General features: G+C 71.7%; 41 protein-coding genes and 1 riboswitch (2 of these 42 running past the window's edge). Of the genes, 23 read left to right on the top strand and 18 right to left on the bottom strand.

Translation table 11 applies throughout. The features are described 5' to 3' along the window. Positions 1-199, bottom strand: partial view of a ribosomal protection-like ABC-F family protein gene (gene abc-f / locus ABZV77_RS23160; protein WP_356259865.1) — the beginning only. Its footprint begins 1,436 nt before the window's first position; the window shows 199 of its 1,635 coding nt (coding positions 1-199); the start codon lies at positions 197-199; the stop codon falls past the left edge of the window. 334 nt (positions 200-533) lie between these two features. Here abc-f and ABZV77_RS23165 point away from each other — a divergent pair, with 334 nt between their 5' ends. Continuing rightward, positions 534-737, top strand: a complete 204-nt coding sequence (locus ABZV77_RS23165; protein ID WP_356259868.1) for a hypothetical protein — start codon at positions 534-536, stop codon at positions 735-737. 22 nt (positions 738-759) lie between these two features. Here the strand turns inward: ABZV77_RS23165 and ABZV77_RS23170 are convergent, their stop codons facing one another. From ABZV77_RS23170 to ABZV77_RS23200, 7 genes are all read right to left on the bottom strand, one after another. After that, the gene (locus ABZV77_RS23170; protein ID WP_356259871.1) at positions 760-1,668 is read right to left on the bottom strand and encodes a hypothetical protein; all 909 of its coding nucleotides are present in this window, start codon (positions 1,666-1,668) and stop codon (positions 760-762) included. A 155-nt stretch (positions 1,669-1,823) separates the two neighbouring features. Further along, a complete protein-coding gene (locus tag ABZV77_RS23175; RefSeq protein ID WP_356259874.1) occupies positions 1,824-3,041 on the bottom strand; it encodes a S1 family peptidase in 1,218 nt (405 codons plus the stop codon). A gap of 293 nt (positions 3,042-3,334) precedes the next feature. Then, positions 3,335-4,780, bottom strand: a complete 1,446-nt coding sequence (locus ABZV77_RS23180) for an FAD-dependent monooxygenase (RefSeq protein WP_356259877.1) — start codon at positions 4,778-4,780, stop codon at positions 3,335-3,337. Then, entirely contained in the window at positions 4,777-5,193 is a 417-nt protein-coding gene (locus tag ABZV77_RS23185; protein WP_356259879.1) for a nuclear transport factor 2 family protein, read from the bottom strand. The genes ABZV77_RS23180 and ABZV77_RS23185 overlap by 4 nt, the downstream gene beginning before the upstream one ends. Positions 5,194-5,247: 54 nt before the next feature. Further along, positions 5,248-5,682, bottom strand: a complete 435-nt coding sequence (locus ABZV77_RS23190; RefSeq protein WP_356259881.1) for a nuclear transport factor 2 family protein — start codon at positions 5,680-5,682, stop codon at positions 5,248-5,250. Beyond that, positions 5,679-16,832, bottom strand: coding sequence for a type I polyketide synthase (locus ABZV77_RS23195; protein ID WP_356259883.1), 11,154 nt, complete (start codon positions 16,830-16,832; stop codon positions 5,679-5,681). The genes ABZV77_RS23190 and ABZV77_RS23195 overlap by 4 nt, the downstream gene beginning before the upstream one ends. Before the next feature lie 70 nt (positions 16,833-16,902). Then, entirely contained in the window at positions 16,903-21,849 is a 4,947-nt protein-coding gene (locus ABZV77_RS23200; protein WP_356259886.1) for a type I polyketide synthase, read from the bottom strand. Between the two features lie 283 nt (positions 21,850-22,132). On the opposite strand from ABZV77_RS23200, the gene ABZV77_RS23205 reads away from it, so the two are divergent. Further along, positions 22,133-23,383 carry a cytochrome P450 gene (locus tag ABZV77_RS23205; RefSeq protein ID WP_356259888.1) on the top strand — a complete coding sequence of 417 codons (1,251 nt, stop codon included), beginning with the start codon at positions 22,133-22,135 and terminating at the stop codon, positions 23,381-23,383. 61 nt (positions 23,384-23,444) lie between these two features. Here ABZV77_RS23205 and ABZV77_RS23210 read toward each other — a convergent pair whose 3' ends face one another. Beyond that, positions 23,445-24,233 (bottom strand): AfsR/SARP family transcriptional regulator, encoded by a 789-nt coding sequence (locus ABZV77_RS23210; RefSeq protein WP_356259891.1) that lies wholly within the window; start codon positions 24,231-24,233, stop codon positions 23,445-23,447. Positions 24,234-24,241: 8 nt separating this feature from the next. Next, a complete protein-coding gene (locus ABZV77_RS23215; RefSeq protein WP_356259893.1) occupies positions 24,242-25,045 on the bottom strand; it encodes an alpha/beta fold hydrolase in 804 nt (267 codons plus the stop codon). An 855-nt stretch (positions 25,046-25,900) separates the two neighbouring features. On the opposite strand from ABZV77_RS23215, the gene ABZV77_RS23220 reads away from it, so the two are divergent. Next, the gene (locus ABZV77_RS23220) at positions 25,901-27,274 is read left to right on the top strand and encodes a phenylacetate--CoA ligase family protein (protein WP_356259896.1); all 1,374 of its coding nucleotides are present in this window, start codon (positions 25,901-25,903) and stop codon (positions 27,272-27,274) included. 31 nt (positions 27,275-27,305) lie between these two features. Here ABZV77_RS23220 and ABZV77_RS23225 read toward each other — a convergent pair whose 3' ends face one another. From ABZV77_RS23225 to ABZV77_RS23235, 3 genes are all read right to left on the bottom strand, one after another. Next, positions 27,306-28,298: an alpha/beta fold hydrolase gene (locus ABZV77_RS23225; RefSeq protein WP_356259898.1), complete on the bottom strand. Its 993-nt coding sequence runs from the start codon at positions 28,296-28,298 to the stop codon at positions 27,306-27,308. Positions 28,299-28,454: 156 nt separating this feature from the next. Beyond that, positions 28,455-29,588 (bottom strand): aminotransferase class V-fold PLP-dependent enzyme, encoded by a 1,134-nt coding sequence (locus ABZV77_RS23230; protein ID WP_356259901.1) that lies wholly within the window; start codon positions 29,586-29,588, stop codon positions 28,455-28,457. A 21-nt stretch (positions 29,589-29,609) separates the two neighbouring features. After that, a complete protein-coding gene (locus ABZV77_RS23235; protein WP_356259903.1) occupies positions 29,610-29,996 on the bottom strand; it encodes a hypothetical protein in 387 nt (128 codons plus the stop codon). A 221-nt stretch (positions 29,997-30,217) separates the two neighbouring features. Between ABZV77_RS23235 and lipB the strand changes: the two genes are divergently transcribed. Further along, positions 30,218-30,874: a lipoyl(octanoyl) transferase LipB gene (lipB, locus tag ABZV77_RS23240; protein ID WP_356259905.1), complete on the top strand. Its 657-nt coding sequence runs from the start codon at positions 30,218-30,220 to the stop codon at positions 30,872-30,874. 31 nt (positions 30,875-30,905) lie between these two features. On the opposite strand, the gene ABZV77_RS23245 is transcribed toward lipB, so the two are convergent. Continuing rightward, positions 30,906-31,832 (bottom strand): cation diffusion facilitator family transporter, encoded by a 927-nt coding sequence (locus tag ABZV77_RS23245; protein ID WP_356259908.1) that lies wholly within the window; start codon positions 31,830-31,832, stop codon positions 30,906-30,908. A gap of 82 nt (positions 31,833-31,914) precedes the next feature. Continuing rightward, entirely contained in the window at positions 31,915-33,006 is a 1,092-nt protein-coding gene (locus ABZV77_RS23250) for a mechanosensitive ion channel family protein (protein WP_356259910.1), read from the bottom strand. A gap of 425 nt (positions 33,007-33,431) precedes the next feature. On the opposite strand from ABZV77_RS23250, the gene ABZV77_RS23255 reads away from it, so the two are divergent. From ABZV77_RS23255 to ABZV77_RS23280, 6 genes are all read left to right on the top strand, one after another. Next, positions 33,432-34,565: an ROK family transcriptional regulator gene (locus tag ABZV77_RS23255; protein WP_356259913.1), complete on the top strand. Its 1,134-nt coding sequence runs from the start codon at positions 33,432-33,434 to the stop codon at positions 34,563-34,565. 69 nt (positions 34,566-34,634) lie between these two features. Next, positions 34,635-35,891: a sugar ABC transporter substrate-binding protein gene (locus ABZV77_RS23260; protein WP_356259915.1), complete on the top strand. Its 1,257-nt coding sequence runs from the start codon at positions 34,635-34,637 to the stop codon at positions 35,889-35,891. Beyond that, the gene (locus ABZV77_RS23265; protein ID WP_356259917.1) at positions 35,888-36,835 is read left to right on the top strand and encodes a sugar ABC transporter permease; all 948 of its coding nucleotides are present in this window, start codon (positions 35,888-35,890) and stop codon (positions 36,833-36,835) included. Before ABZV77_RS23260 ends, ABZV77_RS23265 begins: the two co-directional genes overlap by 4 nt. After that, on the top strand, positions 36,828-37,697 hold the full coding sequence (locus tag ABZV77_RS23270; protein WP_356259920.1) for a carbohydrate ABC transporter permease: 870 nt from the start codon (positions 36,828-36,830) through the stop codon (positions 37,695-37,697). Before ABZV77_RS23265 ends, ABZV77_RS23270 begins: the two co-directional genes overlap by 8 nt. Positions 37,698-37,730: 33 nt before the next feature. Beyond that, a complete protein-coding gene (locus ABZV77_RS23275; protein ID WP_356259922.1) occupies positions 37,731-38,783 on the top strand; it encodes a Gfo/Idh/MocA family oxidoreductase in 1,053 nt (350 codons plus the stop codon). Continuing rightward, positions 38,780-39,793, top strand: a complete 1,014-nt coding sequence (locus ABZV77_RS23280) for a Gfo/Idh/MocA family oxidoreductase (RefSeq protein ID WP_356259925.1) — start codon at positions 38,780-38,782, stop codon at positions 39,791-39,793. The genes ABZV77_RS23275 and ABZV77_RS23280 overlap by 4 nt, the downstream gene beginning before the upstream one ends. A gap of 62 nt (positions 39,794-39,855) precedes the next feature. On the opposite strand, the gene ABZV77_RS23285 is transcribed toward ABZV77_RS23280, so the two are convergent. Beyond that, complete coding sequence (locus tag ABZV77_RS23285) at positions 39,856-40,551, bottom strand: response regulator transcription factor (protein WP_356260233.1); 696 nt, start codon at positions 40,549-40,551, stop codon at positions 39,856-39,858. Between the two features lie 212 nt (positions 40,552-40,763). Here ABZV77_RS23285 and ABZV77_RS23290 point away from each other — a divergent pair, with 212 nt between their 5' ends. Then, positions 40,764-41,078, top strand: coding sequence for a hypothetical protein (locus ABZV77_RS23290; RefSeq protein WP_356259928.1), 315 nt, complete (start codon positions 40,764-40,766; stop codon positions 41,076-41,078). Between the two features lie 29 nt (positions 41,079-41,107). Here ABZV77_RS23290 and ABZV77_RS23295 read toward each other — a convergent pair whose 3' ends face one another. Beyond that, positions 41,108-42,313 carry a histidine kinase gene (locus tag ABZV77_RS23295; RefSeq protein ID WP_356259931.1) on the bottom strand — a complete coding sequence of 402 codons (1,206 nt, stop codon included), beginning with the start codon at positions 42,311-42,313 and terminating at the stop codon, positions 41,108-41,110. A gap of 171 nt (positions 42,314-42,484) precedes the next feature. Between ABZV77_RS23295 and ABZV77_RS23300 the strand changes: the two genes are divergently transcribed. From ABZV77_RS23300 to ABZV77_RS23355, 12 genes are all read left to right on the top strand, one after another. After that, positions 42,485-42,955, top strand: coding sequence for a hypothetical protein (locus ABZV77_RS23300; RefSeq protein ID WP_356259934.1), 471 nt, complete (start codon positions 42,485-42,487; stop codon positions 42,953-42,955). Beyond that, positions 42,955-44,469: an alpha/beta fold hydrolase gene (locus ABZV77_RS23305; protein ID WP_356259937.1), complete on the top strand. Its 1,515-nt coding sequence runs from the start codon at positions 42,955-42,957 to the stop codon at positions 44,467-44,469. The genes ABZV77_RS23300 and ABZV77_RS23305 overlap by 1 nt, the downstream gene beginning before the upstream one ends. Before the next feature lie 107 nt (positions 44,470-44,576). Next, positions 44,577-45,935, top strand: a complete 1,359-nt coding sequence (locus ABZV77_RS23310; RefSeq protein ID WP_356259940.1) for a radical SAM protein — start codon at positions 44,577-44,579, stop codon at positions 45,933-45,935. Positions 45,936-45,956: 21 nt separating this feature from the next. Further along, positions 45,957-46,066, top strand: a riboswitch (SAM riboswitch). A 44-nt stretch (positions 46,067-46,110) separates the two neighbouring features. Continuing rightward, on the top strand, positions 46,111-46,401 hold the full coding sequence (locus tag ABZV77_RS23315) for a hypothetical protein (protein WP_356259943.1): 291 nt from the start codon (positions 46,111-46,113) through the stop codon (positions 46,399-46,401). 100 nt (positions 46,402-46,501) lie between these two features. Next, a complete protein-coding gene (locus ABZV77_RS23320; protein ID WP_356259945.1) occupies positions 46,502-47,233 on the top strand; it encodes an SDR family oxidoreductase in 732 nt (243 codons plus the stop codon). 33 nt (positions 47,234-47,266) lie between these two features. Beyond that, entirely contained in the window at positions 47,267-47,821 is a 555-nt protein-coding gene (locus tag ABZV77_RS23325) for a GNAT family protein (protein WP_356259948.1), read from the top strand. Positions 47,822-47,870: 49 nt separating this feature from the next. After that, a complete protein-coding gene (locus ABZV77_RS23330) occupies positions 47,871-49,331 on the top strand; it encodes an FGGY family carbohydrate kinase (protein ID WP_356259951.1) in 1,461 nt (486 codons plus the stop codon). Continuing rightward, complete coding sequence (locus ABZV77_RS23335; RefSeq protein ID WP_356259954.1) at positions 49,331-50,746, top strand: FAD-dependent oxidoreductase; 1,416 nt, start codon at positions 49,331-49,333, stop codon at positions 50,744-50,746. The genes ABZV77_RS23330 and ABZV77_RS23335 overlap by 1 nt, the downstream gene beginning before the upstream one ends. Next, positions 50,743-51,963 carry an FAD-dependent oxidoreductase gene (locus tag ABZV77_RS23340; RefSeq protein WP_356259957.1) on the top strand — a complete coding sequence of 407 codons (1,221 nt, stop codon included), beginning with the start codon at positions 50,743-50,745 and terminating at the stop codon, positions 51,961-51,963. The genes ABZV77_RS23335 and ABZV77_RS23340 overlap by 4 nt, the downstream gene beginning before the upstream one ends. A gap of 213 nt (positions 51,964-52,176) precedes the next feature. Beyond that, entirely contained in the window at positions 52,177-53,364 is a 1,188-nt protein-coding gene (locus ABZV77_RS23345; RefSeq protein WP_356260236.1) for a thiolase family protein, read from the top strand. A gap of 191 nt (positions 53,365-53,555) precedes the next feature. Beyond that, positions 53,556-55,073 carry a long-chain fatty acid--CoA ligase gene (locus ABZV77_RS23350; protein ID WP_356259960.1) on the top strand — a complete coding sequence of 506 codons (1,518 nt, stop codon included), beginning with the start codon at positions 53,556-53,558 and terminating at the stop codon, positions 55,071-55,073. 7 nt (positions 55,074-55,080) lie between these two features. Then, entirely contained in the window at positions 55,081-55,845 is a 765-nt protein-coding gene (locus tag ABZV77_RS23355) for a sulfite exporter TauE/SafE family protein (protein ID WP_356259963.1), read from the top strand. A 27-nt stretch (positions 55,846-55,872) separates the two neighbouring features. On the opposite strand, the gene ABZV77_RS23360 is transcribed toward ABZV77_RS23355, so the two are convergent. Further along, positions 55,873-57,671: the 3' portion of an MDR family MFS transporter gene (locus tag ABZV77_RS23360; RefSeq protein WP_356259966.1), read on the bottom strand. Its footprint extends 292 nt past the window's final position; 1,799 of the gene's 2,091 nt are visible here — the last part of the coding sequence; its start codon lies beyond the right edge, outside the window; the stop codon is at positions 55,873-55,875.

A 57,671-nucleotide genomic window follows, 5' to 3' on the forward strand; every position in this document is an offset into this window, starting at 1 on the left:
TGCCGCTGACCGACACCGAGCCGGTGGCGGGCCTGAGCTCACCGGCGATCAGCTTGAGCAGGGTGCTCTTGCCGGAGCCGTTGGGGGCGACCAGGCCGGTGCGGCCGGTGGCCAGGGTGAAGGAGAGGTCGCTGAAGACCGGGGTGTCGTCGGGCCAGGCGAAGGAGAGGTTCGAGCAGGTGATGGCGGCGTCGGACATGGAGGAAACCTCGAGGTGTCGAGGGCAGACAGAGCTCTGCCCTGGGCAGGGTGGCAAGGGGGAACGACGAAGAGGGCCACGCCGACAGCGCACTCATGGCGCCGGCCGGTGGCCTGTCACATCCGGATCTCATCCGGAGATGTCGTCTTCACCCACCACGTCTGCGACTCCTCGCTCGAGTTGGTCCAGGTCAATTCGGAGCGTAGCAGGTGTCGGTTCCTGCTTCGCGTGGTTATGCGCACGCTGCTCGCCTTCGATGCCCATCACTGGTTAGAGTGGTGACGAACAGCCTCATGGTCGGCCTGACGACTCGCCCAGCGAAGTGGAGATCCCCATGGACAAGGAACTCGTCGGCACAAGTACCGCGGCCGCTGCCGCGGCACGTCACGAGCGCTACGGCCACCTCCCTGAGCGCATCCGCTTCGAGGACATGACCGAGGCGGCGGCGACCGGTCGCAGCGGCACGGAGCCCGGCGCCTACCAGCCCGAGGGCTCGTGGAAGTACTACTCGTGCCTGGCGCTCGACATGGGGCTGTAGCCCCGGCGGCCGAGCGTCGCGGTCAGTCCGGCCACTCCCACTCCATCCCGTAGACGCCCGGCTTGCAGTGCGTGGGCAGCAGGTGGGTCGTGTGGAAGGCGTCGACAGCGGTGCGGCGGCGGTGCCGGGGTTCGGCGCCGATCTGCTCGCGCTGATAGCTCCAGCAGCCGGTCGGGAGTGCCCGGGGGTGGAAGCGGACCTGCAGCAGGTAGGTCCGCAGCGCCGTGGTGACGCGGCGCTCGTGCTGGTGGGAGACGTCGGAGGCGGACCGGAGGGTGTAGGCGACCACCGCGGTCTCGGTCCTGGCCAGTTGCCGCCCGAGGGGAATGTCGGCCGCCACGCAGCCGAGCTCCGGCAGGAACCGGCTGCGCGGCGGCGGCCCGAAGGGGACGGCGAGGTCGACCGTGCCTGCCTTCGGGGAGTCGAGGAAGTGGACGACGGTCAGGTGCTGGACTGCGTCGCGGACGGCCTGCACCACGGTGGTGATCGACGTCTCGTGAATGGAGCGGTGCTCGTCAAGACTCACCGTCTCCTGGACGGTCAGCGGCCGCAGTCCCTCGTTGAACTGCGGGAACGCGTCACCGAGGGCCTGTTCCACGTCCGAGTTCTCGCCGTAGACCGTGCGGGCGACGGTCGGGTCGAGCGGTGGGGGCCCGCCGCGCGGCCGGTGCGGGCCGAGCAGGGAGCGCAGGGTGCCGGTGGGGAGGTTGAGCAGCGGCTCCAGCGCGTCGACGGCGCGCAGGGACTGGGCGCGCTCCGGCTGGCTGCGTCCGCGTTGCCAGTGGCTGAGCGTGGCGAGGCTGACGGTGATCTGCTGGGCCCTGAGGTGGTCGCGTATGCGTTCCAGTGGCAGCCCACGTTGTTGGAGGGCCTGACGGAACACGGTCGCGAAGGTCGTATCGGGCCCTTCGGCGTGGGGGATGTTCGGCATGGCGTCTTTCGGCGGGCGGGAGGCACCATCGGCTCTTGGGTCCTCGATCCCTCGCTCCGATGAACGCGGCTCAACGGTGGTTTCAGGCCACACAGGCGACCAGGGGCCGCCCACCTTAGCCGGTGGGCGGCCCCTGGTCTTCCCCCGAAGGCCGGTCAGTTGGTGTTGAGGGTCAGCCCGTAGTACGAGAGGGCGTCGTCGAGCGGCTGGAAGTAGGAGGAGCCGCGCGAGTTCACACCCCCGGTGCACTGCTGGTTCACCGGGCCGCCGGAGGTCATGCCCTGGGCCTGGTTGCCGGAGATGTACGCGCCGCCGCTGTCGCCGCCCTCGGTGCAGACGGTGGAGGTGGCGAGACCCGTGACGACCGTGTCGGGGCCGCCGTTCTGGTCGACGTAGGTGACGGAGACGTTGTACGAACCGACCTTGCCGCACGTCCAGCCGGTGGTCGCGCCGGACTTGCAGAGCGCGGCACCGGACGAGGCGCGGCTGCTGCCGTTCACGGCCACGTTGCCCGCCTGGCCCCAGGTGCCGACCTTGGTCGTGATCGAGTGACCGGAGCCGATGGCGGCGACGCCCATGTCGACGCTGTTGGTGCCGACCGCGAAGCGGGTGTGGGTGCCCTTGGCGAACGCGGTGCCGTTGTAGCGCAGGGTGGGCAGACCGGCGACGCAGTGGCCCGCGCTGACGAGGTACTGCTTGCCGGACCGGTCGTGGGCGCCGTAGCCGACGGAGCACCAGCCGTTGGTGTCGTTGATCGTCATCTTGCTGCCGGGGGAGATCGCGGCCTGCGGCGCGCTCTTCTCCTGGTCCCGCACGATCTTGACGGCGGAACCGTACGCCGTGGCCTTGGCGAGGAACGCCTTGGCGGCCGCACCGCGCTCGCTGTTGACCTTGACGGTGACCTGGTCCGAGGCCAGGTCCACGGACCAGTCGACGACACCGGCGGGGGCGCGCCGGTCGGCCGCGGCGTCCAGCCGCGCCTTGATGCCGTCGAGCTTGCCCTGGCCGCGGGCGGGCACGCGGGCGTCGAGTCCGGCCTTCTCGATGGCGGTGACATCGGAGCTGTCGTCGGCGTTGACGGTCAGCCTGCCGGAGGCGTCGAAGAACGCCCCGTCCTCGGATATCCCGCTTTTCCTGAGCTCGGTGAGCCGGGCCTGCTGGGCGGCCTGCCGGTCGAGCCGGTCGGCCGCGGCTTTCTCACTCACACCGAGCGACGCGGCGAGCGCCCGCACCATCTCGGGCTGGTAGCGCGCGACGGGTGCGGAGTCCCTCGCCGGTGCTTGTGCCTGCGCCGTGGCCTGGGTTCCCACGACCACTGCTGTCGAGAGCAGAGCGGCCACGGCGGCGAATCTGTATCTACGAGAATGCGACACACTGATTCCTTCCGAATGGCAGGCAGGAACTCTCCGGTAATACGGAAAAATGGGGGGTGGGTTCCTGCCTGGCAGCGAGCGTGGGGCTCGCTGCGGCATGAACTCTGGCCCAGTGCTCAGCCCTTCAACAAGGTCTGTGACAAGGGCAGCTTTTAACAGAACATCAAGGGAACTGTAAAAACGGCGCACTTCCGCATTGGCTATTAGGGGTGGGAATGACCGACGGCCCTCACCTATGCTTCGGTGAGGGCCGTCGGCGGCCGTCAGTGGCCGTGCACCGGGGCGGCGACGCGTCAGGAGCGTACGGCCGCGGGTGTGATCTTGGCCGGATCCAGGTCCACCACGGCCAGTTCCTCCGGGCTCAGCGGGGGAGCCGTCAGCTCGGGAAGGCGCTCGTCGGCGCGCATCGCCATCAGGAAGCGGTTGGAGCCGAGTTCGGTCTGCGGCGCGTTCAGGCTCATCACGTCCGTGACGATCTCGGACGCCTTGGGCGAGCGGATCGAGGCGGCCGTGATGGCCTCCGCGAACCGCAGACGCTGCTCCGTGTCCACGCCGATGAGCCGCGGATCCGTCGCGGACACACGGCAGTTGACGTAGTCGATGTCCTTGGTCGCGGCCAGGATCCACGGGTCGTCGACGGCCGCGCCGATCGCCTTCTGGAGGAGCAGCGCGGACCCCGCGCCGCCCTGCGGATTCCGCCGGAACTCGCGGTCGATCGTGTCGGCGCAGCGCGCGGCCGAACTCATTCCGTGCCCGTAGATCGGGTTGAACGCGGTCAGCGAGTCCCCGATGACGAGCAACCCGTCCGGCCATGCGTCGAGCCGCTCCGGATACAGGCGGCGGTTCGCGCCGGAACGGGAGCCGAAGACCGGGGTGAGCGGCTCCGCGTCGCGCAGGAGCTCGGCCAGGATCGGATGGTTCAGATTCTCCGCGAAGGGGAGGAACTCCTCCTCGCTGCTGGGCAGTTGTGCGCCCCTCGTGCAGGAGAGGGTCGCCAGCCAGCGGCCGCCCTCGATGGGGTAGACCACACCGAACCGGCCGGGCTCGCGCACCCGGTCGTCGGCGGCGATGTTGACGGCGGGGAAGTGGGTCGTCGCGCCGGGCGGGGCCGTGAAGAGGCGGGTGGCGTAGGCGACGCCCGCGTCCACCACGTCCTCTTCGAGGGCGGGCACGCCCAGCTCGGAGAGCCACTGCTTGAGGCGGGAGCCGCGACCGGTGGCGTCGATCACCAGGTCGGCTTCGAGGGGTTCCTGCGCCCCGCTCTCCACATCGCGCACGACGACGCCGGTGACCCGGCCCCCGCTGCCCGAGAGCTCGACGGCCTCGGTGCGCTGCCGGACGGTGATGTTCACCGGGGCCAAGGCCTGTTGACGTACCGTCAGGTCCAGCAGTGGGCGGCTGGCGACCAGCGCGAACTGGGTGGCGGGGAAGCGGTGCTGCCACCCCTGCCCGGTCAGGGTCACCAGGTCCTCGGGGAAGCCGAGACGGCGGGCGCCGGCCGCCAGGAGACGGTCGGTGGTGCCGGGCAGCATCTCCTCGATGAGGCGGGCGCCGTTGGACCACAGCAGATGGGCGTGGCGGCCCTGCGGGACCCCCTTGCGGTGCCGGGGCTCCTCGGGCAGGGCGTCGCGCTCCACGACGGTGACGGTGTCGACGTGGCGGGCCAGGACGTGGGCCGCGAGGGTGCCTGCCATGCTGGCACCCAGTACGACGGCGTGGGCGGGTCGGGTGGTGGTCACGCGCGGATCCCTTCGGGGTGGGTGGTGTCGGCGGCGGGCCCGTCCATGGTCACGTCGGTGACTCCCCAGAACGCCTGGACCCGGCGGCCGAGCCCGTTCTCGTCGAGTTCGACGATGCCGACGATGCGGAAGGTCATCGGCCGCGGCCGCTGCACGGTGACCGTCGTCGGCGTCACCACGAAGCGGTCGTCCATCGAGGTCATCGGCGGCTCGGGCACCTCGTGCGTACCGCAGGAGACGGCCAGTTCGAGGTGCCTGCGGAGGTCGTCCTTGCCCACCATCGGCGGCCGCCCCACCGGGTCCTCGAAGACGATGTCGTCCGTGAACAGGTCGAGGACGCCTTCGATGTCACCGGCGTTGATCCGCTGGGCGTAGTCGACGGCCATCTGCTTGCGCGCGGCCTCGTCGGGCATGGCACCTCCAGGAAGGGTGGGCAGACCTGTGGAAAGTCATCGCGGGCCTGCGGTTCAGCCGAGGACCGTGAGATCGGATGTGCCCCAGTACGACTTCAGGTGCCGGACGAGGCCGGACGCGTCCATGCGGATCACGAGCATCGCCGTACGCCGGATGCGCGCCGTCTCCGGGGCGTCGGGGGCCTTGAGCCAGCCCCGCTCGGCGTACTGCGGCCCCAGGGGCAGGTAGTCCATGACGGAAGTGATCTGGATCAGCGCGTGGGCGGCGTCCTGGCCGGCGACGGGCTCGGCCGCCTCCTCGCGCAGGTGCGCGGAGAGGAGCAGCCCGTAGTGGGCGCGCAGCGCGTCGTGCCCGGTCAGCGGCGGCAGGCCGACCGGGTCCTCGACCACGGCGTCGGGCGCGTACAGCTCGACGACGGCGTCCAGGTCCCCGGCGTTGATCCGCCGACTGTGCTCCAGGGCACGCTTCTTGCGGGCGAACTCGTTCATCGCTGTCCCTCCACTGCCTGTCCGTTGCCCTGTCCGTTGCCGCTGTCCCTGCCGAGGTCCCGGTCGATGAACGCGAAGATCTCGTCGGCCGACGCGTCCTGGATGCGGGCGGCCACCGCGGCCTCGGCGGCTGTCTCCTGCGGCACGTCGAGCCGGGCCAGCGTGGCCCGCAGCCGCCCGGCCAGCTCGGTCCGTGCCGTGCCGTCCTGCGAAGAGACCGCGAGGAGCGAGTTCTCCAGCCGCTCGAACTCCGCGAGGACGTCGGCGAGCGGATCCGCCGCGCGCGGCGCGAGCTCCTGCCGCAGATGTGCGGCGAGCTCCGCCGGGTTCGGGTGGTCGAAGACGAACGTGGCGGGCAGCTTCAGTCCGGTCGCGGTCGAGAGCCTGTTGCGCAGTTCCACCGCGGTCAGCGAGTCGAACCCGAGCTCCCGCAGCCCCTGCGTCGCATTGACGGGCGTGGCCGCGTCGTATCCCAGGACGGCCGCGATGTGCGTGCACACCAGGTCGAGCAGCGCCTCCTCCCGCTCCGCGTCGGACATCGCACCGAGTGCCTTGAGGAGCGCGGCCGCGCCCGCCGAGACGGATCCGCCGCCGCTCCTGCTCCCGGCGCCGCGCACCAGGTCCTGCAGCAGCGCCGGTGCGGGGTGGCTCTCGGCCTGCCTGCGCATCCGGGCCAGGTCCAGGCGGACCGGCGCGTACAGCGGCAGACCGCCCGCCCAGGCCGTGTCGAGGAGGGCGAGACCCTCGTCGGCACCGAGCCCGACCACACCGGCCCGGGCGTGGCGTGCCCGGTCGGCGTCGGTGAGCCGCCCTGACATCCCGCTCTCCAGATCCCAGTAGCCCCACGCCAGGGAGGTCGCCGCCGCCCCGCCGTCCTGCCGGTGCCGGGCCAGCGCGTCCAGGAAGGCGTTGGCGGCCGTGTAGCTGCCCTGGCCTGGGCCGCCGAGGAGCCCGGCGACCGAGGAGTACAGGACGAACGCGGACAGGTCCGCGTCCCGCGTCAGTTCGTGCAGGTTCCACGCAGTGTCCGCCTTCACGCGCATCACCTCCTCGACCTGCTCGGCCGTGAGGTTCTGCACCACCGCGTCGCTGACGGTGCCCGCGCAGTGGAAGACGGCGGTCAGCGGGTGCTCCGGAGGCACCGACTCCAGGAGGGCGGCCGCCGCGTCCCGGTCACCGAGGTCGCAGGCGGTGAAGGTGACCCGCGCGCCGAGCGCGGAGAGGTCCGCCGCCAGCTCCAGCGCGCCCGGCGCGTCGGCGCCGCGCCTGCTGGACAGGAGCAGATGCCTGGCTCCGTGGCGGCCCACCAGGTGGCGGGCGGCCAGGGCGCCGAGCGCCCCGGTGCCGCCGGTGACGAGGACGGTGCCTTCGGGGTCGAAGGCGACGGGCAAGGTGTACACGGTCGTGCCCGCAGAGGGCGGGGCGGCGTCCGCGGCGGGGGCCTGCCGGATGTCCCACGCGGTGACGTCGAGAGGCACGAGGCCGTCGCCGCCACTCGACCCTGCCGACTCCGAGGAGACGGCGACAGCGTCGGCGACGGCGTCGGCGACCGGCAGGTCCGCCGGATCCACCGAATCCGCCAGCTCGGCGAGGATCTCCCGTACGCGCCCGGGCTCGGGCGGCGCGACCGCCTGCCCGCCGTCCGGGGCGCCCGCGCGGTCGACCACCAGCGTCCCGTCACGACCGATGGTGACGTCGGCCGCCCCTTCCACAGCCTCCGCACGCCAGCGCCGCGCAAGGTGCGTCACCGCCCGCCCGACGGGGCCGGTCTCCTCCGCGACGAACAGGGTCTCCCCGCCGCGCGGCACGACGACATCCGCCAGTACGTGGTACGCGGCCACATAGGCGCCCAGGGACCCGGCCGCCTGCGCCCAACTCCACCCGGCCGGAACCGTCGTGAGCAACGCGGCATCGGTGACGCCCACCGGCCCCACCGCGTCGAACAAGCCCATGACCCGGTCGCCGACCGCCACGGGACCGGCCCCGCCGCCGACCTCCGTCACGACACCGGCGCCGACGACCTGGCCCTCCGCGAGCGGCCCCGGGTCCGGCGTGGCCGCCCGCACCGCGACCCGCACCTCGTGCGGCTCCAGGACCCGCAGGGCCTCGGGTGCGTCGACCAGGGCCAACTGCTGTCCGGGCCCTCGCACTTCAAGCCCGGAGAGACGCCACGTAGGCGCCCCGACCGGCGGCGCGAGCCGGGCGGAGGCGTCATCACGTACGAGCCGCGGCACGAACACCCGCCCGTCCCGCAACGCCAACTCCGGCTCCCCGGAGCCCAGTACGCCCGGCAGCGCCGCGAGGGAAGCCTCCACCGCATCCAGGTCGAGCAGCGTGAGGCGCCCTGGATTCTCGGCCTGCGCACTGCGCACCAGACCCCACAGCGACGCGCCCGGCAGATCACCGACAGCCTCGCCCGGCCGCGCCGCGGTCGCGCCCCGGGTGACGACGACGAGGCGGCTCGCCGCGAACGCGGGATCGTCGACCCACTCCTTGAGCAGCGACAACAGGGTCACGGCAGCCAGCCGCGCGTACCCGGCCACATCCGCATCCGCATCCGCATCACCCGCACCACTCACGCCGGGCGTGGCGCACACGGCAAGCACGACATCGGGTGTCTCTTCCCCGCCCGCCACACCATCCCGCAGCGCGGCGAACGTGTCCCGTACCGGAGCCCCGGACAACGCGTCGGCGAGTGCCGCACCCAGCGGTTCCCCGGCGGGCGCGACGACAGCGGCACGCAAGGCGCCGCCACCACCCGCATCGGCCCGCGCGGCCGCCTCCGTCCACACGAGCCGGAACAGCGCGTCCCGGTCCGCCGCACGGGCACCCGCGATCTGATGGGCGGCCACCGGCCGCACCGTGAGCGACTCCAGCGTCAGGACCGGCGCTCCACCGTCGTCCACGGCGGTCAAGGCCAGCTGGTCCGGCGCGGTACGTGCGATACGTACCCGCAGCTTGTCCGCGCCCGGCGCATGCACCCGCAGCCCGCTCCACGAGAACGGCAGCAGCACCTGGTCGGTGTCGGCGGACGAGGTGACCGCGTCCAGGATCAGCGCGTGCAGCGTCGCGTCGAGCAGTACCGGATGGACCTGATAGCGGTCGGCCCCGCTGCTCTCGGCCTCGGGCAGCGCCACCTCGGCGTAGAGGTCGTCGCCGAGCCGCCACGCGGTCACGAGCCCCTGCGATCCGGGCCCGAAGTCATAGCCGTACGAAGCGAGTTCACCATAAGGATCCTGCCCGCCGACGGGCGTTGCCCCGGGCGGCGGCCAGGCTCCGCCCAACGACATTTCCCCGTCGACCGGCCCCGCGGGAGCAACCACACCGGCGGCGTGCCGGGTCCACACGGTCTCCTCGCCCTCACTCGTGGGCCGCGAGTGGACGGACACAGGGCGCCGCCCGTCCTCGCCCACGGAGCCGACCGCCACCTGGAGGTCCACCGCGCCCGCGCCCTCGTCCCCGAAGACGAGCGGCGTGTGCAGCGTCAGCTCCGTCAGCTCCTCGCAGCCCGTGCGCACCGCGGCCTGCAGCGCGAGCTCCACGAAGGCGGAACCCGGCAGCAGCACGGTGTCCATGACCCGGTGCTCGGCCAGCCACGTCTGGTCCCGTGGCGAGATCCGCCCGGTCAGCAGATGGCTGCTGCCGTCCGCGAGCTCCACGGCGGCCCCGAGCAGCGGATGCCCCGCAGAGGCGAGCCCGAGCCCCGCCGGATCCCCGGCGAGCCCCCGCCGCCCCTCCAGCCAGAACCGCTCCCGCTGGAAGGCGTACGTCGGCAGGTCCACCACTCGCGGCAACGGAACCGCCGGGAACCATCCCGTCCAGTCGATGTTGGCGCCTGCGGTGAAGGCTTGGGCGGCGGCGCGGGTGAGTTGGGTGGTGTCGCCGTGGTCGCGGCGGAGGGTGGGGATCACGGTGGCAGGCATGTCGGCCTGTTCGATGGTTTCTTCCATGCCGAGGTTGAGGACGGGGTGGGGGCTGGCTTCGATGAAGAGGCGGTAGCCGTCGGCGAGGAGGGCTTTGATGGTGTCGGCGAAGCGGACGGGGTGGCGGAGGTTGGTGACCCAGTAGCCGGTGTCCAGGGCCGTGGTGTCGTTGAGGCGTTCGGCGGTGACGGTGGAGTAGAAGGCCACGTCGGTCGGCACGGGCTGAATGTCGGCCAGGCGTTCGGTGAGCAGGTCGTGGAGCTGGTCGATCTGGGGGTTGTGGGAGGCGTAGCCGACGTCGATGACGCGGGCGCGCAGCCCGGCCTTCTCCGCGTCGGCGACCACCGCGGCCACCTGCTCCGGCGGACCCGAAATGACCGTCGAAGACGGCCCGTTGACCGCGGCGATGCTGACTCCGGGCCGGTCGTCCCCGATGAGCTCGGCGGCCTGTTCGGCGCTGGTGCCCAGGGAGGCCATGTCGCCGTGCCCCTGGAGTTGCCGCAGCGCGTCGCTGCGTACCGCCACGATCCGCGCCGCATCCTCCAGCGAGAGAGCCCCCGCCACACAGGCGGCAGCCATCTCCCCCTGCGAGTGCCCGATCACGGCGGCCGGGGTGATTCCCTGGTCCGCCCAGACGGCGGCGAGCGAGACCATGACGGCCCACAGCACCGGCTGCACGACCTCGACGCGGGCCAGTTCGGCCCCGTCCCCGCGCAACACCTCACTGAGTGACCAGTCCACGTACGCCGACAGCGCCCGCTCACACTCAGCAATGCGCGCCGCGAACACCGGTGATTCATCGAGCAGTTGGGCACCCATCCCGACCCACTGCGACCCCTGCCCCGGAAACACCAACACCGGCCCCGCCCCAGAGGCACCCTGTACGGCGCCCTCCACGACGTCCGGTGACGGCTCGCCCGTCGACAGGGAGCGCAGCCCGGCGAGGAGTGCGTCGCGGTCCCGGCCCACCACGACCGCCCGGTTCTCGAACACCGAGCGGCTCTTGACCAGGGACCAGCCCACGTCCAAGGGCGACACCAGCTGGGGGTCGGCCGTCGCGCGCTCGGCCAGCAGGGCGGCCTGGGCCCGCAACGCCTCCTCGCCGCGCGCCGACACCACCCACGGCACCACTCCGGCCGGAGCATCGGCCGCGTCCGACGGGGAAGGCGCGGGCTCCGGCGCGTCCGGGGCCTGCTCCAGGATGAGGTGTGCGTTCGTGCCCGAGATGCCGAACGCGGACACCCCGGCGCGGCGCGGGCGTTCGCCGCGCGGCCAGGCGACCGGCTCGGCCAGCAGCTGGACTCCGCTGCCGTCCCAGTCGACGTGCGGCGTGGGCGCGTCGATGTGCAGCGAGGCGGGCAACTGCTCGTTCCGCAGCGCCATCACCATCTTGATCACACCGGCGACACCGGCCGACGCCTGCGCATGCCCGATGTTCGACTTGATCGAGCCGAGCCACAGCGGCCGGTCCTCGGGCCGCTCCTTGCCGTACGTGGCCACGAGCGCGCTGGCCTCGATGGGGTCGCCCAGCATGGTGCCCGTGCCGTGCGCCTCCACCGCGTCGACGTCGTCGGCGGAGAGGCGCGCGTTGGCGAGGGCCTGCCGGATGACGCGCTGCTGCGCCTGCCCGTTGGGTGCCGTGAGCCCGTTGCTCGTACCGTCCTGGTTGATGGCCGAACCGCGGATCACCGCAAGGACGTTGTGGCCGTTGCGCCGGGCCTCCGAGAGGCGTTCGAGGACGACGAGGCCGACTCCTTCGGCCCATCCCGTGCCGTCGGCGGCGGACGCGAAGGGCTTGCACCGCCCGTTCTTGGCGAGCCCGCGTTGCAGGGAGAACTCCACGAAGGAGCCCGGTGTGGCCATCACCGTCGCGCCGCCCGCGAGGGCGAGCGAGCACTCGCCCTGCCGCAGTGCGTGCGCCGCCTGGTGGATCGCCACCAGCGACGACGAGCACCCGGTGTCGATGGTCATCGCGGGGCCTTCGAGGCCGAGTACGTACGACACCCGGCCGGAGGCGACACAGCCGAGGTTGCCGGTGCCGATGTAGCCCTCGACCTCGGTGGGCCGTTCACCGACGAGCGCCAGGTAGTCGTAGATGGTCAGGCCCGTGTACACCCCGGCGTTGCTGCCCTTCAGGGCCTCGCGGTCGAGCCCGGCGCGTTCGATCGCCTCCCAGGCGGTCTCCAGGAGGAGTCGCTGCTGCGGGTCCATCGCGATGGCCTCGCGCGGGCTGATGCCAAAGAAGGCGGCGTCGAAGTCGCCCGCGTCGTAGAGGAAGCCGCCCTCGCGCACATAGCTGGTGCCGCGGCTCTCCGGGTCCGGGTTGTACAGCGCCTCCAGGTCCCAGCCGCGGTCGTCGGGGAATCCGCTCATGGCGTCCCTGCGGTCCGTGACCAGGTCCCACAGCTCCTCGGCGGAGCGGACGTCACCCGGGTAGCGGCAGGCCATGCCGACGATCGCGATCGGCTCGTCGTCGGCGGCGGCAGCGGTCGTCCGCGCCGCTTCCGCGGACGCCGTGTCGCCCGACAGCTCGGCCTGGATGACGTCGGTGAGCGCGTCGGGCGTGGGGTGGTCGAAGACGACCGTGGTCGGCAGGGTCAGACCGGTGCTCTTGTTCAGCCTGTTGCGCAGCTCCACCGCGGTCAGCGAGTCGAAGCCCAGCTCCTGGAACGGCTTGGTCGCGGGCACGGCGTCGACGTCCGAGTGCCCGAGCGTGGCCGCCGCCTGCGAGCGCACGTGCTGTAGCACCAACTGCCGCTGCTGTGCCGGTTTCGCCTCGGTCAGCTCCTGCTGCAGCGACGACGCCTCCGTCGCATCCTCCTGTGCCACGGGCGCGCTCGCCCTGCGGTTCTCGGGCAGGTCGGCGAGGAGCGGGCTGGGCCGCTGCGCGGTGAAGGTCGAGGTGAACTGCGCCCAGTCGAAGTTCGCCACCGTCAGCGTCGTCTCGCCCGCGTCGAGTGCCTGGTGCAGCGCCTTGATGCACAGGACCGGGCTGAGAGGGTGCAGACCGAAACGGCTGAAGAACGTCAACGCCGCCTGGTCGGCGGCCATCCCCGCCTCGGCCCAGGGGCCCCAGGCGATCGAGGTGGCGGCCAGGCCCTGGGAGCGGCGGTGCTCGGCCAGCGCGTCGAGGAAGTGGTTGGCGGCGCCGTACGCGCCCTGCTGGCCACTGCCCCACACACCGGCGCCGGACGAGAACATCACGAACGCGGAGAGTTCCAACTCCCGTGTCAGCTCGTGCAGATGGAGCGCGGCGAGCGCCTTGGGGCGCAGCACCTCATCCAGCTCGGCGCCCGTCACCTCGCCGAGGCCGATGTAGTTCGGTACGCCTGCGGCGTGTACGACGGCGGTGAGCGGGTGCTCGGCGGGGACGCCGTCGACGAGGCGGCGCACCTGCTCACGGTCGCCGACGTCGCAGGCGGTGATGGTGACGGAGGTGCCCAACTCCCGCAGCTCGGCGGCGAGTTCCTGCGCGCCGGGTGCGTCTGGCCCGCGGCGGCTGGTGAGAAGGAGGTGCGGGGCCCCTTCGCGGGCCAGCCAGCGGGCGAGGACGGCGCCGATGCCGCCGGTGCCACCGGTGATGAGGGTGGTGCCCCGGGGCTCCCAGCTCACGCCGCTGTTCGGGGTCGTGGCGGGCGCGTGGGCGAGGCGGCGGGCGTGGGCTCCGGTGGGACGGATCGCGATCTGATCCTCGTCCTGAGGGGCGAGCGCCGCCGCCAGCCGGGTCAGCGACTGATGGTCGATACGGGCGGGCAGGTCGACGAGCCCGCCCCACAGCCGCGGGTACTCCAGGGCGGCGACGCGCCCGAGGCCCCAGACCTGGGCCTGCACGGGGTTGGTGAGGGGGTCGGTGGCGCTGGTGGAGACCGCACCCTGCGTGAGGGTGCGTACGGAAACGTCGGCGCCGTTGTCGCCGAGGGCCTGGACGAGGGCGGTCGTCGCGGCGAGCCCGGCGGGCACGGCAGGGAACTCGGGGTGCGGCTCCTCGTCCAGGGCCAGCAGATTGACGATTCCGGCGTGCGGCTCCCCGCCCATCACCGAGAGCAACTCCTGTGCCAGCGAGGCACGTTCCACGGCGCGTGCGTCGAGCACGTGACGGCGCACTTCGCCGCCGTGCGCGGCCAGCGTCTGTGCGGTCGCCAGGACGGCGGGGTGGTCGGCGTGCGCGGCGGGCACGAGCAGCAGCCAGGTCCCGGTGAGCTCCGGTGCTGCCGCGGCGGGCAGGTGCTTCCAGGTGACGTGGTAGCGCCAGGAGTCGACCGTGGACTGCTCCCGGTGCCGACGGCGCCAGGCCGAGAGGACGGGCAGCGCAGGTTCCAGCGCCCCGACGGTCTCGGCCTGCCCCTCGATCTCCAGGCTGCTGGCGAGGGCGTCGATGTCCAAGTCCTCGATCGCCTGCCAGACCCGGGCCTCGACGGGATCGTGCCCGTTGCCCCCGGACGCCACCGCCGCGGGCGGCTCCACCCAGTACTGCTTGTGCTGGAAGGCGTAGGTGGGCAGGTCGACGGTACGAGGGGTGGGCTCGGCCGGGAACCAGCGCCGCCAGTCGACCTCGGCACCCACCGCGAACGCCTGCGCGGCGGCGTGCGTGAGCTGCGTGCGGCCTCCGTGGTCGCGGCGCAGGGTGGGAACGGTGGTGGCCGTGACACCGGCCCGTTCGATCGTCTCCTGAATGCCGAGGTTGAGGACGGGGTGGGGGCTGGCTTCGATGAAGAGGCGGTAGCCGTCGGCGAGGAGGGCTTCGATGGTGTCGGCGAAGCGGACGGGTTGGCGGAGGTTGGTGACCCAGTACGCGGTGTCCAGCGCCGTCGTGTCGTCGAGGCGTTCGGCGGTGACCGTGGAGTAGAACGCTACGTCGGTCGGCACAGGCTGGATGTCCGCGAGGCGTTCCGTCAACAGGTCGTGGAGCTGGTCGATCTGGGGGTTGTGGGAGGCGTAGCCGACGTCGATGACGCGAGCGCGGAGGCCACGCTCCTCTGCCTCGGCGACCACGGCAGCCACCTGCTCCGGCGGACCCGAAATGACCGTCGAGGACGGCCCGTTGACCGCGGCGATACTGACGCCCGGGCGGTCGTCCCCGATCAGCTCGGCGGCCTGCTCGGCACTGGTGCCCAGGGAAGCCATGTCACCGTGCCCCTGGAGCTGCCGCAGCGCGTCGCTGCGTACCGCCACGATCCGCGCCGCATCCTCCAGGGACAGCGCGCCCGCGACACAGGCGGCGGCCATCTCGCCCTGCGAGTGCCCGATCACGGCGGCCGGGGTGATTCCCTGGTCCGCCCAGACCGCGGCGAGCGAGACCATGACGGCCCAGAGCACCGGCTGGACGACCTCGACGCGGGCCAGCTCGCTGCCGTCTCCGCGCAACACCTCACGCAGCGACCAGCCCACGTGATCGGACAGCGCCTGCTCGCACTCAGCGATGCGCGCCGCGAACACCGGTGACTCATCCAGCAGTTGGGCCCCCATGCCCACCCACTGCGACCCCTGCCCCGGGAAAACCAACACCGGCCCCGGACCCATATCGCCCGCGACCCCGGTCACCACGTCCGCGGAGGCCTCGCCCGTAGCCAGCGCCGCCAGGGAAGCGATCGACTGGGCGGAGTCCTGCCCCACGACCACGGCCCGATGTCCGAGGGTTGCCCGGCTCGTGGCCAGCGACCAGCCGACCTCGGTCGTCGAAGCACCCGCTTCCCCGACACCGGACGAGCCCGCGAAGTCGCCCAGGCGCCGGGCCTGCTCACGCAGCGCGTCGGACGTCCGGCCGGAGACCACCCAGGGCACCACCGCACCCGGCGCTGCGGGCGGGGGAGTGGAAGCGTCCACCCTCGCCCCCTCCGCAGCCACCTCTTCCCGCGGCGCCTCCTCAAGGATCAGATGCGCGTTCGTCCCCGAGATGCCGAACGCCGAGATGCCCGCCCGCCGCGTGCGCTCCGGCCGCCACTCCACGGGCTCGGAGAGCAGCCGTACGCTGCCCTGCTCCCACTGGACGTGCGGTGAGGGCGCGTCGATGTGCAGCGAGGTGGGGAGGAGGCCGTTGCGCAGGGCCATGACCATCTTGATCACACCGGCGACACCGGCGGCGGCCTGCGTGTGGCCGATGTTCGACTTGATCGAGCCGAGCCACAGCGGCCGGTCATCGGGCCGCCCCTGCCCATACGTGGCGAGGAGCGCATTGGCCTCGATGGGGTCGCCGAGTGTGGTGCCGGTGCCGTGGGCCTCGACCGCGTCGATGTCCTCGGCGGAGAGGCGGGCGTTGGCGAGGGCGGCGCGGATGACGCGTTCCTGTGAGGGGCCGTTGGGGGCGGCGAGGCCGTTGCTCGTACCGTCCTGGTTGATGGCCGAACCCCGCACCACCGCAAGGACGTTGTGGCCGCGGCGGCGCGCTTCGGAGAGGAGTTCGAGCGCCACCACTCCGGCGCCCTCGCCCCAGCCGGTGCCGTCGGCGGCGGCCGCGAACGGCTTGCACCGGCCGTCGGGCGCGAGTCCGCGCTGCCGCGAGAACTCGGTGAACGAGCCGGGCGTCGCCATCACCGTCGAACCACCGGCCAGCGCGAGCGAGCACTCGCCCTGCCGCAGCGCCTGCGCGGCCAGGTGGATCGCCACCAGGGACGACGAGCACGCCGTGTCGACCGTCACCGCGGGACCTTCGAGCCCCAGCGTGTAGGAGATGCGGCCCGACACCACGCTGCCGAGGTTGCCGGTGCCGATGTACCCCTCGACCTCGCTGGCCGTCTGGCTGATCAGCGTCAGGTAGTCGTGGGCGCTGACCCCCGTGAAGACACCGGTGTCACTGCCCTGCAAGCCGTGCGGGTTGAGCCCCGCGTGCTCGATCGCCTCCCAGGCGGTCTCCAGGAGGAGTCGCTGCTGCGGGTCCATCGCGACGGCCTCGCGCGGGCTGATGCCGAAGAAGTCGGCGTCGAAGCGCCCCGCGTCGTACAGGAAGGCGCCGTCCCGCACGTAACTGGTGCCCGGGTGCTCCGGGTCCGGGTGGTAGAGGGACTCCAGGTCCCACCCCCGGTCGTCGGGGAACCCCGAGACCGCGTCGCCCCCGTCGCGCACGAGCCGCCACAGGTCGTCGGCGGACCGGGTGCCGCCGGGAAAGCGGCAGGCCATGCCGACGATGGCGACCGGCTCGGCGGATTCTTTGTCGCGGAGCCGTTGGCGGGCCTCGCGCAGCTCCGCGGTGACCCACTTGAGGTGATCGAGAAGCTTCTCCTCGTTCGACATCTGACCCAGGCTCCTTGGCGCGACGTGACGGGGGACGTGGACGTGGATGGGTGTGAGTAGGAGTGGGGGATCAGGACTTCCCGAACTCGCTGGAGATGAGGTCGAAGATGTCGTCCGCGCTCGCCGTCTCCAGGTCGGCGTGGGCGGAGTCGCCGTCCTCCGGGCTGTCCTGCGCCGGGCTCCATTTGGAGACCAGCACCTGCAGACGGCCCACGATGCGTCGGCGGGCCGCTTCGTCCATCCCGGCCGTGCCGTACGCCGTGTCCCACTTGTCGAGCGCCGCGAGCACGTTGCTCTCGCCGGTGGTCTCGTCGTCGCCGCCGAGCTGCCCGCGCAGATGCGAGGCGAGGGATTCGGAGGTGGGATGGTCGAAGATCACCGTCGCGGGCAGCGTGAGCCCGGTCGTGCTGTTGAGCTGGTTGCGCAGCTGGACGGCGGTCAGCGAGTCGAAACCCAGCTCCTGGAACGGCTTCGCCGCCGGGATGTCCTCCACCGTGCGGCCCAGAGTGGCGGCCGCGTGCGTCCGGACGTGCTGGACCAGGAAGCCGTGCCGCTGCGACGCGGGCGTCTTCGCGAGCTCCTCGCGGAACGCGCTGGTCTCGGCCGCGGAACCGGCCTGTTCGGCCTCCCGCTGGTTCTCCGGAAGGTCGTCGAGGAACGGGCTGGGCCGCTGCGCGGTGAACGTCGGCGTGAACTTCGCCCAGTCGAAGTTCGCCACCGTCAGTGTTGCCTCGCCCGCGCCGACCGCCTGGTGCAGTGCCTTGACGCACAGGTCCGGGCCGATCGGATGCAGGCCGAAGCGCTTGAAGTACGAGAGTGACTCCGGGTCCGCGGACATACCGGCCTCGGCCCAGGGACCCCAGGCGATCGAGGTGGCGGCCAGGCCCTGGGAGCGCCGGTGCTCGGCCAGCGCGTCGAGGAAGTGGTTGGCGGCGCCGTACGCGCCCTGCTGGCCACTGCCCCACACACCGGCGCCGGACGAGAACATCACGAACGCCGTGAGATCCATGTCCCGCGTCAGCTCGTGCAGGTTCCAGGCCGCATCGGACTTCGACCCGAGCACTTCGTCCAGGCGCGCCGTCGTCAGATCGGTGATCGACGTCAGATCGGTCATGCCCGCGGCGTGGATGACGGCGGTCAGGGGGTGCTCGGGCGGCGTCCGGTCGAGGAGGCCCCGGAGCTGGTGGGGATCGCTGACGTCGCAGGCGGTGATGGTGACGGAGGTCCCCAACTCCGCAAGCTCGGCGGCGAGTTCCTGTGCGCCGGGTGCGTCCGGGCCGCGGCGGCTGGTGAGGTGCAGGTGCGGGGCGCCCTCGCGGGCGAGCCAGCGGGCGAGGACGGCTCCGATGCCGCCGGTGCCACCGGTGATGAGGGTGGTGCCCCGGGGCTGCCAGGCGACGTCGGCAGCGGTGCCCGGCGCGGGGGCGTGCGTGAGGCGCCGGGTGTGGGTTCCGGTGGGGCGGATGGCGGTCTGGTCCTCTTCCTGCGGGAGGAGGGCGGTGGCGAGGCGGGCGAGGGTGTGGTGGTCGACGCGGTCCGGCAGGTCGACGAGCCCGGCCCACAGGCGGGGGTGTTCGAGGGCGGCGACACGTCCGAGTCCCCAGACGTGGGATTGGAGGGGGTGGGCGAGCGGGTCGGTGGCGCTCGTGGAGACGGCTCCCTGCGTGATGGTGTGCAGGGGGGCGGTCGTGCCGTTGTCGGCGAGGGCCTGGATCAGGGCGGTGGTCGCGGCCAGTCCCGTGGGCACGGCCGGATGCTCGGGGTGCGGTCGCTCGTCCAGAGCCAGCAGATTGACGAGCCCGGCGCACCCGGACGTGTCCACCGCGGCCAGCGTCTCGCGCCGAGCCCGGCCGGTCTCGACCGTATGCAGCCGGACGGCGGACGCGCCGTGCTCACCCAACGCCTCCGCGGTGGCCCGTACGGCGGGGTGCTCCGCCTTGTCGGCAGGCACGAACAGCAGCCATTCGCCGCCCAGTTGGGGTGCCCCGGCATCGGGGTGGTGCTTCCACGTGACGCGGTAGCGCCAGGAATCGACGGTCGACTGCTCCCGGTGCCGACGCCGCCAGCCCTGCAGCACCGGCAGCGCGGGTTCCAGCGCCCGCACGGCCTCATCACTGCCCTCCTCCGACGCCAGCGTCTCCGCCAGCAGCCCGAGGTCGAGCCCGTCGACCGCCTGCCACAACTGTGTCTCGGCCGCGCTGTGCTCGGCGCCGAGGGTGTTTCCGGCACGGGTGGAGCGTTCGAGCCAGTAGTGCTGGTGCTGGAAGGCGTAGGTGGGGAGGTCGACGGTACGAGGGGTGGGCTCGGTCGGGAACCATCCCGTCCAGTCGATGTTGGCGCCTGCGGTGAAGGCTTGGGCGGCGGCGCGGGTGAGTTGGGTGGTGTCGCCGTGGTCGCGGCGGAGGGTGGGGATCACGGTGGCGGTGGCGTCCGCCTGTTCGATGGTTTCTTCCATGCCGAGGTTGAGGACGGGGTGGGGGCTGGCTTCGATGAAGAGGCGGTAGCCGTCGGCCAGCAACGTTTTGATGGTGTCGGCGAAGCGGACGGGCTGGCGGAGGTTGGTGACCCAGTAGGCGGTGTCGAGCGCCGTGGTGTCGTCGAGGCGTTCGGCGGTGACCGTGGAGTAGAACGCCACGTCGGTCGGCACAGGCTGGATGTCCGCGAGGCGTTCCGTCAGCAGGTCGTGGAGCTGGTCGATCTGGGGGTTGTGGGAGGCGTAGCCGACGTCGATGACCCGGGCACGCAGCCCGGCCTTCTCCGCGTCGGCGACCACCGCGGCCACCTGCTCCGGCGGACCTGAAATGACCGTCGAGGACGGTCCGTTGACGGCCGCGATGCTGACACCGGGCCGGTCGTCCCCGATGAGCTCGGCGGCCTGTTCGGCGCTGGTGCCCAGGGAGGCCATGTCGCCGTGCCCCTGAAGCTGGCGGAGCGCGTCACTGCGTACCGCCACGATCCGCGCCGCATCCTCCAGGGACAGCGCGCCCGCGACACAGGCGGCAGCCATCTCGCCCTGCGAATGCCCGATCACCGCAGCCGGAGTAATCCCCTGATCCGCCCATACGGCGGCGAGCGAGACCATGACGGCCCACAGCACCGGCTGGACGACCTCCACCCGCGCCAGTTCAGTCCCGTCCCCGCGCAACACCTCACGTAGCGACCAGTCCACGTACGCCGACAGCGCCTGCTCACACTCGTCGATGCGGGCCGCGAACACGGGTGACTCATCGAGCAGTTGGGCCCCCATCCCGACCCACTGCGACCCCTGCCCCGGAAACACCAACACCGGCCCCGCACCCGCGGAAGCCGCCGCCCCGGACACCACATCCGCGGACACCTCACCCGCAGCCAACGCCTGCGCGCCCGCCACCAGAGCGTCCCGGTCCCGGCCCACCACCACGGCCCGGTGCTCGAACACCGACCGAGTCGTCGCCAACGACCAGCCCACCTCCCCCGGCAACGCCTCCGTATCACCCGCCACGAACGCACCCAACCGCCGCGCCTGCTCCCGCAACGCATCAGGCGTCCGCCCAGAAACCACCCACGGCACCACCACACCCACACCACCGGCCCCAGACGCAACAGGACCAGCCACCTCACCCCGCACCACGTCCTCCGGCACCTCGTCCTCAGGCGCCTCCTCCAAAATCAAATGCGCATTGGTCCCGGAGAAGCCGAACGAAGACACCCCCGCCCGCCGCGCCCGCTCGCCGCGAGGCCACTTGACCGGCTCGGTCAGCAGGCGCAGCCCGCTGCCGTCCCACTCCACGTGGGGCGAGGGGGCGTCGACGTGGAGGATGGCGGGCAGCAGGTCGTTCTGCAGGGCCAGCACCATCTTGATGACGCCCGCCACGCCCGCGGCGATCTGCGTGTGGCCGATGTTGGACTTCACGGCGCCGACCCACAGCGGCCGGTCCTCCGGGCGTTCCTGCCCGTACGCCGAGATGAGGGCCCCGGCCTCGATGGGGTCACCGAGCGTGGTGCCGGTGCCGTGGGCCTCGACCGCGTCGATGTCCTCGGCGGAGAGGCGGGCGTTGGCGAGGGCGGCGCGGATGACGCGTTCCTGGGAAGGGCCGTTGGGGGCGGTGAGGCCGTTGCTCGCACCGTCCTGGTTCACGGCCGAACCCCGAACGACCGCTAGCACCTTGTGGCCGTTGCGGCGCGCGTCGGAGAGGCGCTCCAGGAGCACCACACCGGTGCCCTCCGCCATGCCCATGCCGTCGCTGCCCGCCGAGAAGGGCTTGCAGCGGCCGTCGGGGGCCAGGCCGCGCAGTTCGCTGAACCCGATCAGCGGGGCGGGTGACGACATCACGTACGTGCCGCCCGCCAGCGCCAGCGAGCACTCCTGCGTGCGCAGCGCCTGGGCGGCGAGGTGGAGGGAGACCAGCGACGAGGAGCATGCGGTGTCGACCGTGACCGCCGGGCCTTCGAGGCCCAGGGTGTAGGCGACGCGGCCCGAGGTGACGCTGCCGGAGTTGCCGATGGTGAAGTATCCGGCGGTGCCCTCGGGCACCTCGGAGGCGCCCAGGGCGTAGTCGAGGCCGTCGCAGCCGATGAAGGTGCTGGTGTCGCTGGCGCGCAGGGTGAGGGGGTCGATACCGGCGCGCTCGATGGCCTCCCAGGCGGTCTCCAGGGCGAGCCGCTGCTGCGGAGCCATGGCCATGGCCTCGCTCGGTCCGATGCCGAAGAAGGTGGGGTCGAAGTCGCCCGCGTCGTAGACGAAGCCGCCTTCGCGGACGTAGCTGGTGCCGGTGCTCTCGGGGTCCGGGTCGTAGAGGGCGTCGAGGTCCCAGTTGCGGTTGCCGGGCAGCGGGGCGACGGCGTCGCCCCCGGTGGAGATCAGGTCCCAGAACTCGTCGGGGGACCGGACTCCGCCGGGCAGCCTGCACGCCATGCCGATGACCGCGATCGGCTCGTGGCCCGCCGACTCGACGTCCTGCAGTCGGCGTTCCGTCTGACGCAGGTCCGCAGTGACACGCTTGAGGTATTCAAGAAGCTTCTCTTCGGTGTGCGCCATCCCGGTGACAACCGCCCCTCTCCGCGAGAACAGCAGCGCCCCTGACTCGATGACCGGGCAGCCGGGAGATCGGCGTGAGCATCGGGCAGGCGGGACCCCGCCGGACCGCAGACTCGTTCACGACGCTAAAGCCCTCCTAATACTCGGCTGTGTACGTCGTCGTCCCGGGCCGTCGTCACTGGTGGGAGGTGCGGGCGGGCGCGGCAGGTGCTTCTTAGGAGCGCTTAAGACGGCCCTGCCAAGGTGTGCCGGTGTCGGTCCGGACAACGCGAAGCGAGGCATCGTGCCCATCACGGATAGCAAGCCGGCCGCCACCTTCCCCGACCTGGTCGACCCGTCGTTCTGGGCGCGGCCGTACGAGGAACGCGTGGCGCTGTTCGAGCAGATGCGCGGGCTGCCGCATCCGCCGTTCATTCAGCAGAGCATGCCCGGAGTGCCCTTCGCCTTCGGGTATCACGCGCTGGTGAAGTACGCGGACATCGCGGAGGTGAGCCGTCGGCCGCAGGACTTCTCCTCGAACGGCGCGACCACGATCATCGGCCTGCCGCCCGAGCTCGACGAGTACTACGGCTCGATGATCAACATGGACAACCCGGAGCACTCGCGGCTGCGCCGCATCGTCTCGCGCTCGTTCGGCCGCAACATGATTCCCGAGTTCGAGGCCGTGGCGACCCGTACCGCGCGGCGCATCATCGACGACCTCGTCGCGCGCGGTCCCGGCGACTTCATCAGGCCCGTGGCCGCGGAGATGCCCATCGCCGTGCTCAGCGAAATGATGGGGATCCCGGAGGAGGACCACGACTTCCTCTTCGACCGGTCCAACACGATCGTGGGTCCGCTCGACCCGGACTACGTGCCCGACCGGGCGGACTCCGAACGCGCGGTGATCGAGGCGTCCCGCGAACTGGGCGACTACATCGCGGGTCTCCGCGAGCAGCGGCTCGCCGTCCCCGGCAACGATCTGATCACCAAGCTGGTGCAAGTGCAGGCGGACGGCGAGCAGTTGACCCGCCAGGAACTCGTCTCCTTCTTCATCCTGCTGGTCATCGCCGGGATGGAGACCACCAGGAACGCCATCTCGCACGCCCTGGTGCTGCTGACCGAGCACCCCGAGCAGAAGCAGCTGCTGGTCTCGGACTTCGACACGTACGCGAAGGACGCGGTCGAGGAGATCCTCAGGGTCTCCACGCCGATCAACTGGATGCGCCGCGTCGCCACCCGCGACTGCGACATGAACGGCCACCGGTTCCGCAGGGGCGACCGGATCTTCCTGTTCTACTGGTCGGGCAACCGCGACGAGGGCACCTTCCCGGACCCGTACCGCTTCGACATCACGCGCGCGACGAACGCCCACGTCACGTTCGGTGCAGTGGGCCCGCACGTCTGCCTCGGCGCCCACCTGGCCCGGATGGAAGTCACCGTCCTGTACCGGGAGTTGCTTGCGGCGCTGCCCCGCATTCGTGCCGTGGGGCAGCCCCGCAGGCTGGACTCCAGCTTCATCGAGGGCATCAAGCACCTTCAGTGCGCCTTCTGAGTACGTACGTCTCCTCCGCATACGTACGACCCGCGAGGCCCACCCGCACCGCGATGTCCGGTCAGTGGCCGGACATCGCGAGGGGTGGTGACATCAGGTGCATGTCGCCGGAGAGTATGGCCCGCTGCAGATCCTGGAGCGGGCGCCCCGGTTCGAGCCCGAGCTCGTCGTTGAGCGTCTTGCGCACCGACTGGTACACCTTCAGCGCGTCCGCCTGCCGCTCGGAGCGGTAGAGCGCCAGCATGAGCTGCCGGTAGAACGCCTCGCACATCGGGTTCTCCGCGGTGAGGGCGTACAGCATGCCCACGGCCTCCCGGTGACGGCCGAGCTGGAGCTGGCACTCGACCAGCATCTCCTGACACTCCAGGCGGATCTCGGTCAGCCAGGTCGAGAACCCGTCGACGATGGGGCCGTTGGCGGCCGGACCGTTCCCGCCCTGCCCGAGGATCGGGCCGCGCCACAGAGCGAGCGCCTGTCCGAAACAGGAAGCCGCCTCGTCGTAACGCTTCTCCCTGAGCAGCGACCGTCCCACGTCGACGAGTTCGGGGAAGACCTGGGCGTCGATCTGGTCCTCCGGCTTCTTGTGCAGCACGTATCCCGGCGCGCGGGTCTCGACGGGGTTGCCCGCCGTGCCCGACACCTTCAGGAACTTGCGGAGCTGGGATATGTACACGTGTAGCCCGGCGGTGGCGCGCCGGGGCAGTTCCTCGCCCCAGATCTCCCGCATCAGCTGCTCCAGGGAGACCAGTTGATCGGCGCGGATGAGGAGCACCGTCAGGACGATCTCCACTTTCTGCGCGTTGATGGTGGCGTAGTTGTTGTCGTCCTTGATGCGGAGTGGGCCCAGCATTTCGTACCTCACTGAGCGTTCCCCCTCGCTGTTGCGTGCCGTCGCGCACCGGCCGCGAGAGCCTCGGAGATGACGTCCGCGACGCCGCGCTGGTGCGTGTTGAGATAGAAGTGGCCTCCGGAGAAGACCTCGAGGCCGAACGGTCCGTCGGTGTGCTTCCGCCAGGCCTCCGCGTCGTCGAGCGAGGCCTGCGGGTCCCGGTCGCCGACCAGGGCGGTGACGGGGCAGGTCAGCGGAGGCGCCGGAGTCCACTGGTACAGCTCGATCGCCCGGTAGTCGTTGCGGACGACCGGGATGATGTCGGCGAGCAGCTCCTCGTCGTCCAGGAACCGCGGGTCCGTGCCCCCGGCCCTGCGCAACTCGCCGACCAACTCGGCGTCGTTGAGGAGATGTACGGTGCCCCGCCGGTAGAGGGACGGCGCCCGGCGGCCCGAGACGAACAGCCCGCAGGGCTGGCCACCCGGCCGCTCGCTCAGCCGCTGTGCGACCTCGAAGGCGAGCACGGCGCCCATGCTGTGCCCGAAGAAGGCCAGCGGACGGTCGTCGTACGGAGCGAGCGCCTCGGTGATCAGGTCGGCCATCTCGGGGATGCCGTCAAGGAGGCGCTCTCTGCGCCGGTCCTGCCTTCCGGGGTACTGCACCGCGAGGACTTCGGCGTCCGGGAGCAGGGTGGGGGAGACCGCGAGGGGGTGGTAGTAGGAGGCCGAGCCGCCCGCGTGGGGGAAGCAGACCAGTCGGACGTCGGCTTCCGGCCGGGGCCGGAAACAGCGTATCCAGGGGTCCGACGTTTGGGGTGGGGGGGAGGCAGACAAGATCTATCCCTTCGCCAGGAACGGTGTCGCCGCATCGCACAGCCGCTCCTGATCATGCACAGCTCAAAGTTTAAAGGGCAACGTCGCTAAGTCGGCAACAGGGCGGAATAAGACATTCCCCATGCTTTATGCAGCGATTCTCGCGTGATCGAATCTGCGGCGGCAAGTTTAGGGTAAATTTCAATATGAATGCTTAACATTGCACCGGGTGAAGTCCGGCCCCGGAGGGCCGCGGACATTGCGTTACGCGGCCGGAGGGCCGGTGGGATGGGCGCAGTGGCAGGTCAGGAGGGTGCGCCTGCCGGGGCGTGCGGGCGGGGTCCGCGCTTTTGATCCGGTCGAGGTTCCCTGGAAGAGGGCTCGACAACGGACGCGCAATTCTTTGCGGGATTATTACGCTCCATTGGTTTGATTCTCTTCCCCGCCGTTGGCCTGCACTGCTTATCCACCTTCAAGCCATCAAACGGAAACGATCTTTTTCCCGCGCCGGACGGCCGCTCGGATTCGCCGGGACTCCGATTGTGGCTTGTTGTTTTCTTGTCGTCCCGGCTCGTCGGGATTGGCCTTGATGTGGCCCCCGAAGCGCCTGCGCCGCACGTGACGGCATCCGTGCGGGGTGGCTGCGGGGTCGGGAAACGGGAGTCGAGTGGCTGGATCCAGCCCCGTGTGAAGCGGCGGCAGTTGGCCACCCGGCCGGTCCGGGCGCGCCGGCGGGGTTGTCACCTTTTGGGGTGACTGTGCGTTGTTCAAGGTGCGCTGTCCCGCGGGCCATCCGCGAAGGTCGACGCATGGGTGCCCGCTGCCCTCCGGCAAGCCGGCCGCGGGCCGGACCTGCCACCGAAGGAGTACAGGACGATGACCGAGAGCATGGCGTGGCTGACGCGGGACGTCCGCAAGGCCCGCAAGCAGGGTGCGGCCGATGTCGCGCGGCGGCGCGGCGACCGACTGGCGGACCTGGTGGCCTGCGCGCGCTCCGCGTCGCCGTACTACCGCGAGCTCTACCGCGGTCTGCCCGAGCGGATCGAGGACCCGACGCTGCTGCCGGTCACCGACAAGAAGAAGCTGATGGACCGCTTCGACGACTGGGCGACGGACCGGGACATCACCTTCGAGAAGGTCCGCGCGTTCACCGACGACCCCGGTCTGATCGGCCGTCGCTTCCTCGGCAGGTACCTGGTGGCCACCACCTCGGGCACCAGCGGCAGGCGCGGCCTGTTCGTGCTCGACGACCGGTACATGAACGTGTCCTCGGCCGTCTCCTCCCGGGCGCTCGCCTCCTGGCTCGGCCCGCTCGGCATCGCCAGGGCCGTGCTGCACGGCGGCCGCTTCGCCCAACTCGTCGCCACCGAAGGGCACTACGTCGGCTTCGCCGGATACTCCCGCATGACCCAGGAGGGCGGCGGCCGCAGCAAGCTGCTCCGGGCCTTCTCCGTGCACGAGCCGCTGGCCCACCTGGTCGCGCAGCTCAACGCGTACCGCCCCGCCTTCGTCATCGGCTACGCCAGCACGATCATGCTGCTCACCGCCGAACAGGAGGCGGGCCGCCTGCACATCGACCCGGTGCTGATCGAACCGGCGGGCGAGACGATGAGCGACAGCGACACCGACCGCATCGCGCAGGCCTTCGGGGCCAAGGTGCGCACGATGTACAGCGCGACGGAGTGCACGTACCTCAGCCACGGCTGCGCCGAGGGCTGGTACCACGTCAACGACGACTGGGCCGTGCTCGAACCGGTCGACGAGGACTACCGGCCGACCCCGCCGGGGGAGTTCTCGCACACCGTCCTGATCTCCAACCTCGCCAATCGCGTACAGCCGTTCCTCCGCTACGACCTCGGGGACAGCGTCATGCTCCGCCCCGACCCCTGCCCGTGCGGCACCCCGTCGCCCGCGATCCGGGTCCAGGGCAGGGTCGGCGACATCCTCACCTTCCCGTCGGGCCGCGGCGGCGACGTCAGGCTCACCCCGCTGGCCTTCAGCAGCCTGTTCGACCGCATGCCGGGGGTCGAGCTCTTCCAGATCGAGCAGACCGCGCCCGCGACCTTGCGGGTACGCATGGTCAGGGCCCCCGGCGCCGACGCGGACCACGTGTGGCGGAAGGCCCACGACGGTCTGACCCATCTCCTCGCCGACAACAAGCTGGACAACGTCACCGTGGAGCGGGCGGAGGAGCCGCCGCGGCAGGCGTCGGGCGGCAAGTACCGCACGATCATCCCGCTCGCGGTGTGAGAGCGGCGCGCAGGTCTGTCTCTATCGCGCTCTATCGCGCGTAGTCGCGCAGCGCGGGCTCTTCCTTCACCCAGGGCTGGCTGTGGATCAGCAGCTCGATCGGGTAGTTCAGCAGGCCGGGCAGGGCGTTGACGGCTTCCTCGCTGTTGAGCGGCATGATCGGCTTGGTGCAGTGGGCGCGGTCGATGCGGTCGGCGTCGGCGGGGCCGGAGTGATCGACGGCGTCGGCGACGAGGTCGTAGCTGACCTGGTCCACGACCATGGCGATGTGCGTCGGCCACGGCCGCCCCGGGCAGATGTCCTGGACGCCGATGCGGCGGGCGCCCGGCAGTGACGGGGGCTGCCCGTCGGCCACCACGGACTCGTCGAGGTAGGAGAAGACCGTGGTGTACGAGGGGCCTTCCGGCATGGGCGTGCCGTCGGCGCCGAGAGCCTTCGACCAGTTCGAGTCACGGGCGAACTGCAGGACCGAGGCCGGGCAGCCCGCGACCTCGGCGATCGGGCGGCAGGGGGAGGCGAGCCGGGTTCCCTGGAAGGGGGCGCCCAGCGTCACCATGTCGTCGACCTTCGCGGGCAGGTCCGGCCAGAAGCGCAGCGCCCAGGCCGTCAGGAGCCCGCCCTGGCTGTGTCCGACGAGGTCGACCTTGCGGCCGGTGGCCTCCTGGATCGCGCGCGTCGCGTACACCACGTACTCGACGGACTCCTGCATGTCCCTGAGCCCGCGGCCGGGGGAGTCCACCCAACAGGACTGGTAGCCCTTCTTCTTGAGCTCGGCCATGTAGTTCCAGGCGTAGTTCTCCTCGCCCTTGAGGCCGGTGCCGGGAACGAAGAGGACGGTCGGCTTGTCGCCGGCCGCGCGCATGTCCTGGAGATCCGTCCCGCAGTGCAGGGCGTCGGCGAGCTGGGCCGCGGGAATCTCCAGCGGCGGTGACGGATCGGCGTCCGCGCGGGCGGCGGAGACCGGGAGCGCGGTCAGGGTCAGCACGGCGGCCGCGAGGCCGCCGAGCCATGAGGACGAGCGCACAAGAACCTCCACGGAAGAGTGTGGGGCTCCCCATCAGGGAGGCTTCCATCGTGGGAGCGACGCCACGTGAGCGTCAACGACTACAGTAGCCCCGCCATCCTCAACAGCCCCACAAAGCAAGGGAGTTGTGGTCGAGTCGCGATGGCGTGAGGCGGCTCAGACGCCCGGCACAAGGGCGGCGGCCAGCCGATCCAGCACCACGTCGATCTCCGCACCCGTGAGCGGAACGAGCTCAAGGACGAGTTCAAGAACCGGCTCCCCCTGTGCCCCCTCCCGTTCCTCCGTCATGACCCAGATCTGCGGAGAGCCCGATTGGAGGGCCACGGCGAGAGCGGCGGCGTCCCGACCCGCCCGCGAGGGGTCGACGGTGAGGCGTACGCGGGAGAAGGGCAGCCCGGTCGGATCGAGGGCGAGCGTCGCGTCGAGGCCCGGCAGGGCACCGGCCCGCTCCGCGAACCGCACGGCCTTGTCCTCCTGCGCGCGCCGCCACGCGTCCAGGTCCAGCTCCTGCCGCACCTGGAGGGCGGCGAGCACGCCGAGGACGGCCTCCTTGCTCGCCTTCATCGCACGGCCGATGCCCTTCTCCTGCGCCCGCACCGCACGCACCATCCCGGCCCGCCCCATCACCAGGCCGGCCGTGGGGGACCCCAAATACTTCTGCCCGCTGACCAGCACGAGGTCGGCGCCGGTGGCGAGGAGTTCCCCGACCCGCAGATCCTGCGCGGCGCCGTCGACGACGACGGGAACCCCGCGGCGGTGGGCGGCGGCGACGGCTTCGGCGAGGGGGATGTCCGCACCCCGGACGAGCCGGGACGACACGAGGAGGAGGCAGGCCGTGTCCGGGTGGGCGAGGGCCTCCTCCAGATCCGCGACGGTGCACTCGGCGACCGTCCCCGCCGGAACGGGAGTGGCACCGGCAAGCCGGATGTCCTGCACCAGCGGATGGCCGTAGTCGACCGCGTGCCCGGCGGGCAGCACGACGTGCGCGGGCATCCCGGAACTGTCCGGCAGCGCGGCGACGCGCTCCGCGGAATCCCCGGCCATCGCCGCCGCGACGGACAGCGTGAGGCCGGAGGAGGTGCAGTGCACGACGGCCCCGGCCTCCGCCCCCGTCACTCCGGAGATGACCCCGCTCGCAACGTCCTGCAGCTCCGCCATGACGAAGAACTCGCCCAGCGCTTCGGCGACGACGGCCGCGATCCTGCCGTCGCTGCGCGAGACGCCGAGAGGGGTGTAGGTCCCCCTGGCGTTGATGATCCGCGTCAGCCCGTACTGATCATGTATTCCCATACGGAAAGAGTGCCAGCACGCTCAGGGCCGCACCGTGACATTCACGACCGGCGATTCGGCCTCGCCGCCCGTCATGCGCAGGGCGTTGGGACCCTCCAGACCCAGCACCACCCGCATGTTGTACGTCCCCTGGGGCGTGGTGTTCACCGAAGCCGGAAGCGGCACCCACTTCGAGCCCTGCCTCTGCTGCAGGGTGACGCGCGTGCCGGTCGGCATGTCGTGGCTCTCACCGGTGATGCGGAACTCCTCGGAAACCCGCACGCTGCTCGCCGAGGCCTTGGCGGTCAGCGTCGGGTGAGGTGCGGGGGGTGCGGGCGGCGTCGGTGTCGCGGCGGCCGTGACGGTCGACAGGACCAGGAGGGCGGCGGTGGCTCCGGAGAGGGCCGAGACGTGCTTGAGGTGCATCATGGTCGACTTCAATGTGGCTTTCGTGTTCAGGTGTTGAGCTCGGGGGAGGCGAGGCAGGCAGTGTGCTCCGCGTTGGATCAACATAGGGAACGGGCCTCGGATATGCGCGAATCGACGCGCTGGGAGGGGCGTTTACTGTTCCCCGATGGCGGTCGGCGTCGTCGGGGGCGCGCCAGTTGGTTTCAGCAGTGCGTGTTGGTGAATCGAAGGGGGACAGAGCGGTGGGTGGCCAGGAGATGGAGCGGATCGATCTGGGGGAGGTGCCCTATCTCGACGCCGTGGAAGCGATGCGGGGCTGGGTCGAGCAGCGTCGCGCCGGGGTCATCGGGGACCGGCTCGTCCTCCTCACGCACCCTCCCGTGATCACGTACGGCACCCGCACCCCGCCCGACGAACTGCCGCGCGCCGACTCGCCCGTCCCCCTCGTCGAGGTCGACCGCGGCGGCCAGGCGACGTACCACGGGCCCGGCCAGCTCGTCGGCTACCTCGTCCTCAATCTGCGCGAGCGCGGACCCGGCGACATCGTGCGCCGGGTCGAGAACGCGCTGATCGACGCGGTCGGTTCGCTCGGCTTCGAGGCGGTGCGGCGCGACACTCCGCCCCGCGCCCAGAGCCTCGTCGGGGTGTGGACGCCGCGGCACGACAAGCTGGCGTCGATCGGGATGCGCATCCGCGGCGGCGTCACCAGCCACGGCTTCGCGCTCAACATCGCGTCCGATCTGGACGAGTTCACGCGCTTCACCGCGTGCGGGCTGCCCCACGTGGCGATGACCTCGCTCGCGGAGATGGCCGCCGAACGGGGCGTCGGGGCGCCCGGCGAGGCCGAGGTGCGGGAGGCGGTGGCGGCGGCCTTCGGGGCGCGTCACCGGGCAGACTGAGCGGACAGGCCTCAGGGTGGGACCGCCCCGCTCACTTGTGCAGCGCCCCGCCCTCCTCGAAATGTCCCTCGGGCTCCAGCTGAAGCGTGGAGTGGGCCACGTCGAAGTGGCCCGCGACGCAGCGCTGCAGCCGCTCCAGAAGCTCCCCGTACCCGTTCGCGAGAGCCGTCTCCGTGACCACCACGTGCGCGGTGAGCACCGGCATCCCCGAGGTGACGGTCCAGCCGTGCAGATCGTGCACGGCGACCACGCCAGGCTCTGCCAGGAGATGCCGCCGCACCTCGCCGAGGTCGACGTCCTGCGGGGTCGCCTCCAGCAGGACGTGCACGGAGTCCCGCAGCAGCCCGTACGCACGCGGCACGATCAGCAGGCCGATGACGATCGAGGCGATCGGGTCGGCGGCCTGCCACCCCGTGAGCAGGATGATCAGGCCGCCCACGATCACCGCGACCGAGCCGAGCGCGTCCCCGAGCACCTCCAGATACGCGCCGCGCAGATTGAGGCTCTTGTCCTTGGCGTCCCGCAGCAGCCACAGGCCCACCAGGTTCGCGAGGAGTCCGCCCACCGCGACCACGAACATCAGGCCGCCCTTGACCTCCACCGGCTCGCTGAACCGGCCGATCGCCGACCACAGGACCCAGACGAAGATGGCGACGAGGAGGACGGCGTTCAGGACCGCGGAGAAGATCTCCACCCGGTAGAAGCCGAACGTGCGCCGGGGTGTCGGTGCGCGCTGGGCGAGGGTGATGGCGCCGAGCGCGAGGGAGACGCCGACGGCGTCGGTCAGGCTGTGCGCGGCGTCGGCGAGCAGCGCGAGGCTGCCGGACAGCAGGGCGCCGATCACCTGGATGACGGTGATCGAGGCGCTGATGCCGATGGTCCACAGCAGGCGGTTGCGGTACGTGCCGCTGAGCGTGCCGCCCGTCGTCGCCGCGGACGGACCGTGGTCGTGCCCCATGCCCGCGAGTGGAACACGGGTCCGGGGGAGCCGCCACCGAGCGGTCGGCCACTCGGCCCAGTCGGGCGCCCGGGCGGCTCGGTCAGTGGAGCTGCGAGGAGACCGACGCGTCCCGCTGGTGCGGGATGCCCAGCGGCGGCGGCAGCTCGCCCTGCTGGACGGTCACCGTGCGCGCCGGGGCGGGGACGCGGATGCCCTCCGCGCGGTAGCGCTGGTGCAGGCGCTTGATGAATTCGTGCTTGATGCGGTATTGGTCGCTGAACTCCCCGACGCCGAGGATCACCGTGAAGCTGATCCGCGAGTCCCCGAAGGTGTGGAAGCGGATGGCCGCCTCGTGGTCGGGCACCGCGCCGGTGATGTCGGTCATCACCTCGTCCACGACCTCGATCGTGACCCTCTCGACCTGCTCCAGGTCACTGTCGTAGCTCACCCCGGCCTGCACCATGATCGACAGCTCCTGCTCGGGGCGGCTGTAGTTGGTCATGTTGGTGCTCGCCAGCTTGGCGTTGGGGATGATGACGAGGTTGTTGGAGAGCTGACGCACCGTGGTGTTGCGCCAGTTGATGTCGACGACGTAGCCCTCCTCCCCGCTGCTGAGCTGGATGTAGTCGCCCGGCTGCACGGTCTTCGCCGCGAGGATGTGCACGCCCGCGAAGAGGTTGGCGAGCGTGTCCTGCAGTGCGAGGGCGACCGCGAGGCCGCCGACGCCGAGCGCGGTGAGCAGGGGCGCTATGGAGATGCCGAGGGTCTGCAGGACGACGAGGAAGCCCATCGCGAGCACGACGACCCGCGTGATGTTCACGAAGATGGTGGCCGACCCGGCCACTCCGGAGCGGGACTGCGCCAGGGATCTGACCAGTCCTGTGACGATCCGGGCCGCCGTCAGCGTGCCCGCCACGATGAGCGCGGCGGTGAGCGTCATGGTGACGTTGCGCCCGGTGCGCGGCGCGAGGGGCAGCGCGCCCGCCGCGGCGGCGAGCCCCGCGGTGATGGCCGCGCAGGGAACGAGGGTGCGCAGGGCGTCGACGATGACGTCGTCACCGCTCCACCGGGTCCTGCTGGCCCGCTCGCCCAGCCACCGCAGCAGCGCGCGGAGCAGCAGCCCGGCCACGACGCCCGCGGCCACCGCGATCCCGGCCATGATCCAGTCGTGCAGTGTGAGCGTACGGGTCATCAGTTCGCTCCCGTCGTCAGGGGAGAGGGCGCCTGAATGCGGCGTATGTGATGTGTCGTCACCTTGTGATACCTGCTCGATTCCGGGGAGTGCGGTCACGCCGGGGCGGAGGCTCCGTGCGGGAGCTCCACCCGGCGCGGACGTCATCCTGCCCCATCCGGACACAGCAGGCGCGCGTACCCCCACCTGGATCTTCACGAACCGGTCACGTCCGTCCACCCGGCCTCGTCCGTCCGCCCGATGGCATCTGCAACCCTGCGCCGTGCCACCCCGGTCGGCACGCTCGGAACGCACTTCGACCGACTGTTGCCGCAGGGGTTCCCGGACCGCTTCGATTATGTAAGTCTCCTCTCTAATTCCGCGGGGCGCCGGACGTCGCAGCCCGTCAACCGGGCTGCCGCCGCGCGGAATCGGGATGAGGACCGATGCGAAACGGGGCACGGGGGCACGATCTGAACGCCCTGCGGCGGCTGAACACCACCGTCGTGCTGCGCGCCCTGCACCGCCGCAGCCCCCGCACCCTCGCCGAACTCGCCGCGAGCACCGGCCTCTCCCGGCCCACCGTGGAAGCAGCCGTCGAGGAACTGGCCGAACGGGGACTCGTCGGCGAGTCCACGGAGGAGGCGGGCGAGCGCCCACCGGGCCGCCCCGCACGCCGCTTCCGCTTCCGCACCGAGGCCGGATGCGTGCTCGGCGCGGACATAGGGCTCCACAAAATGGTGCTGCTCCTCGCCGACCTGGGCGGCACCGTCCTTGCCGTACAGCGCCGCGACATCGACCCGGAGCTCGGCGGCAGCGCACGCCTCGACCTGCTGCGCCACGCCACGGAGACCTTCCTGGACACCCACGCCCCGCGCCGCGCCGCCGTCCTCGCCCGCTGCGTGGGCGTCCCCGGCGTGGTCGACACGGGCGGAGTCGTCACCTCCGTGGTGGTGCCCGAGTGGTCGGGCGTCGACCTCGGACGGCTGCTCCAGGACGGCGATCCTGGCCACACCCTCGTCGAGAACGACGTGAACCTCGCGGTCCTCGCCGAGCGTTGGCAGGGCGCGGCCACCCTCGCCGCCGACGTCGTCTGCGTACTCACCGGACACCGTGTCTCGTGCAGCCTCACCATCGGCGGACGGCTGCACCGGGGCAGGCGCGGCGGCGCGGGCGAACTCGGCATGCTGCCCCTGCTCGGCATGAGCACCGCCCAGGAAGCCCTCAAGTGGCCGGGCACGCGGCGCGACGGCGAGTCCGAAGTGGCCGCGCTCGCCCGCGCCGCGGACACCGCCGATCCACGGGCGCTGGCCGCCGTCGCGGACTTCGCAGGCCGCCTCGCCCCGGGCATCGCGGCGCTCGCGCTCGCCGTCGACCCGGAACTGATCGTGCTGACCGGCGGGGCGACCCCCGTCGGCCGCCACCTCGTGCCGCTGCTCCAGGAGCGGCTGCACCCCATGACCCTGCACGTCCCGCGCATCGCGCTGAGCACGCTCGGCGAGCGGGGCGTGGCCATCGGCGCCGTGCGCAAGGCGCTCGACCGGGTGGAGGAGGACCTGCTCGCGGACAAGGCGCCGTAGCGGCCGCCCGCCCCCACGCGCGGGCGGGCCGTGGGGCGTCCGACGACTCATCGGGAGGCGAAGGCGCACATGCGCAGAAGGACTCTGCTCGGCGGGGCGTTGGCGGCCCCCTTGCTCGCCGCCTGCTCCCAGGGGGGCGGCGGCACGGACAGCGGTGGCAGGACCACGCTCTCGTACGGGATGTGGGATCCGGCGCAGGTGCCGGGCATGGAGAAGGTCATCGCCGCGTTCCAGAAGCGGAACCCGGGCATCTCCGTGCGGATCCAGCTGACGCCCTGGGCGAGCTACTGGACCACGCTCAAGACGTCGATGCGCGGCGGCACGGCACCCGACGTGTTCTGGATGAACGCCGTCAACTTCCAGTTGTACGCGGCCAACGGCGTCCTCGAGCCGCTCTCCGGGCACGTCAAGGCCGACGCCACCCCCGTGGACCGCCACCCGGACGCCCTGGTGAAGCTCTACGCCTACCGGGGCACGCAGTACGGCCTGCCCAAGGACTTCGACACCATCGGCCTCTGGTACAACAAGCGGCTCTTCGACAAGGCGGGCATCAAGTACCCGGACGAGTCCTGGACCTGGGACGACGTGCGCGACGCGGCGGCCGAACTCACCGATCCCCGACAGCGCGTGCACGGCTTCGCCGCCGAGATGGACCGGCAGATCAAGTTCTATCCGACCATCTGCGGGGCCGACGGCTATGTCCTGGAGGACGGCCGTTCGGGCTTCGGCGACGAACGCTCCATCGAGGGGCTGCGCTTCCTCACCGACATGATCGACCGTGGCTGGTCGCCCCCGCAGAGCGCGATGGTCGAGTCCATCGGGCGCGTGCGCTACTGGTCGGAGAAGGTCGCCATGAACTACGACCTCTCCGCGATGGCCGGGCAGATGTACGCCGTACCCGCGCTCAAGGACCACGGCGGCATCGCCGTCCTGCCCAAGGGGCGGCGCAGGGCCACCATCATCCACGGCCTCGCGAACGTCATCTCCGCCAAGAGCGACAAGAAGGCGGCCGCCTGGAAGCTCGTGCATTTCATGGCGGGCCGAGAGGCCGCCGAGATCCAGGCTGCTGCGGGCGTCACCATCTCCTCGTACGAGGGGACGCAGGACGCCTGGATCAAGTCGATGCCGGAATTCGACCTCAAGCACTTCATCGAGATGGAGAAGTACGCGGTTCCCTACCCGAGCTCCAAGAACACCGCGGTCTGGGAGAACCTCCAATACCCGCTGCTAGGCGCCGCATTCAGCGGCAAGGGCGGCATCGAGAGCGCCGCCCGCACGCTGGGCGAGCAGATGGACCGGGCCCTGAAGGAGGAACGCGACTCATGAGTGTCTTTCCCGCGACGGCCGCCGCCAAGGCGGCCGGTCGCAGCCCGGCGTCCACGTCCGGCGCACGCCCGGGAGCCCGCAACCAACGCGCCGCCTACTGGTTCATCGCGCCGCTCGGTCTCGGCTTCGCCGTCTTCTACTTCTGGCCGCTGCTGCAGACCTTCTACTTCAGCTTCACCGAATTCGGCGCGTTCGGCGGCCACACCTTCATAGGCACCGACAACTACCTGCGCGTCGTCAAGGACGTCACCGTCTGGCAGGCGCTCGGCAACACCCTGATCTACAGCGTCATCGGGCTGACCGCACTTCCCGTCGCCATCGTCGTCGCGTCCCTCCTGAACCGGCGCGGACTGCGCGGCGTCTCCGTCTACCGCGCCCTGTACTTCCTGCCGTTCGTGACGCTGCCCGTCGCCGTCGGCCTCGTCTGGAACTGGCTCTACAACGGCGATTTCGGGCTCCTCAACGAAATGCTGAGCTGGTTCGGCATCGACCGCAACTACTGGGTCTCCGACCCCTCCACCGCCGTCTACGCGATCGGCACGGTGATGGTCTGGTCGACCACCGGCTACTACCTGGTCATCTTCATGGCGGGCGTCAAAGGAATTCCGCAGGACTACTACGAGGCCGCGGAGCTCGACGGGGCCGGGCCGCTGCGCCGGTTCTTCACCATCACGCTCCCGCTGCTCAGCCCCACCATCTTCTTCGCCTCCGTCATCTGCATGATCAACTCCCTGCAGACCTTCGACCTGATCTACATCATGATGGCCGAGAAGAATCCCGCGATCGGCGATACGCAGTCCGTCGTCGGCCTCTTCTACAAATGGGCCTTCATCGAGAACGCGCAGGGCGCCGCGGCCGCGCTCGCCTTCCTGCTGATGCTGGTCATCGCGGCCCTGACGTATCTCCAGTTCCGCATCCAGAAGAGGTGGGTGAACTATGCCTGACACGCCTGCCGCGCACACGCCTGTCGCCCCCGCCGCCCGAAAGCGCTTCAACGCCGGATCCGTGGTCACCCACGCCGTGCTCTCCCTCGGCGCGCTCGTGATGGTCTTCCCGTTCCTGTGGCAGCTGCTCACCGCGCTCAAGACCCTCGCGGAGACCTCACGGGTGCCGCCCACGTTCCTGCCCGACACCTGGAACTGGTCGAGTTTCGACGAGGTCTTCACCGCGCTGCCGTTCCGCGAAATGCTCACCAACAGCCTGATCAACACCGTCGGGCGCACTCTCGGCCAGCTCGTGTTCTGCTCGCTCGCCGCCTATGCGTTCGCGCGCATGCAATTCCGCGGCCGCAACGTCCTGTTCGCGCTCTTCCTGTCCGTCCTGATGGTGCCGAGTTCACTGCTCGTCCTGCCGCAGTACGACATCATCCAGTCGCTCGGCCTGCTCAACTCCACCCCCGCGCTCTTCCTGCCCGGCATGTTCAGCGCATTCGGCACCTTCATGCTCCGCCAGTTCTTCCTCACGCTCCCCAAGGAGCTGGAGGAGGCCGCCCGCATCGACGGCGCGGGCCCCTTCCGCATCTTCTGGTCGATCATGCTGCCGCTGATCCGGCCCGCCCTGGCCGCCCTCGCCGTCATCACGGCCATGTGGTCCTGGAACGACCTGCTGTGGCCGCTCGTCGTCAACACCGACCCCCAGGAAATGCCGATCAGCGCGGGGCTGACCTCCCTCAAGGGTCAGTACGAGACCAACTACCCGGTGATGATGGCCGGTTCGCTTATCGCGAGCCTGCCGATGCTGCTCGTCTACGTCTTCCTCCAGCGGTACTTCGTCCAGAGCGTCGCCCTGTCCGGCTCCAAGAGCTGACCCACCCCCCCAACGGAAGGCAGCGGTTCCCCTATGCCACCGCTTCACATCGGCCTGCTCGGCGCCGGCGGCATCGCCCGCGCCCATCTGCCCGGCTGGCTGGCGCTCGGCGCCCGGGTGAGCGTGCACACCGTCGACGGCTCGGCGGAGAAACTCGCCGCCGAGTACACCGAGCGCGGGCACGACGTCCGGTCCTTCGACCACCTCGACGACCTCCTCGCCGAAGCGAGCGCCGTCGACGTCTGCACCCCCACGCCCACCCACAAGGAACTCGCCCTCGCCGCCGTCGCCGCGGGCCGCCACGTCGTCTGCGAGAAGCCGCTCGCCCTCACCGCCCGCGACGCCGAGGAGATCGGGGCCGCCGCCGACGCGGCAGGCGTACGGCTGCACCCCGCCCACGTGGTGCGCTACTTCCCCGCGTACGCGGCCCTGCGGCAGGCCGTGACCCGCGGCGACCTCGGCGAACTCGCCGTCCTGCGCTTCACGCGCGGCGGCGCCAGGCCCCAGTGGGCCCCGTGGTTCGGCGACCCCGCCCTGTCCGGCGGCGTCATCATGGACCTGATGGTGCATGACATCGACATCGCCCGGTGGGTCGCGGGCGACGTGGTCCGCGTGCACGCACGGACCCGCGGCGTCGAGCACGCCACCGGCACCCCGCCCGAGGTCGTCACCGCGTCGGCCGTTCTCACCCACGCGTCGGGCGCCATCAGCCACATCAACGGCCTGTGGGGCCTGCCCGACCAGCAGTTCCGCACGACGTTCCGGGTCGCGGGAGCCGACGGCCTCCTGCACCACGACTCCACCGCGGTACCCGGCTTCCGGATCACCGCGCAGGGCGTGCGCGCCGCGAACGAGGGAATCCCGACCAGCCCCATGACCGAGAGCCCCTTCCTCACCGAACTCCGCGAGTTCGCCGCGTCCTGGCACGACGGCGGCCCCGCACCACGGGTGAGCACCCGCGACGGCATCGAAGCCGTGCGGATCGCCGAGGCCGCGGTGGAGTCGAGCCGCACCGGCCGCGTCATCGAGATCACCCACACCACCGAGAGCACTGAGAGCACCGAGATCGGGGAGGCAGCGCGATGAAGGTCGCCGTCCTGTCGTTCGCCCACGTCCACGCGGCGAGCTACCTCCGGCTGCTGTCGCGGATGCCCGGCATCGAAGTCCTCGGCAGCGATCCGGACACTGACCTCGCGGCGCCCGGCGAGGTGCGGGGCCGCGCGCTCGCCGACGCGGCGCAGGTCGCGTACGCGGACACGTACGAGGAAGCCTTCGCCTGGCGCCCGGACGCGGTGATCGTCTGCTCCGAGAACGCCCGGCACCGCCCCCTGGTCGAGCGCGCCGCCGCGCACGGCGCGGCCGTCCTGTGCGAGAAGCCCCTGGCGGCCACGGTCGAGGACGGCGAGGCGATGGTCGCGGCCTGCCGCGACGCCGGGGTGCGGCTCGCGGTCGCCTACCCGGTGCGCTTCAGCCCGGCCTACGCGGCCGTGAAGGCCGCCCTCGCCTCGGGCGACGTGGGCCGGGTCCTCGCGGTGTCCGGCGCGAACAACGGCTCCATGCCGACCCGCGACCGCCGCTGGTTCGCCGAACCCGCGCTCTCCGGCGGCGGCGCCCTCATGGACCACACCGTGCACATCGCCGACCTGCTCGACGACCTCTTCGGAGCGGCCAGGCCCGTCGAGGTCTACGCGCAGACCAACAATCTCCTGTACGCCGACGAGGTCGACGCCGAGACCAGCGGCCTGGTCAGCGTGACCTACTCCAACGGCGCCGTCGCCACCATCGACTGCAGCTGGTCGCACCCCCGCTCCCACAACTCCTGGGGCGGCCTGGAGCTCACCGTCGTCGGCGAGCGGGCCACCCTGGAGATGGACGCCTTCGACCAGAAGGTGCACGGATTCAGTGAACGCCGGGGGCAGGGCACGGAGTTGCCGTTCGGCGTCGACCTGGACGAGCGGATGCTGCAGGCCTTCCTGCACGGTCCCGGCGAGGACGGCATGGACGTCGCCGACGGTGCGGGCGGGCTGCGCACCCTGCGCGTCGTGGCGGCCGGGTACGCGTCGGCACGTGGTGGCGTGCCGGTGCCGGTCGACTGAGGGGTACCGGTCGACTGGGCGGTCACCGGGTCGGCCGGGCGGTCGCCGGGTCGGCCGGGCGGTCAGCGCCCTCCGACCTGGCCCGACTCCCAGGCCCACGCGGCGATCTCCACGCGGTTGCGCACCGCCAGCTTCGTCTGGATGTTGGCCAGATGGGTCTTGACGGTCGCCACGGAGATCCACAGCTCCTCGGCGATCTCCTGATTGGTCCGGCCCCGCGCGACGCGCCTCGCCACGTCGAGCTCGCGCTCCGAGAGCACCTCGGGCGCGGGCCCGACGGCCGCCGCGCCGCACTGCGGGCCGTGCCGGTCCGCCATGCGCTCCAGGAGCCGCAGCGTCACGGCGGGGGACACCAGCGCGTCGCCACGGGCGGCGGCGCGCACCGCCTCCACGAGCAGCCCTGGCCCGGCGTCCTTGAGCAGGAACCCGACCGCGCCACCGCGCAGCGCATCGTCCAGATAGTCGTCCTGGTCGAAGGTGGTGACGACCACGACGTGCAGCGGTTCGACGACGCCGGGACCGGCGAGCAGCCGGGTCACCTCAAGGCCGTTCAGCTTCGGCATCCGGACGTCGACGAGACACACGTCGGGCCGCAGCCGCCGGGCGAGCTCGACGCACTCGGCGCCGTCGCCCGCCTCGCCGACCACCTCGATGCCCGGCTGCGCGGACAGGATCAGCCGGAATCCCGTCCGCACCATTTCCTGGTCGTCGGCGATGAGGACGCGCACCTGGCTCGCGGGGCGGTGGTTCTGCGGCATTTCTTCCACGGAGAGAAGAGTAGGGCGGGCCGGGGCGCGCCTGCACGGACGGCCTGTGCCAGGGGCACTTCCGCACGCCCCCGTGATCACCACCGAGCGCCGCGGCGGGTCCGGGCGCGGGCCGGTGACCGGTGGCATGCTCCCTGGCGGACGGCAGTCCGCCGGTCGACCGCCCACCGGTCGACCGTCCGCCCAGCCAACGGGAGATCCTCATGCGCCTGCACCGCACCCTCGTCGCCGTCCTCGGCGCCCTCGCCCTCGCCACGGCTCTTCCGGCCTCCGCCTCCGCCGCGGGCGGCACACTGCACTACGTCAATGTCAACGGCGACGACTTCAGCACCGACAACCCGGTGAACGGCGAGTGCTTCCTGCTGATCTCGGGCGCCGTGCACGTGGACAACGGCACGGACACGACGGCCACCGTCTTCTCGGACCACGGCTGCGAGGATCCCCTCGGGCCCCCGCTCGCGCCCAGTACCGCGAGGGACTTCGGCCAGCCCGTGCCGCACAGCGTGATGTTCAACTAGCGGGCAGTGTGGCGCGCAGTCTCTGATGTTCAGCCAGCGGGCAGCGTGGCGCGCAGGCGCCAGCCGCCGTCCGGCAGCGGCCCCGCGTCCAGGTCGCCGCCGAGCGCCGCGACCCGCTCGCGCAGGCCGATCAGGCCGAGACCGCCGCGGCCGCCCGGCGGCGTCCGGTCCTTGGCGCGTTCGAGGGGAGCCGGGCCGTTGGACACCTCGACCACCAGCCGTCCCGCGTCCTCCGCCACGCGCACCCGGACGTCACCGGCGCCGGGCGCGTGCCGGGTGACATTGGTGAGCGCCTCCTGGACCACGCGGTGCACGGACGTCTCGACCTCGGGGGCGAGCGCGGCGGCGCGGACCTGCGCCGTGACCTCCAGGGTCGCGGCGTCGCCGTGGGCCGCCACCAGCGCGGCCAGTTCGGTGAGCAGATCGGCGGGCCGGGTCGTGGCGCCGGGCTCCGCGCGCAGGACGTGCACGAGGCGCCGCATCGATTCGAGCGTCTCCGTACCGGCCTTCTCGATCCCGGCGAGGAGCGGTTCGAGCTGCTCGGGAGAAGTCTCGCGGATGGCACGCGCGGCCTGCGCCTGGACGACGATCCCGGTCACGTGATGGGCGACGAAATCGTGCAGATCGCGGGCGATGCGGCGGCGCTCCTCCTCCTGCGTCGCGCTCACCGCGAGCGCCCGCCTGCCGTCCAAGGACCGCAGATAGCCGCCGAGCGCGAGCGCGCCGCCCGCCGCGACCGTGAGCATGAACGCGAAGGTCTCGGCCTCGGACTCGAAGCCGGTCCGTACGGGCGCCATCGCCACGGCGAGCGTGAGCAGCGCACACAGGACGTACCCGGCGGGCAGCCGGGCCGTCCGCGTGGTGACCGTGAGCAGGGCGAGCAGCGCGAAGGACTCCAGGAGCCCCCAGCTGCCCACCTGGACATGGCCGAGCGCCAGACCGAGCGTGAGCGCGCCGGAGACCAGCGCCGCCGCGGCGGCCCGCACCTCGACGCGGGGATTGCCCCGCACGAGCAGCACGGCGACGGCCAGTGGCCCGGAGACCAGGGGCAGCCAGGAACCGTCGGGCCGGCTCGACACCAGGTCGAGGAGCCACAGGAACACCACGGGGACGCCGAACAGCAGCGCCCTGGCCGGGCCGGGACGGGGGCCGGTGCGGGGGCTGGTGCCGGGTCCGCCGGGGCGGGGTCCTGGTCCGGCGGGCGCCGCGCCGGGCGGTGAGCGGTGATCATCCACGTACCGAATGTACGCATCAGGTCGCATCCCGTGGATCAGCCGAAAGCCTGACCGGGGCCCGCACGATCCACCGAAGGGGCGAGGCGCGCGAGGGGCCGGGGCGGCGAGCGTGGAGGCAGACACCCCGGCTCCGCGGAAGCGGACCCCGACGCCCAGGAGAGCGCGATCACCATGCCTCGCACCACGCACCGCCCGAACCCCCGCCGCCCCCGCGCGGCCCGCACGACGCTCTGCGCGCTGGGCGCCGCCGCCCTCGCCGCGGCCCTGACCGCCTGCGGCAGCGGCTCCAGCAACCCCTTCGACGACCACCAGGAGAAGTCGTCCTACAAGGACGGCGCCGCGGCGAAGAGCGACAGGAAGTCCGTGCCGCGCTGGCTGCCCGACGACGCCACCGACATCGATTACGTCATGTCGACCACCGGCGACGACCGGATCATCAAGTTCACGACGCCGGACGGCACCTTCCCCAAGCAGTGTGTCAAGGGCGAGCCGCAGGGCAAGCCACGCCTGAAGGCCGACTGGTTCCCCTCGGACGTCGCGTCGAAGGCGGACATGAACTGCGGCACGTGGTCCGGTGCCCGGGTGGACGGGACGCTCTACGCCTGGCAGGACAAGGACGTCGCGATGAAGGCCCGGGGCTGATGGGGACACGTGCGCGAGCGGCCATGGCGGCCGTGACGGCGGGCGCCGCCCTCCTCTCGCTGGCCGCCTGCTCGTCGGCCGGGCGGGGGAGCGGGGACGGTGGTGCCGCCGGGAAGCGTGCCGCCGAGCGGCCCCAGCGCATCACGTGGCAGGCCTGCCCGGCCGACGCCACGGAGGGCGCGCCCAAGGGCGCCGAGTGCGGCACCGTGCGCGTGCCCGTCGACTGGGCGGCACCGGACGGCGAGCGGCTCGACGTCGCGGTGGTGCGGCGCAAGGCGACCCGGCCCGGCCAGCGCATCGGCACCCTGATGTTCCTGCCCGGTGGACCCGGCAACTCCGGTGTCCAGAACGTCGCGCAGACCAAGGAGTGGGGCGGCGCCGAACGCCGCTTCGACATCGTCAGCTTCGACCCGCGCGGCACCGGCCTCAGCGGCCCGGTGTCGTGCCCGGCCGGACCCATGACCGAGATGATCACGGACAAGCGGCCCGTCACGACCCCCGGCGACTTCCGGCGGATGAAGAAGCGCGCCACCGCCCTGGCGGCGGAGTGCGCCCGTACGTCGGGAGCGGTGGCCCCGCACACCGAAGCGGGCAGCGTCAGCCGCGACATGGACGTCATCCGCGCCGCGCTCGGCGAGGACCGGATTTCCCTCTACGGACACTCGTACGGCACGGTCTACGGCCAGCGCTATGCCGTCGAGCACGGCGACCGGGTGCGGGCCGCCGTGCTCGACGGCGTCATGGACCCCGCGATCGGCCGCCGCGCCTTCGGCGTCACCGGGGCGAAGGCGCTGGAGGGGGCCTTCGACGAGTTCGCGCGCTGGTGCGGGCGCTCGCGCGACTGCGCACTGGGGGAGCGGGACGCCTGGCGGGTGTACGAGGGCCTCGCCGACCGGGCCACCGAAGGGAAGCTGCGCAACGGCGGCAAGGACGTGCCGCTCGCGGAGCTCAACGGCACGATCGACGCGATGCTCCTCACCCCGTCCTGGCCTGCCGTCGCCCAGTACCTGGAAGCCCTGGACACCGGGCGGCCGTGGGAGACGGACGAGGGCGACGAAGGGCCGCCGGACGAGCCGACGCTGCCCGGCGCCGACCTGTCCGTCTGCGCCGACCTGAACCTGCGCGCCCCGGACGCCGCCACCCACCTCGCCGACCAGCGCGCCGCCCGCGCGGCGGCACCCCGCTTCGGCTACTCCCCGAACACCGTCTCGTACGCCAACCTCTGCCAGGGCCTGCCCGCCCCCGAGGCCGCAGCGACGAAGCCGGTCAGGACGGACACGCCGCTGCTTCTGATCGGCGCCCGTCACGACAACGCCACCCCGCTGGACTGGGCGCGCTCGGTGCAGCGGCGGCTCGGGGACCGGGCTGCGCTCGTCGAGGTGAAGGGCTGGGGCCATGCCGTGAAGATCTTCAACGGCGGCGCCGAGCGGGACACGATCATGCGCTATCTCACGGACCTGGACGTGCCGAAGCCGGGGACTGTCGTCGAAGGAGGCATGCCACCAGGAGCCTAGACCTGCGGCGCAGCCGGTCTGAGACCGGAGTCGGATCCGGAACGGATCCGCCGGGTATTAGCGTGGACGGGACAGATCGACCGAACAGGATCCGAGGTGCCCGGCCCATGCCAAGCCGCAGCGAGAGCCGTACCCAGCTCATCGAGTCACTCATGGAGCGGTTCCCGCACGTGCCGCGGGAAGCCGTGATCAAGGAGGATCTGCTGCGCGGCGGCATCGCCTTCGACGAGTCGGCGCTCAGCGACAACGAGAAGGGCGAGGTCAAGCCGAAGTCGTACTTCATCTTCTCCTTCGACCACGGCACGCTCCCCGAACTGGGCGCCGCCGCGCTGCGCCGCCCGCCGGAGGAGATCGTCCTCACCGGCGGCCCGTACGAGCTGCGCCGCACCGTCGTCTCCGTGCGGGTGAACCCTTCCTCGCCCTACCGGGTCGCCGCCGACGACAACGGCGTGCTCGGTCTGTACCTGGACGGGGCGCGGATCTCCGACGTCGGCCTGCCCCCGATGCCGGACTACTACCGGCACACGCTGGAGAACGGCAAGTCCGTGATGGAGGTGGCGCCCACCATCCAGTGGGGCTACCTCATCTACCTGACGGTCTTCCGGGTCTGCCAGTACTTCGGCGCCAAGGAGGAGTGCCAGTACTGCGACATCAACCACAACTGGCGCCAGCAGAAGGCGGCGGGGCGTCCCTACACGGGCGTGAAGCCGATGGACGAGGTCCTCGAAGCCCTCGCGATCATCGACAAGTACGACACCGCGAAGACCTCCACCGCGTACACGCTCACCGGCGGCGCCATCACCTCGAAGCTCCAGGGCAAGGACGAGGCCGACTTCTACGGCCAGTACGCGAAGGCCATCGAGGAGCGCTTCCCCGGCCGCTGGATCGGCAAGGTCGTCGCCCAGGCCCTGCCCAAGGAGGACGTCCAGCGCTTCCACGACTACGGCGTGCGGATCTACCACCCCAACTACGAGGTGTGGGACCCGTACCTGTTCGAGCGGTACTGCCCCGGCAAGGAGCGCTACGTCGGACGTGACGAGTGGCACCGCCGCATCCTTGACTCCGCCGAGGTGTTCGGGCCGCGCAATGTGATCCCCAACTTCGTCGCGGGCGTCGAGATGGCCGAGCCGTTCGGCTTCAAGACGGTCGACGAGGCGATCGACTCCACCGTCGAGGGCCTGCAGTACTTCATGTCGCGCGGCATCACGCCCCGCTTCACCACCTGGTGCCCGGAGCCCACGACCCCGCTCGGCAAGGCGAACCCGCAAGGCGCGCCGCTGGAGTACCACGTGCGGCTCCTGGAGGCCTACCGCGCCACGATGGAGGCCAACGGCCTCTCCTCGCCCCCCGGCTACGGCCCCGCGGGCCCCGGCAACGCGGTCTTCTCGGTCAGCTCGTTCATGGACAGCCTGCCCGCGGAGGCGGCCGCCCCGGAGGACGCGGTAATCCCGGCGACGCCTCAGTAGCCCCGTGTTACGGTCGGGGCGGGTCACGAGTTCCAGTGTCAAGCCCCGGCTCGCTGGACGGCACCCCGCTCCGTCGCGGGTGCCCCGGGTGACGACCCGCCCCGTGCGACGTGCACGGGGAACGGCGGATCACCGGGGTCGGCGACACCGGGGTCCACGACTCCGGAGGCGCACCATGACGCACCCGTACGGCACCCGCGAGCACGACGACCAGGAGCTCGACACCTGTGACGTGCTCCTCTCCTCGCACGACGTCCGCGACGACGGTCTGATCGTCCTCCATGTGCTCGGTCCGACCCGGGGCGTCCCCGCCACCGCGTGGACCCACGACCCGGAGCGGCTGCGCCGCCTCCTGCGGGAGCACAAGGGACCGGCCCAGTGGCAGCCCCGGGGAAACCGGCTGCGGCTGAGCCGCGCCACCGTGGGCACGACGCTCGTACGCGTGGCCGAGCCCCCTCGCCGCTGACGAAGATCACCGGTTCGTAGGATGACGGCGTGATCCGGACGCGGGCGATCCCCGCGTCCGGGCGGCGCGACAGTCAGCCACCCAGAGCCGGAGGTCCCCCGTGCAGCACCACCCCGTCACCGTCGTCACCGGCGGCAGCCGCGGTATCGGCGCCGCTGTCAGCGCCCGTCTCGCCGAGGACGGCCACGACGTCGTCATCGGCTACCGCTCGAACGCGGCCGCCGCCGAGGAAGCCGCCGATGCGGTCCGCAAGGCCGGGCGCCGCTGCGTCACCGTCGAGGTCGACACCGCCGACGAGGCCGACGTCGACCGCCTCTTCGACACCGCGGCCGAGCTCGGCCCGGTCACCGGCCTGGTCAACAACGCCGGGGTGGGCGGCCCCGTCGGGCCCCTCGCCGACGCCGACGCCGACGGCATGCGCCGGGCGCTCGAAGTGAACGTACTCGGATATCTGCTCTGCGCCCGGCGCGCGGTGCGGGACATGAAGGCCAACGGCGGCGGCGCGATCGTCAACGTCTCCTCCGCGGCAGCCACCCTCGGCGCCCCCGGCGAGTACGTCCACTACGCCGCCGCCAAGGGCGCCGTCGACACAATGACGGTCGGCCTGTCCAAGGAGGTCGCCGGGGACGGCATCCGCGTCAACGCCGTCGCCCCGGGCGTCATCTGGACCGAGTTCCACGCCGACCCCGAGCGTCCCGCGAAGCTCGCGGCGGGCATTCCGCTGGGGCGTGCGGGGCAGCCTTCGGAGATCGCGGCGGCCGTCGCCTGGCTGCTCTCGGACGAGGCCTCGTACGCGACGGGCACCGTGCTGAGGGTCGCGGGCGGACGCTGACGCTCCGGGGTCGGCCGCTCGTACGATTGGCGCATGATCAGCGGAGCGGTCGACCTCGCGCAAGACGTCCTCATCCGGCCCGTGGCGCTCGGCGACGCGGCGGCGCTCGCCCGTGCCTACCGCCGCAACCGCGACCACCTCGACCCCTGGGACCCGGATCGGCCCGCCGCCTTCTACACCAAGGAAGGGCAGGTCGAGCGGGTCCAGGTGCAGCTGGCGGACAGACGCGCGGGCCGGTCGGCGCACTGGGTGCTCGTGAGCGGCGCCGAGATCGTCGGCCACGCGGCCGTGTCGAACATCGTGCTCGGCCCGGCCCGCAGCGGAAACCTCGGCTACTGGATCGACGCGGAGCACGTGGGCCGCGGCCTCGCCTCGGCGGCCGCGCGGCACGTCTGCGAGGCCGCGGACACCCAACTCGGCCTGCACCGCGTCGAGGCGGGCACCCTCCTGCACAACACCGCGTCGCAGCGCGTGCTCACGAAGTGCGGCTTCGAGGAGTACGGGCTCGCGCCGTCCTTCCTCTACATCAACGGCGCCTGGCGCGACCACCGGCTCTTCCAGAAGATCCTCAACGACCGTCCCCTGTAAGGCGGTCGGTCCCTTGACGCCCTCCTGGCCCCTGTAGCAGGCTTCCGCGGTGATCACCTATGAGGCGGATCCGGCGCGACGGCCTGTGCTCGCCGTCGACCAGGGCACGTCCGGGACCAAGGCTCTCGTGGTCTGCCCGGAGCGCGGCGTGATCGGATCGGGCACGGCCCCGGTGCACCCCCGTTTCCTCCCCGGTGGGCTGGTCGAGGTCGACCCCGCCGAGCTGTTCACGTCCGTCGTCGACGCGGGCCGCGCGGCGCTGGCGGATGCGGGTGAACCGGTCGTTGCCGTCGGCCTCGCCAACCAGGGCGAGACGGTGCTCGCCTGGGACCCGGCGACCGGGCGGCCCCTCACCGACGCCCTCGTGTGGCAGGACCGCAGGGCGGCATCGGTCTGTACCGAACTCGCCGAGCACGCAGAGGAGTTGAGAGACCTCACCGGGCTGCCGCTCGACCCCTACTTCGCCGCGCCCAAGATGGCGTGGATACGTCGCCACCGCACCCGGCACGGCGTGGTCACGACCAGCGACGCCTGGCTCGTCCACCGCCTCACCGGCGCCTATGTCACCGACGCCGCGACGGCGGGCCGCACCCAGCTCCTCGACCTCGACACCGTCGAGTGGTCACCACGGGCCCTCGACCTCTACGGGCTCGCCGACGAGCACCTGCCCCGGGTCGTCGACGCGGCGGGAGAGTACGGCACGACCACCGCGTTCGGCCCCGAGATCCCCCTCACCGGCCTCCTCGTCGACCAGCAGGCCGCCCTGCTCGCCCAGGACGTGACCGCGCCGGGCAGCGCCAAGTGCACGTACGGGACAGGGGCGTTCCTGCTCGCCCAGACCGGCCCGCGTCCGCGCCGCGGGGACTCCGGGCTTGTCAGCTGCGTCGCCTGGCGCCTCGCGGGCCGGACCAGCTACTGCCTCGACGGGCAGGTCTATACGGCCGCGTCCGCCGTCCGCTGGCTCACCGGCCTCGGCGTGATCGCGGGCGCCGAGGACCTCGACCCCGTGGGCTCGGCCGTCCCCGACGCCGGGGGCGTCACCTTCGTGCCCGCGCTCGCCGGTCTCGCGGCGCCCTGGTGGCGCGGCGACCTGCGCGGCTCGATCACCGGCCTCGGCCTCGACACCACCCCGGGCCACCTGGTGCGCGCCCTGTGCGAGGGCATCGCCGCGCAGGTCGCCGCGCTCGCCGATGCCGTGGCCGCCGACCTGGGGGAGCCCCTGACGAGCCTGCGCGTCGACGGCGGCCTGACCCGCTCGGCCCTGCTCATGCAGACCCAGGCGGACCTCCTCCAACTCCCCGTCGAGGTATCGGCGTTGCCCGACGTCACCGCGCTCGGCGCGGCCGCCGTCGCCCGCATCGGCCTCGACCCCGCCCTCACGGTCGCCGAAGCCGTCCCCGAGTGGCGGCCCGCCGCCGTCTACGAACCGCGCATCGGCGCGGACCTCGCGGCCGAACGCCTCGCCGCTTTCCGCTCGGCGGTGGCGGCGCTCCTGGAACGTACGCCCTGATGGCGGTGGTCAGGCGTGGCGCGCTGCCGGACGTGACGTACGACGTGACCGTCATCGGCGCGGGAGTCGTCGGCGCGGCCGTCGCGCGCGAACTGGCCCGGTATCCAGGGCTGCGCGTCGCGCTCGTCGAGGCCGCCGACGACGTCGGCGAAGGCACGTCGAAGGCGAACACGGCGATCCTGCACACCGGATTCGACGCGGTACCCGGCTCCCTGGAGGCCCGCCTGGTCCGCGAGGGGCAGCGGTTGCTCCTCGCGTACGCCGCCGAGTCCGGGATCCCCGTCGAGCCGGTCGGCGCGCTCCTCGTCGCCTGGGACGCCGCACAACTCGCTGCGCTGCCCGGCCTGTTGGCGAAGGCGGAGCGCAACGGCTATGACGCGGCACGCGTCATCGGCCCCACCGAGGTCCGGGCGCGCGAGCCGCACCTCGGCCCCGGCGCCCTCGGCGCGCTCGACGTCCCCGGCGAGAGCATCATCTGCCCCTGGACCACCACCCTCGCGTACGCCACCCAGGCTGTGCGCGCAGGAGTGGACCTCCTCCTCAACTGCCGTGTGGAGAAGGCCGATCCGACGGGCGACCCGCACCTCCTGACGACCAGCCGCGGCACCCTGCGGACCCGTCACCTGGTCAACGCCGCCGGTCTGCACGCCGACACCGTCGACCGGCTGCTCGGCCACGACGACTTCACCGTCACCCCGCGCCGGGGCCAGCTCATCGTCTACGACAAGTTCGCCCGCGACCTGGTGCGGCACATCCTGCTGCCCGTCCCCACGGCGCTCGGCAAGGGTGTCCTCGTGGCCCCGACCGTGTACGGAAACATTCTTCTCGGGCCCACCGCCGAGGAGTTGGACGACAAGGCGGCCACCGGGTCGACGGCCGAGGGCATCGCGGCGCTGCGCGAGCAGGGCCGCCGGATCCTCCCCGAGCTGCTCGACGAGGAGGTCACCGCGGTCTACGCGGGACTCCGCGCCGCCACCGAACATGACGACTACCGCATCAGCGCCCACAAGGAACAGCGCTACGTCACCGTCGGCGGCATCCGCTCCACCGGCCTCACCGCTTCCCTGGCCATCGCCGCCCATGTCACGGAGCTCCTCGCCGGAAACGGCCTGGACCTCGCAGGACCCCGCGATCTGGAGACGATTTCCATGCCGAACCTCGGCGAGGCCTTCCCCCGCCCCTACCAGCGCGCCGACCTCATCGCGGCCGACCCTGCGTACGGTGCCGTCGTCTGCCACTGCGAGCGCGTGACGCGCGGCGAGATCCGCGACGCCCTCGCAGCCACGATCCCGCCCGGCTCCCCGGACGGCCTGCGGCGCCGCACCCGGGCGCGGAGCGGACGCTGCCAGGGCTTCTACTGCGGTGCCGAGGTGCGGGAACTCTACGAACGGGGTGCGGAAATGGGTACCGGATGAGGCGGGAGCGCATCGTCGACGTGCTGGTCGTCGGCGCGGGGCCCGCGGGTCTCGCCACGGCGGCCGGGCTTGCCGCGTCGGGCGTGGGCGAGGTCGAGGTGGTGGACCGGGAGCGGCAGGCGGGCGGCATACCGCGGCACTGTCTGCACGGCGGCTTCGGACGCCTCGGGATGACGGGGCCGCAGTACGCGGAGCGCTGTGTGGCGGCGGCCGTCGGCACCGGCGCCGTGCTGCGGACCGGCGTCAGCGTGACCGCGTGGTCGGCGCCGCTCACCGTGGACGCCACGAGCACCCGCGGCCTGGAGCGCATCACCGCCCGCGCGGTCGTCCTCGCCACGGGCGCCCGCGAACGCCCGCGCACCGCACGCCTGGTGCCCGGCACCCGGCCCGCGGGGGTGTACACCACGGGCGAGCTCCAGCAGGCCGCCGACCTCCACCGGCAGCGGATCGGGACGCGTGCCGTCGTGGTCGGCGCGGAACCGGCGAGCTTCACCGCCCTGGACACCCTGCGGCGCGCCGGGGTCGCCGTCGCCGCGCTGGTCACCGAGCACCCGCGGCACCAGGCGCGGCCTGCCCGCGCCCTCGACGCGCGGCTGCGGCACGGCGTGCCCCTGCTCACCGACGCCACCGTGGTCGAACTCCTCGGCCGCGGCAGGCTCTCCGGGGTCGGGCTCCGGCACCGGGACGGCAGGACGGCACACGTCGCCTGCGACACCGTCGTGTTCACCGGGGACTTCGTCCCCGACCACGAACTGGCCCGGCGCGCCGGTCTCCTGCTGGACCCCGGCACGCGCGGCCCCGCGGTCGACGGCGCCTTCCGCACGGACGGGCGCGGCGTCTTCGCGGTGGGCAACGTGCTGCACGCGGCCGAACCGGCACGCACGGTGGCGCGCGAGGGGAGGATGGCGGCGGATGCGGTCCGGCGCTACCTCTCCGACGGGGACTGGCCCTCGGCGGCGGTGCGGCTGCGGGTCGCCGCCCCGCTCGCCTGGATCGCCCCGAACCGTCTGACGCCGGACGAGCCCGCGGCGGGCTTCACTCTCCGCACGACCGAGTTCGTCGCGCGTCCGACGCTGGTGATCACGCAGGACGGCAGGACCCTGCACCGCACCCGCACGCGCCGCCCGGCCGTCCCGAACCGGCCGTTCCGGGTGCCCGGGGGCTGGACGGCACGGGTGGACGTCAGGGGCGGCGCGGTCCGGATCGCCCTGGCCTGACGACCCTCGGCGCGGCGGGAGGCGCCGACCGGCCGACTGCCTAGACCCTCTTCAGGTCCCTCTTCCCTTGGCCCCCGCCTCCCGCATAGACTCCAAAACTAGCAGCGCTAATTTACGCGCTGGCTCAGCTGCCCGGCCACCAGCCACCCAGCTGCGCAGCGTGACCCGCAGAACCGAAGCAGCGTGACCCGCAGAACGATCCGGAGCCGTATCGTGTGCACCGTCCACTTCGCCGCCGCCCGCCGCACCCCCATCGGCAAACTCCGCGGCGCCCTCTCCTCCGTCCGCCCCGACGACCTCGCAGCGGGCGTCGTGCGGGGACTCCTCGCCGACATCCCCCAGCTCGATCCCGCCCGGATCGACGACATCTACTGGGGCGCCGCCAACCAGGCGGGCGAGGACAACCGCAACGTAGCGAGGATGGCCGCCCTCCTCGCGGGGCTCCCCGATTCCGTGCCCGGCGCCACCGTGAACCGGCTCTGCGCCTCCGGCCTGGAAGCCGTCACGACCGCCGCGCGCACCATCGCCGCCGGGGAGGCGGACATCGTTCTCGCGGGCGGCTCCGAATCGATGAGCCGCGCCCCCTTCGTGCTGCCCCGCCCCGACGAGGCACTGCCGCACCGCATGGAGACCGCGGACACCCGCCTCGGCTGGCGCCTCACGAACCCGAGGATGAAGGACCTGCACGGCGTCCTCGCGATGGGCGAGACCGCCGAGGAGGTCGCCGGGCGGTATGGAGTCTCGCGCGAACGCCAGGACACCTTCGCGCTCCGCAGCCACCAGCGCGCGGCCGCCGCCCGCAAGGACGGCCACTTCGACGACGAACTCCTCCCCGTCACGCGGCCGGACGGCATCGTCGTCGACACGGACGAGTGCGTGCGCGAGGACACCTCGTACGAGAAGCTCAGCGGCCTGCGACCCGTCTTCCGCAAGGACGGCACCGTCACCGCGGGCAACGCGTCGCCGATGAACGACGGCGCGGCGGGGCTGCTGCTCGTCAGCGAGGAGGCCCTGAACGAGCTCGGCCTCGAATCCCTCGGGCGGTACACGGCCGGGGCCTCGGCGGGCGTCCACCCCGACGTCATGGGCATCGGCCCCGTCCCCGCCACGCGCAAGGTGCTCGCCCGCGTCGGCTGGCACATCGACGACCTCCAGGAGGCCGAGTTCAACGAGGCGTTCGCGGCCCAGGCGCTCGCCTGCGTCGATGCCCTCGGCATCGATCCGGAACTGGTCAACCCGTCCGGCGGGGCGATCGCACTGGGCCACCCGCTCGGCTGCTCCGGCGCCCGCATCCTCACCACCCTGCTGCACCGGATGCGCCGCACGGGCGCCACGCGCGGCCTCGCCACCATGTGTGTGGGCGTCGGGCAGGGCAGCGCACTCCTGGTCGAGCGAGACTGACGGCGGTCATCGCTGCTGGGGCCGCGACCGAGGGAGGCGGGTGCGTGCCGTTTCTCCCCGGAAGCGGCCGAACCGGCGACAGCCCGCCGCCCTCTACGAAGGGGGCGGGGGTCGTGCGCCGCCGTCAAGACCAGTCCGCCCCACCGCAAGCCGCAAGCTGCAAGCCCCTCGGAAACGGAGCCTCCTCCCTCATGGCCACGCTCTCCCTTGCCGCGATCCTCGCCGAGCCCGCCCGCCGCCACCCCGACCGCACCGCCCTCGTCGAGGGCGAACTGCGCCTCACGTTCAAGGACCTGTGGTGCGAGGCGCGTGCCCAGGGCGCAGCCCTCGCGAAGCTCGGTGTGCGGCCGGGCGACCGAGTGGCCCTGATGGCGCCCAACACCGCCGAGTTCCCGAAGGCCTACTACGCCATCCTCGCCGCGGGCGGCGTCGTCGTCCCCGTCCACCTGCTGCTCTCCGCGGAAGAGGTCGAGCACGTCCTGCGGGACAGCGGCGCCACCCTGCTCCTCTGCCACCCCGCCCAGGCGCCGACCGGCGCGGCGGCCGCCGAAGCGACCGACGTGCGCATGGTGCGGCTCGGCGCCGAGGGCGAGCTGGAGGCCCTGGCGGGCGCCACCGAGCCCCTCACCACCTACGTCACGCGCGACGCCGACGACCCGGCCGTCGTCTTCTACACCAGCGGCACCACGGGCGTCCCCAAGGGCGCCGTGCTCAGCCACTTCAACCTGGTCATGAACGCGACGGTCAATGCCTTCGACGCCAACGACGTCCGCCCCGACGACACCGCCCTCGGCGCGCTGCCGCTCTTCCACGCCTTCGGCCAGACCGTCTCCATGAACTCGACCTGGCGGGCGGGCGCCACCCTCGTCCTCCTCCCGCGCTTCGACGCCGCGCGGGCCATCGAGCTGATGGTCACGGAGAACGTCAACACCTTCCACGGCGTCCCCACCATGTACGTGGGCCTGGTGGCCGCGGCCGAGGCCGCGGAGCGGCTGCCCAAGCTGCGGATCTGCATCTCCGGCGGCGCCTCGCTGCCCGTCGCCGTACTCGAACGCTTCGAGAAGGCCTTCGGCACGCCCGTGTACGAGGGGTACGGGCTCTCCGAGACCTCCCCGACCGCCTCCGTCAACCAGCCCGACTTCGGCACCAAGGCAGGCAGCATCGGCCACCCGCTCTGGGGCGTCGACGTGGAGATCGCCCGCGCCGATGTCGACGACCGCGTCGAACTGCTGCCCACCGGCGAGCTCGGCGAGGTCGTCATCCGAGGCCACAACGTCTTCTCCGGCTACCTCGGGCGCCCCGAGGCGACCGCCGAGGCACTGGTCGACGGCTGGTTCCGCAGCGGCGACCTCGGCACCAAGGACGCCGACGGCTTCCTCGCCATCGTCGACCGCAAGAAGGACGTCATCATCCGCGGCGGCTTCAACGTCTACCCGCGCGAGGTCGAAGAGGTCCTGATGCGCCACCCGTCCGTCGCCCAGACCGCCGTGATCGGCCTGCCCGACCCGGTGCACGGCGAGGAGATCTGCGCGGTCGTCGTCGCGGCGGCCGACGCCACGCCCGAGCTGGCCGAGACGATCATCGAGTGGTCCAAGGAGCACCTCGGCCGCCACAAGTACCCGCGCCTGGTGGAATTCACCGACGAACTCCCGCTCGGCCCGAGCATGAAGGTGCTCAAGCGGGAACTGCGCGCCCACTACGGCGCGTAGGAGCGGCATGGGCTGGGACCTCTCGGCAGCACAGTTCGCCGCGCTGGCCGTGGCGGCACTGCTCGTCGGCTTCTCGAAGACGGCCGTCAGCGGGGCGAACACCATCAGCCTCGCGGTGTTCGCCGCTGTGCTGCCCGCCCGCGCGTCCACCGGAGTCCTGCTCCCCATCCTGATCGCGGGCGACGTCCTCGCCGTGCTCACCTACCGCAGGCACGCCCACTGGCCCACCCTCTGGCGACTGTTCCCCGCCGTCGCCGGGGGAGTGGTCGCGGGCACGGTCTTCCTGATGTGGGCGGACGACGCCGTGATGCGTACGTCGATCGGGGCGATCCTCCTGCTCATGGCGGGCGTCACCATCGCGCGCCGCCGCAGGTCGCCGGCCCGCCCGGACCAGGAGGGCGCGGTGGGCTCACGAGGGAGCCGCCTCAAAGCGCCCTCCTACGGCATCCTGGGCGGCTTCACCACCATGGTCGCCAACGCGGGCGGACCGGTGATGTCGATGTATCTGCTTTCGGCGGGCTTCCGCAAGCTGGGCTTCCTGGGCACGTCCGCGTGGTTCTTCCTCATCGTCAACACGTCCAAGGTGCCCTTCAGCGTGAGCCTCGGGCTGATCGACGCCCGGTCGCTGCTCCTGGACGCGGCCCTGGTGCTCTTCGTGGTACCGGGCGCGATCCTCGGCAAGTACACGGTGCACCACATCAACCAGCGGCTCTTCGAGCAGCTGGTGATCGGCGCGACCGTGCTCGGCGGCCTGCAACTGCTCCTGCGCTGAGCAACAGGCACCGTGCCTTGACCGTGTTCAGCGCCCGGAGACCCGGGCCCCCGCCGTCTCCGGTGAGAGCCCCTGCTCCAGATCCTCCGCGAGCAGCCGCTTGGCGATGACGTCGACCGCCGCGGCGAGTTCCTTGTCCGCGGGCCGCCCGATGTCCTTCCTGACCTCCTCGCCCAGCCAGGAGGCCCACGCCTTGGAGATCACCTCCGCCTCGCGCTCCCCGGCGGGTGTGTGCGAGAAGTACGTGCCCGTACGGGTCAGATACCCCTCTTCGACCATCCGGTCGAAGACGGGCACCAGGACCTCGGGCGGAATCCTGCGCCGGGCGGCGATCAGCCCAAGACTTGCGTGCCCGACCATTCGGGTGAACAGCGAGACCTGCATGACCGCCCAGGCGCCCGCGATGTCGAGGCGGGTGTCGGAGTCCCGGATGATCCCGCGCGCGGTGGACATGCCGACGTTACGAATGATGGCGGCGACGCCCCGCTCCAGCACGTGCCCGGAGTCGCCGCTGCTCGGCTGCGCGAAGCCCTCGCCCATGTCCGGGGCGCCCATGCGCGCGCTGTCGCGCAGCTCGACCTGCTTGAGGAAGAGCGCCACCACGAACCCGAGCAGCGCCACCGGAACCGTCCACAGGAAGACGGTGTGCAGGCTGTCCGCGTAGGCCTTGACGATGGGCGCGGCAGCGGCGGCCGGTAGCTCGTGCAGCCCGCCGGGGTTCTGTGCCGCCTTGCCGATGGCGACCGGATCACCACTGCTGGCCCGCGCGGCCGCGGCGACCCCGTCCTTGAGGTTCGGCGCCAGCGTATTGGCGTAGATCGTGCCGAAAACCGCCGTGCCGAACGAGCTGCCCAGCGTACGGAAGAAGGTGACGCCCGACGTGGCCGTGCCCAGATCCGCGTACGCGACGGTGTTCTGCACGGCGATCGTCAGGACCTGCATGCACAGACCGATGCCGGTGCCGAGCACGAACATGTACAGCGACTCCAGCCATGTGCTGGTGGCGCTGCCCATCAGCGAGAGCAGATACAGCCCGAGCGCCATGACCAGCGCTCCCACGATCGGGAAGACCTTGTAGATACCGGTCTTGCTGACGACGTTGCCGCTGAAGATGGACGCGATGAGCAGCCCGACCACCATGGGCAGCGTCCGCACGCCCGAGATGGTGGCGGAGTCCCCGTCGACGTACTGCAGATAGGTCGGCAGGAACGTCATCGCGCCGAGCATCGCGAAGCCCACGATGAAGCTGAGGATCGAGCAGACCGTGAAGACCGGGTTGGCGAACAGCCGCATCGGCAGCATCGGTTCCGCGGCCCTCGTCTCGACGACGCAGAACAGCGCCAGCGCGACGAGACCGCCGACGAAGAGACCGATGATCGTCGGCGACCCCCACGCGTACTGGTTGCCGCCCCAACTCGTTCCAAGGATCAGGGCGCTCGCGCCCACGGCGACGAGCGCGATGCCGAGATAGTCGATGACCGGCCGCACCGCCGACTTCACGACGGGAATGGTCCGGGCGGCCGCGAGAACCACGACGATCGCGATGGGTACGTTGACGTAGAACGCCCAGCGCCAGCTCAGGTGATCCGTGAAGAGCCCGCCGAGCAGCGGCCCGATCACGGTGGACACGCCGAAGACGGCGCCGATGGCGCCCTGGTACTTGCCGCGCTCGCGCAGCGGGATGACATCCGCGATCAGCGCCATGGACGTGACCATCAGGCCGCCCGCGCCGATGCCCTGCATCGCCCGCCAGGCGATGAGCAGCGTCATGTTCGTCGACAGGCCGCACAGGAAGGAGCCGGTGATGAAGATGACCGCCGAGACCT

Origin of the sequence: Streptomyces sp. NPDC004732, assembly GCF_040609235.1 — a bacterium.
In the GTDB taxonomy this organism is placed as follows: domain Bacteria; phylum Actinomycetota; class Actinomycetes; order Streptomycetales; family Streptomycetaceae; genus Streptomyces.

Coding starts and splice junctions, on each gene's coding strand:
- ABZV77_RS23310 (WP_356259940.1), top strand. CDS start 44,577: ATGCCAAGCCGCAGCGAGAGCCGTACCCAGCTCATCGAGTCACTCATG.
- ABZV77_RS23200 (WP_356259886.1), bottom strand. CDS start 21,849: ATGGCGCACACCGAAGAGAAGCTTCTTGAATACCTCAAGCGTGTCACT.
- ABZV77_RS23300 (WP_356259934.1), top strand. CDS start 42,485: ATGCCTCGCACCACGCACCGCCCGAACCCCCGCCGCCCCCGCGCGGCC.
- ABZV77_RS23190 (WP_356259881.1), bottom strand. CDS start 5,682: ATGAACGAGTTCGCCCGCAAGAAGCGTGCCCTGGAGCACAGTCGGCGG.
- ABZV77_RS23260 (WP_356259915.1), top strand. CDS start 34,635: ATGCGCAGAAGGACTCTGCTCGGCGGGGCGTTGGCGGCCCCCTTGCTC.
- ABZV77_RS23285 (WP_356260233.1), bottom strand. CDS start 40,551: ATGCCGCAGAACCACCGCCCCGCGAGCCAGGTGCGCGTCCTCATCGCC.
- ABZV77_RS23265 (WP_356259917.1), top strand. CDS start 35,888: ATGAGTGTCTTTCCCGCGACGGCCGCCGCCAAGGCGGCCGGTCGCAGC.
- ABZV77_RS23270 (WP_356259920.1), top strand. CDS start 36,828: ATGCCTGACACGCCTGCCGCGCACACGCCTGTCGCCCCCGCCGCCCGA.
- ABZV77_RS23350 (WP_356259960.1), top strand. CDS start 53,556: ATGGCCACGCTCTCCCTTGCCGCGATCCTCGCCGAGCCCGCCCGCCGC.
- ABZV77_RS23255 (WP_356259913.1), top strand. CDS start 33,432: ATGCGAAACGGGGCACGGGGGCACGATCTGAACGCCCTGCGGCGGCTG.
- ABZV77_RS23305 (WP_356259937.1), top strand. CDS start 42,955: ATGGGGACACGTGCGCGAGCGGCCATGGCGGCCGTGACGGCGGGCGCC.
- ABZV77_RS23210 (WP_356259891.1), bottom strand. CDS start 24,233: ATGCTGGGCCCACTCCGCATCAAGGACGACAACAACTACGCCACCATC.
- ABZV77_RS23355 (WP_356259963.1), top strand. CDS start 55,081: ATGGGCTGGGACCTCTCGGCAGCACAGTTCGCCGCGCTGGCCGTGGCG.
- ABZV77_RS23325 (WP_356259948.1), top strand. CDS start 47,267: ATGATCAGCGGAGCGGTCGACCTCGCGCAAGACGTCCTCATCCGGCCC.
- ABZV77_RS23290 (WP_356259928.1), top strand. CDS start 40,764: ATGCGCCTGCACCGCACCCTCGTCGCCGTCCTCGGCGCCCTCGCCCTC.
- ABZV77_RS23250 (WP_356259910.1), bottom strand. CDS start 33,006: ATGACCCGTACGCTCACACTGCACGACTGGATCATGGCCGGGATCGCG.
- ABZV77_RS23230 (WP_356259901.1), bottom strand. CDS start 29,588: ATGGGAATACATGATCAGTACGGGCTGACGCGGATCATCAACGCCAGG.
- ABZV77_RS23340 (WP_356259957.1), top strand. CDS start 50,743: ATGAGGCGGGAGCGCATCGTCGACGTGCTGGTCGTCGGCGCGGGGCCC.
- ABZV77_RS23235 (WP_356259903.1), bottom strand. CDS start 29,996: ATGATGCACCTCAAGCACGTCTCGGCCCTCTCCGGAGCCACCGCCGCC.
- ABZV77_RS23170 (WP_356259871.1), bottom strand. CDS start 1,668: ATGCCGAACATCCCCCACGCCGAAGGGCCCGATACGACCTTCGCGACC.
- ABZV77_RS23280 (WP_356259925.1), top strand. CDS start 38,780: ATGAAGGTCGCCGTCCTGTCGTTCGCCCACGTCCACGCGGCGAGCTAC.
- ABZV77_RS23335 (WP_356259954.1), top strand. CDS start 49,331: ATGGCGGTGGTCAGGCGTGGCGCGCTGCCGGACGTGACGTACGACGTG.
- ABZV77_RS23220 (WP_356259896.1), top strand. CDS start 25,901: ATGACCGAGAGCATGGCGTGGCTGACGCGGGACGTCCGCAAGGCCCGC.
- ABZV77_RS23195 (WP_356259883.1), bottom strand. CDS start 16,832: ATGTCGAACGAGGAGAAGCTTCTCGATCACCTCAAGTGGGTCACCGCG.
- ABZV77_RS23185 (WP_356259879.1), bottom strand. CDS start 5,193: ATGCCCGACGAGGCCGCGCGCAAGCAGATGGCCGTCGACTACGCCCAG.
- ABZV77_RS23165 (WP_356259868.1), top strand. CDS start 534: ATGGACAAGGAACTCGTCGGCACAAGTACCGCGGCCGCTGCCGCGGCA.
- ABZV77_RS23245 (WP_356259908.1), bottom strand. CDS start 31,832: ATGGGGCACGACCACGGTCCGTCCGCGGCGACGACGGGCGGCACGCTC.
- ABZV77_RS23315 (WP_356259943.1), top strand. CDS start 46,111: ATGACGCACCCGTACGGCACCCGCGAGCACGACGACCAGGAGCTCGAC.
- ABZV77_RS23275 (WP_356259922.1), top strand. CDS start 37,731: ATGCCACCGCTTCACATCGGCCTGCTCGGCGCCGGCGGCATCGCCCGC.